The following is a 56530-nucleotide window of genomic DNA, read 5'->3' on the forward strand; positions in this document are numbered from 1 at the left end:
CCACACGCCACGGCCGAAGTCCATGGCGGCGAAGCTTTGCCCGGCGCTGCAGTTGTATTGGGTGCGGCCCAGTTGCACGTTGCCGCTGGCGGGTAGGCCCAGTTGTCGGCAGGTGGCGTGAAAGCCATGCCGACTCAGCGGGGCGACCAGGTTGACCGAGTCGAGGTGAGCGGGGCGCTGGATGTCCAGGGCAACCTGCAGCGGCTGGCCGCCGATGTCCGGCGCGGCAACCGTCAGACGCAGGCGCCCGGGATGCTCGGCAAAACGCAAGTGCAGGCGCGGGTGGTTGAATTCATGGCTTTGCTGCGGTTGGTTGGGCAGCCGGCAGCCGCGGGCAAACCAGCGCAACTGGCTGTGTTCGACGGCCTGGCCGGTTTCCAGGTCGAGAAAATACGCGGCGCCGTAGCCCAGGTAGTCGATATCGGCCTGGGTCAGCGAGAGCATCCATTGCGGGGTGGTGATGCACCAGTGGTTCCAGCGTTTGCGCCGGCCGATGTGACCGGGCAGCGTGCAGTCGACCTGTGGCCGAGGCGACCAGCCGATGGCCTGCGGATTGAGTTGCCCTTGTGCATCGCACAGGGCGATCGCGGAAGAAGGCTGTGGATCAATGAAGCTGTTCATCGGACACGTCCATGTGCGCTGCATGCGGTTCGGGCAGAACACCGCGTTGAATGAGCATAGAGGTTACTGGCGAGCATGCCCAGGCCGCTGGGCTTGATCAAGTACTGGCATTTTGATCTTTCGCCAAGCAGTGCGCCAGTCGGCAGCCGGGGTGTGACGGTTGACACGGTAGGGCGTGCTTGAGTGTCGCGCCGGCTTGGGCACAAAATGGCAGCTCATGCGGTCGAAACAGCTCGACCCATTGCCAGGAGTTCCTAATGTCTCGTTTATCAGCCCTCTGCGCCGCCGTTCTGTTGACGTGCAGCAGTGCCCAGGTGCTGGCCGATGCCAGCAGCCATGCCGCCGATGCAGAGCGTTTCCTGCAGTTGGCCCGGGCGGACAAGCTGGCCGTGCCGGTGTATGCCCAGGTACAGCAGATGTTTGCTCAGCGCTTTGCCGAGAGCGGCGCGCCTGAAAGCAAGCAGGCGATGCTGGAAACCTACCAGGCCAAGGCCAATACCGCGCTGGACCAGGCGGTCGGTTGGGACAAGATCAAGCCGGATATGGTCAAGCTCTACACCAGCAATTTCAACGAGCAGGAGTTGCGGGAGCTGATTGCCTTCTATCAATCGCCGCTGGGCCAGAAAGTGCTCCAGAAAATGCCGACGTTGACCGCGCAATCGGCGCAGTTGACCCAAAGCAAGCTGGAGGCAGCGGTGCCGCAAGTGAATAAACTGCTGGCGGACATGACCGCCGAGCTGGGGCCGAAAAAGCCGTAAACGGGAGTTCAGATGTCCAAGCTTGCCCAGCTCCAGGCGGTCTTTGCCGGCCTGGAGCCCCAGCACCTCGAGGTGCTGGACGAAAGCCACATGCACAGCCGCGGGTTGGAAACCCACTACAAAGCCGTGATCGTCAGCCCGCAGTTCGCCGGGTTGAATGCGGTCAAACGGCACCAGAAGGTCTACGCCTGCCTGGGTGAGTTGATGGGCCAGTTGCACGCCCTGGCGCTGCACACCTACACGCCCGAGGAGTGGGCGCAGCAGGGCGCCGCCCCGGACTCGCCAACCTGTAAAGGTGGCAGCAAGCACGATCACTAGTCGCACCTTAGCGCCCCGTGAGCGCTGGTAGGCATGCTGTCTTGCCGGCAGGTGAGGCAATTCGCCCCTACACGGCGCATCGCAAGAAACGTAAACTGCACCACGCGCCGGCCTACGCCGGCGCGTTCGTTTATAGACCCAGTCCGCCCTTTACGTGGGCGACTACTGAAGGACATCTGCATGAGCGACAAGATTGTTGTGGCGGCGCTGTATAAATTCGTTTCCCTGCCCGATTACCAGGCGCTGCGTGAGCCGCTGCTGAACGCCCTGCTGGAACACGGGGTCAAAGGCACGCTGTTGCTCGCCGAAGAAGGCATCAACGGCACCGTTTCCGCCAGCCGTGCCGGCATCGATGGCCTGCTCGCCTGGCTCAAGCGCGACCCGCGCCTGGGCGATGTCGATCACAAGGAGTCCTACTGCGACGAACAGCCGTTCTACCGCACCAAGGTCAAACTGAAGAAAGAGATCGTCACCCTCGGCGTCGCGGGTGTCGATCCGAATCGGCAGGTCGGCACCTATGTCGAACCGCGCGAGTGGAACGCGTTGATCAGCGACCCCGACGTGCTGTTGATCGACACGCGCAACGACTATGAAGTGGCCATTGGCACGTTCGAGGGCGCGGTCGACCCGAAGACCAAGTCGTTCCGCGATTTCCCTGCGTACATCAAGGCGCATTTTGATCCGAGCAGGCACAAGAAAGTCGCGATGTTCTGCACCGGCGGCATTCGCTGTGAAAAAGCCTCCAGCTACATGCTCGGCGAAGGCTTCGAAGAGGTGTTCCACCTCAAGGGCGGCATCCTCAAGTACCTCGAAGACGTGCCGCAGGCGCAGACCAAGTGGCAGGGCGACTGTTTTGTCTTCGATAACCGGGTGACCGTGCGCCATGACCTCAGCGAAGGCGATTACGACCAGTGTCATGCCTGCCGCACGCCGATTTCCGTGGATGATCGCCAGTCCGAGTACTACACCCCAGGCGTCAGCTGCCCGCATTGCTGGGATTCGCTTTCCGAAAAGACCCGCGCTGGCGCCCGTGAGCGGCAGAAGCAGATCGAATTGGCCAAGGCGCGTAACCGGCCGCACCCCCTGGGTTACAACCCCCGTCAAACCAACGAGGCCTAAGCATGCATGCGCGTCTGCTCTATGTGATGGACCCGATGTGTTCGTGGTGCTGGGGGTTTGCCCCGGTGATCGAATCCCTCGCTGAGCAGGCTGCGGTGGCTGGGGTATCGCTGCACCTGGTGGTCGGCGGTCTGCGCCGCGATCAGGTGGCCATCGACGCGGCGGCGCGGGTGCGCTACCTGGGGTATTGGCAGGCGGTCAACGCCAGCACCGGTCAGTTGTTCAACTTCGCCGACGGCTTGCCGGAGGGCCTGGTCTACGACACCGAACCGGCCTGCCGGGCGCTGGTCACTGCGCGTAACCTGGATACGCAAAGTGCCTGGCCGCTGCTCACGCTGATTCAGCAGGCGTTCTATGTCGAGGGCCGCGACGTGACCCAGGCTGGCGTGCTGCTCGAGTTGGCCGAGCGTGCCGGTCTGCCGCGCATCGTGTTTGCCGAAGCCTTCGACAGCGCCGAGCAGCACGCCGCCACCGCCGCCGATTTCACCTGGGTGCAAGACCTCGGCATCGCCGGTTTCCCCACCTTGTTGGCCGAGCGCAACGGCCAACTGGCCTTGCTGACCAATGGCTACCAGCCGCTGGACGTCCTCGCGCCTCTGCTGGGGCGCTGGCTGGAGCGCGCCGCCCATGCTTGACCGGTTGAGCTGGGCGGAAATCCGCCGCCTGGCCTTGCACCACAAGAAGGCCTTGCTGCTGGCCAACGGCGTGGCGGTGCTCGCCACCCTGTGCAGCGTGCCGATCCCGCTGCTGCTGCCGTTGCTGGTCGACGAAGTGCTGCTCAACGACGGCGATGCCGCGCTCAAGGTGATGGACCGCTTCCTCCCGGCCGGCTGGGAAACTGCGGCCGGCTATATCGGCTTGATGCTCGCGCTGACCTTGCTGCTGCGCGGGGCGGCGCTGGTCTTCAACGTGCTCCAGGCGCGGCTGTTCGCGCGCCTGTCGAAGGACATCGTCTACCGCATCCGCATTCGCCTGATCGAACGCCTCAAGCGCATTTCCCTCGGCGAATACGAAAGCCTCGGTGGCGGCACGGTGACTACCCACCTGGTCACCGACTTGGACACCCTGGACAAGTTCGTTGGCGAGACCCTCAGCCGCTTTCTGGTGGCGGTGCTGACCCTGGCTGGCACCTCGGCGATCCTGCTGTGGATGCACTGGCAATTGGCGCTGCTGATCCTGCTGTTCAACCCGCTGGTGATCTACGCCACGGTGCAGCTGGGCAAGCGCGTCAAGCACTTGAAGAAGCTGGAGAACGACAGCACCTCGCGCTTCACCCAGGCGCTGACCGAAACCCTTGAGGCGATCCAGGAAATCCGTGCCGGCAACCGCCAGGGGTTTTTCCTCGGGCGCCTGGGGCAGCGTGCCCAGGAAGTGCGCAATTACGCGGTGGCCTCGCAGTGGAAGACCGACGCCTCGAACCGCGCCAGCGGCCTGCTGTTCCAGTTCGGCATCGACGTGTTCCGCGCTGCGGCGATGCTCACCGTGCTGTTTTCCGACCTGTCGATCGGGCAGATGCTCGCGGTGTTCAGTTACCTGTGGTTCATGATCGGCCCGGTGGAGCAGTTGCTAAGCCTGCAATACGCCTTCTACGCCGCTGGCGGCGCGCTGACACGGATCAACGAGCTGCTGGCGCGTAAGGACGAGCCGCAATACCCCGGTCGCGTCGACCCGTTCAAGGGCCGTGAAACCGTAGGTATCGAGGTCCGTGGGCTGACCTTCGCCTATAACGACGAGCCGGTGCTCGATCAGCTGAATTTGACTATCGCACCGGGCGAGAAGGTCGCGATTGTCGGCGCCAGCGGCGGCGGCAAAAGCACCCTGGTGCAGCTGTTGCTCGGTCTCTACACGGCGCAGGCCGGGACCATTCGCTTTGGCGGCAGCAGCCAGCAGGAGATCGGCCTGGAAACCGTGCGCGAGAACGTCGCGGTGGTGATGCAGCATCCGGCGCTGTTCAACGACACGGTGCGCGCCAACCTGTGCATGGGCCGCGAACGCAGCGACGACGCCTGTTGGCAGGCGCTGCACATCGCGCAGTTGGGCGAGACGATCCGCCTGTTGCCGCAAGGCCTGGACAGCATCGTCGGGCGTTCCGGCGTGCGCCTGTCCGGCGGCCAGCGCCAGCGCCTGGCGATTGCGCGCATGGTGTTGGCCGAGCCGAAAGTGGTGATCCTCGACGAGGCCACCTCGGCGCTGGATGCCGCCACCGAATACGCCCTGCACCAGGCGTTGGCGCAGTTCCTCAACGGTCGCACCACCTTGATCATCGCCCACCGCTTGTCGGCGGTTAAACAGGCCGACCGGGTGCTGGTGTTCGATGGCGGCAGCATTGCCGAAGACGGCGACCATCAACAGTTGATCGCCGATGGCGGCTTGTACGCCAAGCTGTACGGGCATTTGCAGCACTAAGTCGTCGGCTGGGTTAGACGCGTGCGCGCTGTGCGTGGCTAACCCGGCCTACGCGGTTGGGCAATTCACGCCAACCCGCGAAGAATCTTTCTTTGGACACAGCACCCTCACGGGGACTGCGCTGCGGGCGGCGCTGCTGTGGTGCGCCTGGACTCAGGGTTTCGCGCTGGGCGACGCCGGCTTGGCGTCGAGCAGTTGTTGCAGGGTCGCTACGCGCGCCTGGCTCTCGCTCAGCGGTTTATCCAGCGCCTCGTTGTAATCGTCGAGCCAGCTGCGCGAGCCGGCAATCATGCCGGCCAGGTCGCGCATGCCGTTTTTCAGCGCGGCCAGGCTGTTTTGCAGGCTCTGTTCTTGATCGATCAGCAGGTTGGTCAGACGTTGCAGCGACGCGCGCGTGCCGTCGTTCGCCGGGCTCTGGCTGGGGGCTCTGGGCGGGGTGGCGGCGAGTTGCTGTAGTTGCTCGAGTTGCCGTTGCAGAGCGGCGATCTGCTGCTCTTGTTGCACCAGCTGTTGCTGCACGGCCTCGATGTCGCTGCTGCTGACGACTGGCGGCGCCTCGCTGAACAGGCCTAGCAGGCCGGCGGTCATCCAGCTGGCGAGCGTCATGGCGAGCACGGCCGCCAGCGCGAAAATCAGGATGCGGTCGAGCCGGCCGCCTTTTTCCAGGTGTTGCAGGCGCTGCTCGTCACTCAGTGGCTCGCTTGCCGTGTGTTCGCTGTCGTTGCTCATTGCGGTTTCGCTCGTTTAATTGTTCTTGTCAGGGCGCATCTCTGCGCAGTGGCAGTGTGCCACTATTTTTTCTGCTGACGCTGACCACGCATCTGTTCAGGCGCTACGCCGATCTGCCGGAACTCACAGGGTGAGGCCGAAATCCGCCGCAACAGTTCCCTGCACGCGACAGATGTTGCGGTTCAACGGCTAAGCAGCGGCTTTGCATCGTGCTCAGTAGCGCTTGTTTGGCAGTTAAATGCGCCACTTTGTAAAAAAAACGTTACGAGTTGGCGGGTTTTTTGCCGGGTTCTCGATGCTCTGCTCAGGTTATTTCGAGGTGTAAGGATTTTCTGCCACAGGCGCCTGCCGGGTGCGGGCCAGGTCGCCCTGGCGTGGCTTGTAGCGCCTGCGCGCCTCGGTTGTGATGAGGTCAACCGTGGCGCCTGGCTGACCGAGGCGGGCGCCGAGCCGAGAACAACAACGAGGAGGCTGAATGAACGCCGTGACTAAAATCGAACAGCACAACCCGATTGGTACTGACGGCTTCGAGTTCGTCGAATACACCGCGCCGACCCCGGAAGGTATTCAGCAGCTGCGTGAGTTGTTCACCGCCATGGGCTTCACCGAAACCGCCAAGCACCGCTCCAAGGAAGTCTGGCTGTTCCAGCAAAACGACATCAATTTCGTGCTCAACGGCAGCCCCACCGGGCATGTCCGCGAGTTCGGCTTGAAACATGGCCCGAGCGCCTGCGCCATGGCCTTCCGGGTGAAGAATGCGGCCCAGGCCGCGGCCTATGTCGAGTCCCAGGGCGCCACCTTGGTCGGCAGTCACGCCAACTTTGGCGAGCTGAACATTCCCTGCGTCGAAGGCATCGGCGGCTCGTTGCTGTACCTGGTCGACCGCTACGGCGACAAGAGCATCTACGACGTCGATTTCGAGTACATCGCAGGCCGCACGCCGCACGACAATTCGGTCGGCCTGAAAGAGCTGGACCACCTGACCCACAACGTCAAACGCGGACAGATGGATGTGTGGTCGGGTTTCTACGAGCGCATCGCCAACTTCCGCGAGATCCGCTACTTCGACATCGAAGGCAAGCTCACCGGCCTGCTGTCGCGTGCCATGACCGCGCCGTGCGGCAAGATCCGCATCCCGATCAACGAGTCGGCCGACGACAAATCGCAGATCGAGGAATTTATCCGCGAGTACCAGGGCGAGGGTATCCAGCATATCGCCCTGAGCAGCGAGGACATCTACGCCACCGTGCGCCAGCTGCGCGCCAATGGCGTGGATTTTATGGTCACCCCCGGCACCTATTACGACAAGGTCGATACCCGCGTGGCCGGGCATGGCGAGCCGACGGAGCTGCTGCGTGAGCTGAACATCCTGATCGATGGGGCGCCAGGCGTCGGTACGTCGGGCGATGACGGCATCCTGCTGCAGATTTTCACCAATACGGTGATTGGCCCGATCTTCTTCGAGATCATCCAGCGCAAGGGTAACCAGGGCTTTGGCGAGGGCAACTTCAAGGCGTTGTTCGAGTCCATCGAGGAAGACCAGATCAAACGCGGCGTGATCAAGGCCGACTAGCCTAAACCGTAGGGCGGGTCGGGCCGCGTAACCCACCCTGCGCTGGCAGGTCGATCATCCATGGTGGGTTACGGCGCGCAAGTATCAGCAGTGTGATTGCAAAGCGGTGGATGCGCGCCTAACCCACCCTACAAAACCGCCGAATCGAGGAGACACCGGCCATGAGCCGTAATTGGATCAGTTTTCCCCTGCGTGAAGGCGAATGCTCGCGCCAGGCGCACTGCGACTTTCCCGAGGGCACCTACGAACGCGAGATGGGCCGCGAGGGTTTCTTCGGCCCCACCGCGCATCTGCACCACAAGCATCCGCCGACCGGCTGGATCGACTGGCAAGGGCCGTTGCGCCCGCATGCCTTCAACTTCAATCAGCTTTCCAGCGAGCGCGATTGCCCGCTGGAGGCGCCGCTGACCCTGCACAACGGCGACATGAAGCTGCGCGTGTGGAAGACCCACGGTGTCATGCGCCATCTGGTGCGCAACGCCGATGGCGATGACCTGCTGTTTATCCATGAGGGGGCCGGGCACTTCTACTGCGATTTTGGCCACCTGACTTACCGCGACGGCGATTACCTGGTGGTGCCGCGGGGCACCGCATGGCGCATCGAGGCCAGCGCGCCGACCTTTATGCTGCTGATCGAGAGCACCGACGGTGCCTATCAGCTGCCGGACAAGGGCCTGCTTGGTCCGCAGGCGATCTTCGACCCGGCGGTGCTCGATCATCCGAAGCTGGACGATGCCTTCAAGGCCCAGCAGGACGAAAACACCTGGCAGATCCGCATCAAGCGACGCAACCAGATCAGCACCGTGACTTACCCGTACAACCCGCTGGATGTGGTTGGCTGGCATGGCGACAACACCGTGGTGCGCCTCAACTGGCGTGATATCCGCCCGCTGATGAGTCATCGCTACCACCTGCCGCCGTCGGCGCACACCACCTTCGTGGCCAATGGTTTCGTGGTATGCACCTTCACGCCGCGCCCGGTGGAGAGCGATCCCGGCGCGCTGAAGGTGCCGTTCTATCACAACAACGACGACTACGACGAAGTGCTGTTCTACCACCGTGGCAACTTCTTCAGCCGCGACAATATCGAGGCCGGCATGGTCACGCTGCACCCGTGCGGCTTCCCCCATGGCCCGCACCCGAAGGCGCTGAAGAAGAGCCAGGAAAGCCCTGCCACCTTTGTCGAGGAAGTGGCGGTGATGATCGACAGCCGTCGCGGCCTGGAGATAGATCCGGCGGCCGCGCAGGTCGATGTCGCCGAATACGTGAACTCCTGGCGTGCGCCGGGCAAAGACAGCTGAACACGACTGTAGGAGCGGGCCATGCCCGCGAATGTTCTAAAGCATCGCGGGCAGGGCCCGCTCCTACCATTTGAAGGATTGCTTATGAAACTTGCATCACTGAATCAAGGCCGCGATGGCATTCTCGTCGTTGTCTCCCGCGACCTAAGCCGCGCCATCAAAGTCCCGGCCATCGCTACCACCCTGCAGGCCGCGCTGGATAACTGGGCGGTTGCCAAGCCCAAGTTGGAGGCGGTGTATCAGCGCTTGAACGATGGCCTGGAAGAGGGCGCGTTCGCTTTTGAACAGCGCGCTTGCCACAGCCCGTTGCCGCGCGCCTATCACTGGGCCGATGGCAGCGCCTACGTCAACCACGTCGAGTTGGTGCGCAAGGCGCGTGGCGCCGAGATGCCGGAAAGCTTCTGGCACGACCCGCTGATGTACCAGGGCGGCGCCGACAGCTTTATCCCGCCGCACAGCCCGATCCAGATGGCCGACGAAGCCTGGGGCATCGACCTGGAGGCCGAGCTGGCGGTGATCACCGATGACGTGCCGATGGGCGCCACCCCGGCCGAAGCCGCGCAGCACATCCAATTGCTAATGCTGGTCAACGATGTATCGCTGCGTAACCTGATTCCCGGCGAGCTGGCCAAGGGCTTCGGCTTCTACCAGAGCAAGCCGTCGTCGAGTTTCTCGCCGCTGGCGATCACGCCGGACGAGCTGGGCGATAGCTGGAAAGACGGCAAGGTGCACCGGCCGTTGGTCTCGCACATCAATGGCGCGCTGTTCGGCCAGCCGGATGCCGGCACCGACATGACCTTCAACTTCCCCACCCTGGTCGCTCACGCCGCCAAGACCCGCCCACTGGGCAGCGGCACGATCATCGGCTCGGGCACGGTGTCCAACTACGACCGCAGCGCCGGCTCTTCCTGCCTGGCGGAGCAGCGCATGCTCGAAGCCCTCGCCCAGGGCGAGGCGCAGACGCCGTTCCTCAAGTTTGGCGACCGGGTGCGCATCGAGATGTTCGATGCCGCCGGACACAGCTTGTTCGGTGCCATCGATCAGCGGGTGGAAAAGTACGAATCGTGAATTCGTAGGATGGGTTGAGCGAAGCGATACCCATCAAATTGAGCCGATGGGTATCGCAGGCTCAACCCATCCTACGGTTGAACCCAATATATGTCGGCACAAGGAGTTCGCATGCTGACGCTTTATTCCTACTGGCGCTCCAGCGCCGCCTACCGGGTGCGCATCGCACTTAACCTGAAAGGCCTGAGTTACCGGCAGGTGCCGGTGCACCTGGTCAAGGACGGCGGCCAGCAGCATTCGCCTGACTACCTGGCGCTCAACCCGCAGGGGCTGTTGCCGCTGCTGGTCGATGGCCCGACCAGGATCGCGCAGTCCCTGGCGATTCTCGAATACCTCGAAGAAACCCAGCCGCAGCCGGCGCTGCTGCCCCGCGACCCGGCGCTGCGTGCCCAGGTACGCGCCCTGGCGCTGCACATCGCCTGCGACATCCACCCGCTGAACAACCTGCGGGTGTTGCAGTACTTGTCTACCGAGTTGGGCGTCGGCGACGAGGCGAAGAACGCCTGGTACGCGCACTGGGTACACAGCGGCCTGGCGGCGCTGGAACAGGGCCTGGGGGTGTTTGCCGGTCGTCTGTCGCTGGGTGAGCGGCCGGGCTATCTGGAAGCCTGTTTGATTCCACAGGTGTACAATGCGCGCCGTTTTAACTGTGACCTCGATGCGTACCCGCGCATTCTCGCTATGACCGCGCGTTGCGCTGCCCTCGAAGCCTTCAAACAGGCGGCTCCGGACGCGCAGCCCGACGCGCAATAAAGGTTTACCCAACCTTGCTCATTCCGCCGCGCCACAAGCGCGGCGGGTTCGATTCCGTCACGGATAAAAACAACAGGTGACGCATGACCCGTGAAAAACCCAAGAACCTCTGGCTCTCGCGCTGGGGCTTCATCCTCGCTGCAACCGGCTCCGCCGTGGGCCTCGGCAATATCTGGAAATTCCCCTACATCACCGGTGAGTACGGCGGCGGCGCCTTCGTGCTGATGTACCTGGCCTGCATCCTGGCCATCGGTATTCCGGTGATGATGACCGAGATCGCCCTGGGGCGTCGCGGCCGTGGCAGCCCGATCGACGCGATTGGCCGAGTGGTTCGCGAGAACAGCGGCAACCCGCTGTGGAAGGCGGTTGGCGGCATGGCCATGCTCGCCGGTTTCATGATCCTGTGCTTTTACGTGGTGGTGGCCGGCTGGGCCTTTGCCTACACCTGGAAAATGCTCGACGGCTCGCTGGCGGCGACCAGTGTCGAGGCGCTCGGTGGGGTATTCGAGGCGCACAATGCCAATCCCTGGCAGTTGGGCGGCTGGAGCGTGCTGGTGGCGCTGCTGACCCTGTGGATCGTCGGCAAGGGCGTGCAGGCCGGCGTCGAGCGGGCCTTCCGCTGGATGATGCCGGGCCTGGCGGTGATGCTGATCGTGCTGGTGACCTATGCCTGGACCAGCGGCAGCTTCCAGCAGGGCTTCGATTTCCTGTTCACCTTCGATGCCTCGAAGATCACCGGCGAAGCCTTGCTCGCGGCGCTCGGCCATGCCTTCTTCACCCTCAGCCTGGCATCGGGCGCGATCCTCACGTATGGCTCCTACCTGCCGGACGGCCAGTCCATCGCACGGACCACCTTCGTCGTGGCCATCGCCGACACCTGCGTGGCCTTGCTCGCCGGGTTGGCGATCTTCCCGGTGATCTTCGCCAACGGCATGAACCCGAGCGCCGGTCCGGGGCTGATCTTCATGAGCCTGCCGCTGGCCTTCCAGCAGATGCCGTTCGGCACGCTGTTTGGCGTGCTGTTCTTCGCCATGGTCTCGGTGGCGGCACTGACCTCGGCAATCTCGATGATCGAGGCCGCCGTGGCTTATCTCAATGAAAAACACGGCATCAGCCGTGCCAGGGCTGCCATGGGCGCCGGCGCTTTGCTGCTGCTGATCAGCCTGCTGGCGATGCTGTCGTTCAACGTCGGCGCAGAGTGGAAATTGTTCGGTTTCACCCTGTTCGATGGCCTGGATTACCTGACCTCGCGCTGGATGATGCCGTTGGGCGGCATCCTCATGGTGATCCTCGCCGGTTACTGCCTGCGTCCGGAAATCATGCGCGACGAACTGGCCTTGCCGGCGGCGGGGTATGCGCTGTGGTTGTTTATGGCGCGTTACGTCAGCCCGGTGCTGATCATGATGGTGTTCCTGCACGCCCTCGGTTGGTTGGGTTTCGACCCGATTGCCGAGTGGTACTGGATCGCTGGCGCCATCGGCCTGCTGGCCGTGCTGGGTGAACTGCTGCACCCGCGGGTGATGCCGGCGCTGGTGGGGCGCGAAGCCGACTGAGCGTAGCGGTTAAATACCAGGGCGTACGGTGTTGAGCCGTACGCCCTTTTTTGTGGCTCTGTACCCGTTAACTGTGTGTACGCAGATTCGCTAGGGTGGGTTACGGCGCAACGGACGATGCAGCAGCCGCTAGTCCGTGGTCATGCGCCTAACCCACCCTACGAATTACTGCGCTCCCGGCTGCACGTTTCAACACATAACGGGGAGAGCCTTTTTGCGGGCGCGGACAAACCTGGCGGGTTGTTGGCGTCGAAGGTGTGGCGAAAAGCCGCCATTCGCCACTATAGATCGGCGGAAAATTGCCGATTGTCGGGGCGTGTGTACTGAGCAGGGCTGATCGACAGTCAAGCAGTGGCCGATTATCAACGCGCTAGGAGCCTGTCGGACTCGCGAGGGACAGTGCGGATCGAGTCGGTTTTGTCGGTCTTTTGCGGCGAATAGCACGCTATTTAACGAGAAATAGCAGCAAAACTCCCCCCATCTATCCAGAAAAGGGGCTTTCCGCAGTAGCACAGCGCCAAGTCCGACAGGCTCCCAAGCCTAAGGGATCGGCGAGAACGGCCGACTAAACCAGCAGGCGCTCGGCAAAGCTGGCACAGGGGTTGCGAGTACCGACTGATACCCCGCACACCAAACCAATTGCCGAAGCACAACAGGTTGGCGTGCCGAATAACAAGAATGGAGTTGTTTATGTTGCAGTCTGCCACCCGCCTGTTCACCGACCTTGCTGTGGGCAAGAAACTCCTCTGCGGTTTTGCCCTGGTGTTATTGCTCACCGTCGCCGTGACAGGCAGCGGCTTCGTCGCGGTCGAGGCGGTGCTGCAAGGGCACAACCAGGCCAATCGCTTGGCCGCCATCGATGCGCAAATCCTTCACGCGCGGCGTTTCGAGCGCGACTTTGCGATGAACCAGACCGTCGAGTTGGCGCAAAGCATGCGCGATCAACTGGGCAAGGTGCGCGAGTTGCTGGCCGAGCAGATCAAGGACAGTCCCAGTGCGGAAAAAGCCCGCCTGCAGACCATGGATCAAGCCGTGGCGGATTACCTGGCGCAATTCGACAGCTTCGTGCAGCAGCAAAACAAGGCCCGCGAAGCGCGCACGCAAATGCGCGAGGCGGCCGGCGAGGCACGCGACCAGTTCGACGTGATCGAGATGGACATGTATGACGCCGTGCGCGCGTTGCGCCTGGCGGGCGACAACCTGCGCGGCAGCGATCCGCTGACCCTGGCGGAAACGGCGTCCGGCTTGAGCAAGCGCATGCTCGACCTGCGTGGCTACGAAAGCCTGTACATCATCGACGGTTCGGCCGAGGCGCTGGAGGAGTGGGCCTATATCAGCGATGACCTGCAAACCGTCGGGCGTAGCCTGATGGTGTGGCTGAACGACGATCAAAAGCGCGCCATTGACGCCGCCTTGCAGGCATTGACCACCTACCAGCAGGCCTTCGGCAACTACCAGCAAGTGCGCGCGCAGAGCCAGGCCAGCGAAACGCGGATGATCGAGCAGGCGCGCGATGTCTTGGCTCAGGCGCAAGCGGCGAAAGCCAGCGAAGAACAGCGGATGAACGATGACAGTCGCCAGGCCTTGCTGCTGCTCGGCAGCATGGGCGCGGCAGCGGTGGTGCTCGGGCTGTTGGCGGCGGTGCTGATTTCGCGCTCGATCGTCGGGCCCTTGCAGCAGACCGTGGCCTTTGCCCAGCGCATCGCCGAAGGTGATCTGAGCCAGGATTTAGCGCTCGGTCGGCGCGACGAGCTGGGGCAATTGATGGCCGCCATGCAGAGCATGACCAGCAGTTTGCGCAATCTGGTCGGGCGCATCGGTGGCGGGGTCAGCCAGATCGCCGCCGCCGCCGAACAGTTGTCGGCCATCACCGCGCAAACCAGCGCCGGGGTGCAAAACCAGAAGTTGGAAACCGAACAGACCGCCACCGCCATGCATGAAATGGCCGCCACCGTGCAGGAAGTGGCGCAAAACGCCGAACAGGCCTCGCTGGCCGCGCGTGACGCCGACCGCGAAGCGCAACAGGGCAATCAGGTGGTGCAGCAGGCCGTCAGCCAGATTGATAGCCTGGCCGTGGAGGTCGAGCAGTCGGCCGAAGCGATTCAGGCACTCAATCAGGAAAGCGCGCGGATTGGCAGCGTGCTGGAAGTGATCCGCAGCGTGGCCGAGCAGACCAACCTGCTGGCCCTGAACGCCGCCATCGAAGCCGCCCGTGCCGGCGAGCAGGGTCGTGGTTTTGCCGTGGTCGCCGACGAGGTACGCGCCTTGGCGCGGCGTGCGCATGATTCCACCGAGGAGATCGAAAGCCTGATTGCCAGCCTGCAACGCATGGCCCAGGGCGCGGTGCAGCAGATGGAGAGCAGCCGCAACCTGACCCAGCGCACCGTCAGCCTGGCCGGTCAGGCCGGCGACGCGCTGGGGCGTATCACGCTGGCGGTGAGCACCATCGAGCAGATGAACCAGCAGATTGCCGCCGCCGCCGAAGAGCAGAGCGCGGTGGCGGAAACCATCAGCGAAAGTGTGACCCGGGTGCGTGACATCGGCGAGCAGAGTGCCAGCGCCAGCGAGCAGACCGCGGCGTCCAGCGCCGAACTGGCGCGCCTGGGGGTGGAGTTGCAAGGGTTGGTGCGCCAGTTCCGCACCTAGGATTCAGCGCTATCACCGGCTAGGGTCTGTTGCCGTTTCGTTCGCGGCTCGCGACAAAACGGCAACAGACCCTAAGGCCCGCGCGCATGATTTTCCAGGGTGGGCTTTATCCCAGCCTGGGTTCGCCGTAATTATTGGCCGGGTTTCGGCCCGCCTACCTAGCGCATTTCGGCGCGTAAGCACGTCAATCGACGCAGCAATCGTGCTCAAGGCGAATGCATGGCTATGCGCCAATTACGTGTTGGATGAGATGCCACGCGTTTGTGGGTGCGAATTTATCCGCGAAAATCTTCGATAACTAGAAATCTTTCGTGGCTAAAGCCACTCCTACGAGGCGCTGGGCTGCATCAGCGATGCCTAATGCACGGCCCCCAACAACGGTTTACGCAGCTCGTTGGCCCAGTCCGTTAGCGGCACCTCTATCGTGGGCTGCCAAATACGCGTCCACAGCACCGTCAAGCGCTCCAGGTCGCCGCGCTCCATCGGCCAGCGCTGGATGTCCTGCTGCACCTGCCAGGCGCCATTTTGCCAATGGGCGAAGTCGAAACGGAACGGGTGAAAACCGGTCATGCCCAGGCGCAGGTCGGTGACCACCAGATGCTCGCCGATGCGGTCGTAGCGCAACACCCCGTTGGTGAACCAGGCCAGCCGGGCATGCGCCGGCGAATCCGCCAGAGTGCTGGCCAGCGCCGTGCCGCGGGCAATCCGCTCGAGTTGCGGCGGGTCCTGGTCGAACCAGCCCACCAGCGTTTCATGGTAATCCTCGCCGTCCAGCACGATCACCCGCCACAGCAGGCTGTTGAACGGTGTCGGTGTGGTGAACAGCGCTTCGGCCTGAATGCCCTGGCGCGCCAGCTGCGCTTCCACGCGGTGCTCGGCCATGTATTTGCCGGCCACCGTGAAGCCCAGATAGAGCGTCGACAGGACCAGCGCGATAGCCGGCGCCTTGGCCGCTTTATCGCGCAGCCCGAACCATGCCCCGGCCACTACGGCGGCGATCAACGGCAGCGTGTAGAGCGGGTCGATGATAAAGATGCTCGACCAGGCGGTGGGGATCGGCATCAGCGGCCAGAACAACTGGGTGCCGTAGCTGGTGAAGCTGTCGAGTAACGGGTGGGTGAGCAAGACCAGAAAGAGGGTGAGGAACAGGCGCTGCGTCGAATAACCGGGGTGCGGGCGAAAATGCCGGGTCAGCCAAGTCAACAACAGCGCCACCGCGCTGAGCACGAACAGCGAATGACTGAAGCCGCGGTGGTAGGTCATCTCCGCTACGGCATCGCCGTAATCGATCACCACATCCAGGTCAGGCAGGGTGCCGAGCATGGCGCCATACAGCAGCGCCTTGCGCCCTTGCCAGCGGCCGAGCAGCGCGCCCTGGATAGTGGCGCCGAGCACGGCCTGGGTAATCGAATCCATGGTGCAACCTCAAGAGCAATCAGGCGGCTAACTTAGCCGAGCTGCACCGCGATTGCTGCGGGGAAATTTCAAGCAAAGGTTTCAGGTAACCCACGCTTCGCCGATTGGCGATGGCGCCGGCGCAATGCCCGCCGCGCGCGATGACAGACGCAGGCGTTCCAACGCTTCGTAGGGCTCGCGGGCCCAGCGCTCGACGGCTGCCTGCACTTCGGCGCTGGCGCCGTCGCGTTTGCGCTGGCTGTCGGCGATGAAGTGCAGGCTCGGCTGTTTGGCATCGTAATGGGCGAGTGTCTGCACGTGCGCGACGTCGCGTGCGCGGACATCGAACAGCGGCGCCAGGCGGCCCCAGACGGCATCCGGCAACTCCCGGTAATTCACCGGCACGCCGCCATGCTCTCGGCATTGCGCCAAGCCCTGCTGGAGAATCTTGCCGATGCTGCGGGCGGCGAACTCCAGCGGCGACAGCTGCGCTGCCTCTGCCGCGCAGACATCCAGCGGCGATGGGCCGAGCATTCCCGGCACGGTATGCGCGCCGGGTTGGCGCAGTTGTGAGACGACGATCTCCAGCGGGTCGCGGTAAAGAAATATCCACGGAGTGGTGGGGTAGAGGCGCTGCAGCACGTCCGCTTCGAAGATGTTCCAGGCGTCGAGCTTGACCACCAGGCCCTCTTCGCTGCCGCGGCGCACCTGGGCAAAGGCCGAGAGCAGGGCGCGCAGCCAGTCGGCCTGCTGCGCGGGTGCTACTGGATCGATGAGGTGTGCGCGCAACAGGCTGTCCAGCGGTGGCGGTTCGGAGAGCACGATATGCCGGTCGATGCCGGCCAGCAGTTGTGCGATCAGCGTCGAACCGCAGCGCGAGGCGTGGTAGATAAAGGCGCGCGGCGCCACGCCTGGGCTGGCGTGGTGCCAGTCGAGCAGGCTGGCGAGCGGGGTATTGCGGCGCAGGGCCTGGTTGAAGGGCAGGCGCATGGCCTGCTGCACGCTGTCGCGGTAGAACGGCCGGTTCAGCGGCATGTCGCCGAACCAGCACCAGTCCACTCGCCATTCGCCGTGCTCGGGCCATACGCGGATCGGCAGCCATTGCTGCAAGTCATCGGTCATCACACTGTCCATTGTTCGCTCCAGGCGCGTCGGCCCTGGCGCATGGCCGATCGCACATCGTCGATGGCGAAGTGCAAGTCGAGCTGCGCGCCGAGCTGGACGGCACGCTCGGCAAACTCGCGCGCATTCTCAAGGCGATTGAGTTGCCCAGCCAGCAGGGTGTCGGCATGCACGCGTTGGCGAAAGCGATTGAACGCCAGGGTCGAGCGGGCTATTTGCGCAGCGGGAGTCGTGGCCAGGCCCGCGCTGATCTGTGCGCGTAGCCAGTCGTTGCGGCGGGCGTCGATCACCAGATGAATACGTGCCTGCTCGCTGCGGTTGTCCACACGGTGCGGGCGCGCCAGGTCGAGAAACCAGCATTCGCCCACGGCCATGGGGATCACCTGGCCCTCCAGGAGAAACTCCACCGCCGGGTGGCTGCGGATCGGGATATGCAGGCGCACATCGCCTTGCGGGTCGCTCAGGTCGGGGTCGCAGTGCTCGCTGATGTGCGCGCCCGCGCCCAGGCGCAGCAGGCGCGCGCTGCTGATGCGCATGGCGATGCCTGCGAGTACCTGCTGCCACCGTGCGCTGTGCCAAGGCGTGGCATGCGTGTCAGTGCTATCGCCGCCGTGGGCGGCCGCCAGCGGATCATGCGCTCCAGCGGGGCTAAGCAAGGCGACGCCGCTCCAGTCGCCACGGTAGTAATCGGTATTGAAGTGCGCGCTCCAGGCGGCATCGGGTATGGCCTGCAATGCCGCCTGCAACAGCGCGACATCGACGCGCAGGGGCAGGCGGGCGTATGCGGGTAGCGCAGAGTGGCTGGGCGTCATGCGGACTCGACTCGCTGTGGGCGGCCGCATCCGTTGTCAGCCGCGCTGGGCTCATTCTAGTGGCCTGTGTGGTTTGTTCAATGAGTCGATGTCGGCGTCTGTGGCCTTGTACTGCGGCTGGCCAGCCTCGCCCGCGCCTGCTACAAAAGCGCATCCGTTTAGCCGAGGAGTGCCTGGGATGGCGAGTCACACGCATGTCGCTGCGGCCGAGGCCGTGACGCAAGGTCAGCGCGTGCAGCGCAATGGCCACGGCGCAGCCGTGTTGCTGCTGACCGGTTTGTCCGGAGCGGGGAAAACTACCCTGGCCCAGGGGCTCGCGCGGCGCCTGTTCGACCTGGGCGTGCACAGCTATGTGCTGGACGGCGATACGTTGCGTGGCGGCCTGAATGCCGATCTGGGTTTCAGTGCGCAGGATCGTCGGGAAAACCTGCGGCGCAGCGCCGAGGCCGCCGGCTTGCTGGCCGACTCCGGTGCCATCGTGATTGCCGCGCTGATTGCGCCGTTGGCCGCATCGCGGGTGTATTGGCGCCAGCGGCTTGGGGCGAACTTTTTCGAGGTCTGGTGCAGCGCCGCGCTGCCGGTTTGCGAGGCGCGTGACGTTAAGGGCTTGTACGCCCGCGCACGGGCCGGCGAGATAGCCGATTTCACCGGTGTCTCGGCACCCTACGAAGCGCCGCAGCAGGCCGACGTGGTGATCGACAGCGCGCGCCAGAGCGTCGAGGAAAGCGTCGAGCTGCTTGTGCAACTGCTGCGCCAGCGCGGGGTGCTGACGAATGCCGCGCACGGCTGACGCTCGGGTTATCCTGACGGCCCCTGAGCCGCCTGTGTCCTCGTCATGCTGGTGATTTCCAATAGCATCCATCTACCGGACGATGAGGTCGAGTTGACCGCCATCCGCGCCCAGGGCGCGGGTGGGCAGAACGTCAACAAGGTGTCCAGCGCGGTGCACCTGCGTTTCGACAGTCAGGCCTCATCCTTGCCGCCGTTCTACAAGGAACGCCTGCTGGCGCTACGCGACAGCCGCATCACCGTAGACGGTGTGGTGATCATCAAAGCCCAGCAATACCGCACCCAGGAGCAGAACCGCGCGGATGCCCTGGAGCGCTTGGCCGAGCTGATTCGCAGCGCCGGCAAGACCGAAAAAGCCCGGCGCCCGACTAAGCCGACCCTGGGCTCGAAAAAGCGCCGCCTGGAAGGCAAGAGCAAGCGCGGAACGATCAAGGCCGGGCGCGGCAAGGTGGATTTCTAAGCGCCTGTTCACGCGCTGTTGCACCGCGTTAGAAATGGCTCTGTCCCCACCATGTGTTGAACCCTAGGCAATGTCTGGGACGCGGTAATGCGTAGGGTGGGTTAGGCGCAGACCACGAACTATCGGCTGCCGCATAGATCAGTTGCGCCGTAACCCACCAGAGTATTAACGCTGGGTGGGTTACGTGGCGCCCCCATTGCGCAGTTGCTGTGCCAGCGCGTCTCAGCGCCACTAACCCACCCTACAAAATCGACGTACAACCGTTAACGGGTACATAGCTTTCAAATTGGCCTCGCACAGCCGCTTGCGGCTAACGCGCGTTGGCGCGACCCGCAGTGTTGCGTCCAGCTCATGCACAAATATCGAGTTTTCAGGCGTGCATATTTGCTTAAAATGCACGAATGAAAACGACCCTCGATGAACTGCAAGCCTTTGTCCACGTGGTCGACAGTGGTTCGATCAGCGCCGCTGCCGAGCAGTTGGCGCAGACCGCTTCCGGCGTCAGCCGCGCGCTTAGCCGGCTGGAAGACAAGCTCGATGTCACCTTGTTGCGCCGCACTACCCGGCGCCTGGAGCTGACCGAGGAGGGCCAGGCCTTTCTTGCCCAGGCGCGCAAGATTCTCGCGGCGGTCGAGGATGCCGAGGAGCAGATCAAGGTGCGCCGGCAGAAGCCCGCCGGACGCCTGCGGGTCAACGCCGCCGCGCCATTCATGCTGCACGCCGTGGTGCCGCTGGTGGCCGGTTTTCGTGCGCAGTACCCGGATATCCAGCTGGAGTTGCACAGCAGCGACCAGATCATCGACCTGCTCGAACAGCGCGCCGATGTCGCCATCCGCATCGGCCCGCTGCGCGATTCCACCCTGCACGCGCGCCCGCTGGGCAGCAATCGCCTGCGCATTCTCGCCAGCCCGGCCTACCTCAAGGCCCACGGCACGCCGAAAACGGTGGCCGATCTGGCCCAGCACAGCCTGCTCGGTTTCACCCAGCCCGACAGCCTCAACCAGTGGCCGCTGCGTCATCCCCTGGGCGACGCGCTGAGCATCAGCCCCAGCCTGTGCGCCTCCAGCGGCGAAACCCTGCGCCAATTGGCCCTGGCCGACGTCGGCATCGTCTGCCTGGCGGACTTCATGACCCAGGCCGACCGCGCCCGCGGCGACCTGGTGCAGTTGCTGCTGCGCGACACCGTCGAGGTGCGTCAGCCGATCCATGCGGTGTACTACCGCAACACCGCGCTGGCCTCGCGCATTACCTGCTTTCTCGACTACCTGAGTGCTCAGCTTCGCTAACCGGGCGAGCCAGTGAGGCGGCTTGCCGCCTGCAGGCCGGGCGGCGCAGCAGGCTGAACAGCGCCGGAATCACCAGCAGCGAGAGCAGCGGGGCGGTGATCATGCCGCCGACCATGGGCGCGGCGATGCGGCTCATCACCTCGCTGCCGGAGCCGCTGCCCCAGAGAATTGGCAACAAACCGGCGATGATCACCGCCACCGTCATGGCTTTGGGCCGTACGCGTTGCACCGCGCCCTCGCGGATGGCATCGAGCAATGCGGGCTCGTCGTGCTGCCCGGCGTCCTGGCGGGCGCGCCAGGCGTTTTTCAGGTACAGCAGCATGATCACGCCGAACTCGGCGGCCACGCCGGCCAGGGCGATAAAGCCGACGCCGGTGGCCACCGACAGGTTGTAGCCCAGCAGGTAGAGGAACCACACCCCGCCAGTGAGGGCGAACGGCAGCGTGAGCATGATCAACATGGCTTCGTCGAAGCGGGCGAAGGTCAGGTAGAGCAGCACGAAGATGATCAGCACGGTGGCCGGCACCAGCAGTTTCAGCCGCGCGTTGGCGCGTTCGAGGAATTCGAACTGCCCCGAGTAGCTCAGGCTCATGCCGGGTTGCAGGGTGACCTGCTCGCCAATCGCCACGCGCAGGTCGGCGACCACCGAGGCCAGGTCGCGGCCGCGCACGTCGATATAGACCCAGCCGGAAGGCCGGGCGTTCTCGCTCTTGAGCATCGGCGGGCCATCGCTGACGCTGATCCGCGCTACGCTGCCGAGGGTGATCTGGCTGCCCAGCGGGGTGTAGATCGGCAGGTGTTCCAGGGCGCCCAGCGAGTCGCGCCACTCGCGCGGGTAACGCAGGTTTATCGGGTAGCGCGCCAGGCCTTCGATGGTTTCACCGATATTCTCGCCGCCGATGGCGCCGGCGACGATCGACTGCACGTCGGCGATATTCAGGCCGTAGCGCGCCGCCGCCTGGCGGTCGATGTCGACATCGATATAACGCCCGCCAGTCAGGCGTTCGGCGAGCGCCGAACTCACCCCCGGCACCTGCTTGGCCGCCCGCTCGACCGCCTGCGTCACCGCGTCGATGTGCGTCAGGTTACTGCCGGCCACCTTGATCCCGATCGGGCTCTTGATCCCGGTGGCGAGCATGTCGATACGGTTGCGGATCGGCGGTATCCAGATATTGCTCAGCCCCGGCACCTGCACCGTCCGGTCCAGTTCCTCCACCAGCTTTTCCGGGGTCATGCCGGGGCGCCATTGCGCGCGCGGCTTGAACTGGATGGTGGTTTCGAACATCTCCAGCGGTGCCGGGTCGGTGGCGGTTTCGGCGCGTCCGGCCTTGCCGAACACGTGTTCGACTTCCGGCAGGGTCTTGATCAGGCGGTCGGTCTGTTGCAGCAACTGCGCGGCTTTCTGCGCCGACAGCCCGGGCAGGGCCGACGGCATGTAGAGCAGGTCGCCTTCGTCGAGTGGCGGCAGAAACTCGCCGCCGAGGCGCGAGATCGGCCACAGCGCGCTGAGGAACACCAGCACGGCGATCAGCAGGGTGACTTTCGGCCGGCGCAGCACCGCGTCGAGGGCCGGCTGATAGAGACGGATCAGCCAGCGGTTCAGCGGATTGCTGTGCTCGTTCGGTATGCGCCCGCGAATCCAGTAGCCCATCAACACCGGCACCAGGGTCACCGATAAGCCGGCGGCGGCGGCCATAGCATAGGTCTTGGTAAACGCCAGCGGGCCGAACAGCCGACCTTCCTGGGCTTGCAGGGTGAACACCGGGATAAACGACAGGGTGATGATCAGTAGGCAGAAGAACAATGCCGGGCCGACTTCCACCGCCGCCGCCGTGATCACCTGCCAGTGTTGCTCGCCTTTTAGCTCTTGGCCCGGATGTGCGGCGTGCCAGGCTTCGAGCTTCTTGTGGGCGTTTTCGATCATCACCACGGCGGCGTCGACCATGGCGCCGATGGCGATGGCGATGCCGCCGAGGGACATGATGTTGGCGTTGATGCCTTGCTGCTGCATGACGACAAAGGCGATCAGCACGCCAATCGGCAGCGAGATGATCGCCACCAACGAGGAGCGCAGATGCCAGAGAAACACCGCGCAAACCAGCGCCACGACGATGAATTCTTCGAGCAATTTGAAGCTGAGGTTGCTGACCGCGCGATCGATCAGCTTGCTGCGGTCGTAGGTGGTGACGATTTCCACGCCGGCCGGCAGGCTGCTTTTCAGCTCGTCGAGCTTGGCTTTCACCGCGGCAATGGTGGCGCTGGCGTTCTTGCCGCTGCGCAGAATCACCACGCCGCCGACCACTTCGCCTTCGCCATCCAACTCGGCGAGGCCGCGACGCATTTCCGGGCCGAGCTGGATCGTCGCGACATCGCCGAGGGTCACCGGCACGCCGTCTTCGCTCAGCTTGAGCACAATTGCGCGGAAGTCATTCAGGGTCTTCAGGTAGCCGGAGGCGCGCAGCATGTACTCGCTTTCCGCCAGTTCCAGCACGGCGCCACCGGTTTCCTGGTTGGCCTGGCCAATCGCCGCGATGACCTCGGCCTGGGTGATCTTCAGGCTGGCCAGGCGGAACGGGTCGATCAGCACCTGGTATTGCTTGACCATGCCGCCGACGGTCGCCACCTCCGCGACATCGCTCAGGGTTTTCAGCTCGAACTTGAGAAACCAGTCTTGCAGCGCGCGCAACTGCGCCAGGTCATGGGTGCCGCTGCGGTCGACCAGGGCGTACTGGTAAATCCAGCCGACGCCGGTGGCATCCGGCCCGAGTGCCGGCTTGGCGCCAGCGGGCAGGCGGCTCTGCACCTGGCTGAGGTATTCCAGCACGCGCGAGCGCGCCCAGTAGAGGTCGGTGCCGTCCTCGAACAGCACATAGACGAAGCTGTCGCCGAAAAAGGAAAAGCCGCGCACCGTCTGCGCGCCGGGCACCGAGAGCATGGTGGTGGCCAGTGGGTAGGTGACCTGGTTCTCGACGATTTGCGGCGCCTGGCCAGGGTAGGGCGTGCGGATGATTACCTGCACGTCGGAGAGGTCCGGCAGGGCATCGATGGGGGTGTTCTGCACCGACCAGACGCCCCAGGCCGTGGCCAGTAGCGTGACCAGCAGCACCAGCATGCGGTTGAGTACCGACCAGCGAATCAGCGCGGCGATCATGGCTGCTGCTCCAGTTTGTCCAGGCGCTCGACCAGCAGTCCGTCGTCGCTCTCGCGCACGCCCACGCGCACCGCATCGCCGGGCTCGATACCGATCGCCAGGGCGGGGTCGGCCAGGGTAAAGCTCATGGTCATGCCGGGCATGCCCAGGGTCTTGAACGGGCCGTGGGCCAGGGTCAGCGAGGCATTGTCGATGGCCACGACCTGACCGTCGGCCTCATGCAGGGCCGCTTGCACCGGCGCGGCCGGCGGTGTTGCCAGGCCTTGCGCGAGCAGGCCGCGCAGGCTGGCTTCGGAATCGAGCAGGAACTGTCCGGAGGCGACCACCTGCTGGCCTTCTTCGAGGCCTTGCAGCACTTCGGTCTGGCCCTCGGCCTCGCGACCCAGGCGCACCTCGACGGGCCGATAACGCCCGGCACCTTCGCCAAGCATCACCAGGGCGCGGCGCCCGGTGCGGATCACCGCCTCGCTGGGAATGAACAGGGTGGCTTGCGCGGCCGGGCGCTGCAGCCGCACCTGCGCGGTCAAGCCTGGGCGCAGGCGGCCGTCGGGGTTGTCCAGCTCGACCCGCAGGCGCAGCGTGCGGCTATTCGGCTCGGCCGCTGGGAGAATGGCGCCGACCTTGCCCGTCAGCACCTCGCCGGGGAATGCCGGCAGGCGCGCCTCGACCGGCTGTCCGCCGCGCAACCCGGCGGCTTCGGCCTCAGGCACCGCCACCTCCAGCCAGACGCTACGCAGGCCGTTGATGGTCGCCAGTGGCGCGCCGGCGGCGAGGGTCATGCCCTGGCGCACGTTGAGCTCTTGCAGCACGCCAGCGATTGGGCTGGTGACCGTCCACAGCGCTTGGCTCTTGCCGCTGCGCTCGACCTGCGCGATCAGCGCGGGCGGCATCCCGCTCAGGCGCAAACGCTGACGTGCCGCCGCCAGCAACGCCGGTTCGCCGAGCTGGCGCAGGGCCAGGAACTCCTCCTGGGCCGCCACCCATTGCGGCACGAGCAGGTCGGCCAGCGGTGCGCCAGCGGCGAGCAGGTCGTTCGGCGCGAGGGCGTAGACCCGCTCGACGAAGCCGCCACTGCGCGCCTGCACGATGGCCATGTCGCGCGCATTGAACGCCAGGCTGCCAACCGCCTCCAGGCTGCTGGGCGGCATGCCGCGGGTGACCGTGGCCAGGCGCATGCCGAGGTTCTGGCTGACGCTCGGGTCGATGCTCAGCACCGCGCTGTCGCCGCCGGCACCGGCATAGCGCGGCACCAGTTGCATGTCCATAAAGGGCGATTGTCCGGGTTGGTCGAATCGTTGCTGCGGGTACATCGGGTCGTACCAATACAACACCTCGCCGCGATCCGCTGTGGCGCTGGCCTGTTGCGTGGCGGGTGCGGGCATCGCGTCGCTCCGCGGCTGGGCGAGCCAGTAGCCGCCGGCAGCGCTGAGGACTAGCGAGATGCCCGCCAGCAGGGCGCCTTGGTAGATTCGCGGGTTCATTGAGCGCTCTCCCCGTAAGTGAAATACAACGCGGTGCCGACCTGGGCGCGCTGCCCTTGCAGGTCGATCTGTCTTAGCCGCGCGTCGATCAGCTCGCGGCGCGCGACCAGCACATCGGCCAGCGCGCCGTTACCGGCGCGGTAGCCGGCAAGGCTCAGCGTTACTTTTTCCTCGGCCAAGGGCAGCAGCAGTTCCTCGCTGCGGCGAACCGCGCGGCTCAGGCGGGCGTATTCGCCCAGATCGCTGTGCTGCGCCTGGGCATATTCGCGCTCCAGCGCCTCGCGCTCGGCTTCAAGCCGTGCGACCTGGGCGTATTGCGCGGCAATCTTCGGATCTTGGCGGGAGCCGGGGAAAATCGGCAGGTCGATGCTGAACTGCACGCTGAGCATGTCGCCGAATTCGCGGCCGCGCCGCTGGTAATCCAGCTCCCAGCTCCAGTCGGGGCGCTTGTCGGCCAGTGCTTGGCGCACGCCCGCCGCCGCCTCTTGCTGCATCGGCGTGTAGGCGGCCAGCTCGGGGTGGCGCCGCAGGTTGTGCGGGTAGCGTGCTGCGGCTATCGGCCAATCCGGCAAGCCACCGGCCAGCGGCGCGTTGCCGGCCTCGCCGATCCAGCGTCTGAGCGCGGCGCGCGCCACCTCGCGGGATTGCATCAGTTGGTCTTCCTGCTCGGCCAGTTGCGCGGCCTCCTGCCTGGGGGCGATGCTGTCGGCAGCCTGGCCGAGACCTGCGCCGAGCTGGGCGCGCACGGCGTCGTGCAACAGCCGGTTCTCCTGGTACAGCGTGCTGAACAGCTGCAGTTTGCGTTCGACGCTGTAGGTGGCGATCCACGCCAGCGCGGTGTCGCGGCGCACCTTGAGCGCTTCCACCTGGCGCTCGGCCTCGGCTCGATCAACCGCCGCCTGGGCGACCTCGACCCGCGCGCGGCGCTTGGCGCGGTTGGGTACTTCCTGCATGACGCCGACCATCTGCATGGTCATGAAGTCGTCGTCGAGGCTGCCGCGCTCGGGGCCGCCAATCGGGAAATTTTGCACCCCGAGTAGCAGCTTCGGATCGGGTAGCTCGCCGGCCGAAACGGCCAGGTGACTTGCCGCAGCAAGCCGGGCGCTTTGCGCGGCCAGCGAGGGCGCCTGGCGTTCGGCCAGGTTCAAGGCGTCTTCCAGGCTGAGTGAGGCTGCCAGGCTGGGCAGTGCCAACAGGCTGACGGCTGTGGCGAGTGCCAGCCGCCGCCAGCGGTGATCGCGAGAGGAAATCATGCGCATGAGTCCTGTGAATAGCCGGCGTGGGCGAAGCAATCGCACACGCATACGCGCCACCCCAGGCAAAGCCGCTAAATGTTGGGCCAAACCGTTAAATAAGGGTGGGAGTCAGTGTCGAACAGGAATCAAACGCGTGGGGGGCGCCACACCCCGGAGGGGCTTTGTTGCAGCGGGGTATCGGGGAGGTAAAGGCTGTTGCGGCTGGGCACAGGCAGCGGCAGGCTGAATGTCAGCCCCGCCAACTGGTACAGGCTGCCAGCCTTGCAGTCCTGCCCAGGTTTGCAGGACAGCTCGTGCGCCGTTGTGCTGTCGCCGTCCAGGCAGCAATCGCTGAGCATCTCCGACGCCATGCTCATGCCCGCGGCCTGCATAGGGCAGGGCGCGGCCGGCAGCTCGCCGCTCGCCAGGCCCTTGAGCGGCAGCGAGAGGATCAACAGCAGAGTGAGCAGTAAGCGCAGGCTGGGTTTCATTGTCACAGCGTAGTGCTTCGCAGCGGCATAGACAATTGCGCCGCTGCCATGTTGTCGACCTAGGGTCTGTTGGCGGTTTCTTCCGCGCAGGCTTGGGCAGGTGTATGCCGGTGGTTGGCCGCTTGCAGTTCGGCGCGTGCTTGCACCATCACCTGGTAGGCCGCGGAAATCGCCAGGCTGGCCATGATGCTGGCCACCAGCAGGTCGGGCCAAGCGCTGCCCGTGCCGAATACGCCGAGGGCGGCGAGCAGCACGGCGAGGTTGCCGAGGGCGTCGTTGCGCGTGCACAGCCAGACGCTGCGCATGTTGCTGTCGCCCTGGCGGTAGGCGTAGAGCAGGGCGGCCACGCCGAGGTTGGCGAGCAGCGCCAGGCTGCCGACCACGCCCATGGTCGGTGCGTCCGGCACCTGCGCGGTGAGCCAGTGCCAGATCGCCACCGCCAGCACGCCGATGCCGAATACCAGCATGGACGCCGCCTTGAGCAACGAGGCCTTGGCGCGCAGGGCCAGGCCCATGCCCAACACCCACAGGCTGATGCCGTAGTTGGCGGCGTCACCGAGAAAGTCCAGCGAGTCCGCCAGTAGCGACACCGAGCGGGCGCCGAGGCCGGCGATAATTTCCACGGCAAACATGCCGAGGTTGACCAGTAAGGCGATCCACAGAATCTTGCGGTAGCGCTGGCTGGCGGCGGCGGGTTGGTTGCAGCAGTGTGTGCCCATGAGGCTTCTCCTTGAAGGGGTTGAGGGGTACGCTAAACCCTGTAGTCGCTACGGAGTCAAGCCATGGACAAGCCATTCACCATCAGTGCCTTGAGCCGCGAAAGCGGGGTCAACCTGGAGACCATTCGGTTCTATGAGCGTAGCGAATTGCTGCCGACCCCCAAGCGCAGTGCTTCGGGTTATCGCCACTACGACGAGGTCGATATTCGCCGTGTGCGCTTTATCCGTCGCGGCCGCGAGCTGGGCTTCAGCCTGGAGGAAATCCGCACCTTGCTGGGCCTGGCCAAGCAGCCGCAAAGCTCCTGCGCCGAGGCGGATCGGCTGGTGCAGGAGCACTTGCTGGCCATTGATGCGCGCATCCGTGACCTGCAGTCGATGAAGACCGAGCTGAACAAGTTGGCCGGTTGCGACAGCGCACAGGCCGAGCATTGCCGTCTGCTGGAGGCGCTCGACAGCCGCAACTGTTGCGTGCACGGCGACGGGCAGGTCAGCGCCGGATAAGGTTTTGTTGTTTTTACAACAAAATATTGCGCTTGTGGCTGGAGTTATCCACTTTTGAGTGGCAGTATTTTGGTTTTAATTATAAAAAATTTGGCTTTTCCAGCCGGGAGTCGACACCATGCATCCTCGCGTCCTTGAGGTAACCGACCGCCTGATCGCCCGTAGCCGCGCTACCCGCGAACGTTACCTGGCGATGATCCATGCGGCGGCCAGCGAAGGCCCGCAGCGCGGCAAGCTGCAATGCGCCAACTTCGCCCATGGCGTGGCCGGCTGTGGCAGTGACGATAAGCAGACCTTGCGGCTGATGAATGCGGCCAACGTGGCGATTGTGTCCGCCTACAACGACATGCTCTCGGCGCACCAGCCGTATCAGGATTACCCGGAGCAGCTCAAACAGGCCTTGCGCGAGGTGGGCTCGGTCGGCCAGTTCGCCGGCGGTGTGCCGGCCATGTGCGACGGGGTGACCCAGGGCGAACCGGGCATGGAGTTGGGCATCGCCAGCCGCGAAGTGATCGCCATGTCCACCGCCGTGGCGCTGTCGCACAACATGTTCGACGCCACGCTGTGCCTGGGCATCTGCGACAAGATCGTCCCCGGCCTGCTGATGGGCGCCCTGCGCTTTGGTCACTTGCCGACTCTGTTCGTGCCGGCCGGGCCGATGCCGTCGGGCCTGTCGAACAAGGAAAAGGCCGACGTGCGGCAACGCTACGCCGAAGGCAAGGCCAGCCGCGACGAATTGCTGGCAGCGGAGATGGCCGCTTACCACAGCCCCGGCACCTGCACCTTCTATGGCACCGCCAACACCAACCAGCTGCTGATGGAAGTGATGGGCCTGCACCTGCCGGGCGCATCCTTCGTCAACCCCAACACGCCGCTGCGCGATGCCCTGACCCGCGAAGCCGCGCAGCAGATCACCCGCCTGACCAAGCAGAGCGGGCAGTTCATGCCGCTCGGCGAGATCGTCGACGAGCGTTGCCTGGTCAACTCCATCGTGGCGCTGAACGCCACCGGCGGCTCGACCAACCACACCTTGCACATGCCGGCCATCGCCCGGGCGGCGGGGATTCAGCTGACCTGGCAGGACATGGCCGACCTCTCCGCCGTGACCCCGACGCTGGCCCACGTCTACCCCAATGGCAAATCCGACATCAACCACTTCCAGGCTGCCGGCGGCATGCCATTGCTTATCCGCGAGCTGCTCGACGCCGGCCTGTTGCATGAGAACGTCAACACCGTGGCCGGTCATGGCCTCAGCCGTTACACCTGCGAGCCGTTCCTCGAAGACGGTACGCTGGTCTGGCGCGACGGCCCGCGCAAGAGCCATGACGAAAGCGTGCTGCGCCCGGTGGCGCGGCCGTTCTCGGCGGAAGGCGGCCTACGCCTGATGGACGGCAACCTGGGTCGCGGGGTGATGAAGGTCTCCGCGGTGGCGCCCGAGCAGCAGGTAGTCGAAGCGCCGGCGCGGGTGTTCCAGGACCAGCAGGAGCTGGCCGATGCCTTCAAGGCCGGCGAGCTGGAGTGCGATTTCGTCGCGGTGATGCGCTTCCAGGGCCCGCGCAGCAATGGCATGCCGGAGCTGCACAAGATGACGCCGTTTCTCGGTGTGTTGCAGGACCGTGGGTTCAAGGTGGCGCTGGTCACCGATGGGCGCATGTCCGGTGCCTCCGGCAAGATCCCGGCGGCTATCCATGTCTGCCCGGAAGCCTTCGACGGCGGGCCGCTGGCGCGGGTGCGCGACGGCGACTTGATTCGTCTCGACGGCCACACCGGGCAATTGCAGGTATTGCTCAGCGACGCCGAACTGGCCGCGCGCGAGCCGGCGGTCGGCACCCTGGACAATGCCGTGGGCTGCGGACGCGAGCTGTTCGCCTTCATGCGCCTGGCCTTCAGTTCGGCGGAGCAGGGTGCCAGCGCCTTCACCAGCAGCCTGGAGTCGTTGCAGTGAAATTGGCGCTGGTCGGCGATATCGGCGGCACCAATGCGCGTTTCGCCCTCTGGCGCGATGAGCAGCTGGAGGCGGTGCGGGTGCTGGCCACGGCGGATTATCCCGGCCCGGAGCAGGCGATTGGCGCCTACCTGGCCGAGCTGGGCCTGCCGCTCGGTGCGGTAAGCCTGGTGTGTCTGGCCTGCGCCGGGCCGGTGAGTGGCGATCTGTTTCGCTTCACCAACAACCACTGGCGCCTCAGCCGCGCGGCCTTCTGCCGCGACTTGCAGGTCGATGAACTGCTGCTGATCAACGATTTCTCGGCCATGGCTCTGGGCATGACCCGCCTGCGCGACGACGAGCGCAGCCTGGTCTGCGCGGGCCAGGCCGAGGCCAATCGACCGGCCGTGGTGATCGGCCCCGGCACCGGCCTGGGTGTCGGCACTTTGCTGGCCCTGGCCGACGGCAGCTGGCTGGCGCTGCCCGGCGAGGGTGGGCATGTCGACCTGCCGCTCGGCAGCCCGCGCGAAGCGCAGCTCTGGCAGCAGCTGTATGCCCAGCTTGGCCATGTGCGCGCCGAGGATGTGCTCAGCGGCAATGGCCTGCTGGTGCTGTATCGCGCGATCTGCGCGTTGGATGGCCACGCACTGCGGTTCGGCTCGCCGGCCGAGATCACCGCCGCGGCCCTGGCCGGCGATGCCGTGGCCGGCGCGGTGCTGGAGCAGTTCTGCTGCTGGCTGGGACGTGCGGCCGGCAACAATGTGCTGACCCTCGGTGCGCGCGGCGGGGTGTATATCGTCGGCGGCGTGGTGCCGCGCTTCGCCGAACTGTTCCTGGCCAGCGGTTTTGCCAGGAGTTTGCGCGACAAAGGCTGCATGAGCGATTACTTTGCCGGTATCCCGGTGTGGTTGGTAACGGCCGAGTACCCAGGGTTGATGGGGGCGGGCGTGGCGCTGCAACAGGCGACGAGGCACGCGTTGTAGGGTGGACATGGCGCCGCCTTGTCCAGTTCGTAGGATGGGTTGAGCAACGCGATACCCATCGGTGACTCGGAGTAATGGGTATCGCTGCGCTCAACCCATCCTACAAAGTTGGTTCTTGCTCGAGATTTCTATCAGAACAATAAGGGACGGCAGACGTGAGCCAAGCCGGAAAATCGATTCTGCTGGTCGATGACGACCAGGAAATCCGCGAACTGCTGAATACCTACCTGAGCCGCGCCGGTTTTCAGGTGCGTGCGGTTGGCGATGGCGCGGGCTTCCGTCAGGGGCTTTGCGCCGAGCCGGCCGATCTGGTGATTCTCGATGTGATGCTCCCCGACGAGGACGGTTTCAGCCTCTGTCGCTGGGTGCGCGAGCACCAGCGCTTCGCCCAGGTGCCGATCATCATGCTCACCGCCAGCTCCGACGAGGCTGATCGGGTGATCGGCCTGGAGCTGGGCGCCGACGATTACCTGGGCAAACCGTTCAGCCCGCGTGAGCTGCTGGCGCGAATCAAGGCGCTGCTGCGCCGGGTGCATTTCAGCCAGGAGCGCGGCGTCGAGGTGCTGGCCTTCGACGAGTGGCGGCTGGACATGGTCAGCCACCGTCTGTTTCACCGCGATGGCGAGGAAGTGATCCTCTCCGGCGCCGATTTCGCCCTGCTCAAGCTGTTCCTCGATCACCCGCAACAGATCCTCGACCGCGACACCATCGGCAACGCCACCCGCGGCCGTGAGGTGATGCCGCTGGAGCGCATCGTCGACATGGCGGTCAGTCGCCTGCGTCAGCGCCTGCGCGACACCGGCAAGCCGGCGCGGCTGATCCGCACCGTGCGCGGCAGCGGTTACCAGTTGGCGGCGGCGGTTACGCCCTATAACTATGTTTAGCTTGCGCAAACTGCTGCCGGTGCCGCGCTCGCTGCTTGGGCGCATGTTGCTGCTGACCTTGCTGGTGGTGTTGCTGGCGCAGGCGCTGTCCAGCGTGATCTGGGTCTCGCAATTGCGCGCCAGCCAGATGGAAGGCCTGCTCACCAGCGCGCGCAGCCTGGGGCAATCGATGGCGGCCAGCGTCAGCTACTTCCGCTCGCTGCCCATCGGCTACCGGCCGATGGTGCTCGATCAGTTGCGCAATATGGGCGGCACGCGCTTTTTCGTCTCGCTCAACGACAAGCCGCTGAGCATGCGGGTGCTGCCGGAAACTCCGCGCAAACGCGCGGTGCTGGACGCGGTGGACGCGACCCTGCGCGAGCGCCTGGGCAGCAACCTCGACCTGTCGGTGCAGTTCGTCAACCCCGAGGATCTGCGCATCTTCAACAGTGCGCTGAAGCTCGACGAGCTACCGCGCTCCTGGGCGCACTACGCCCTCAGCCTGGAGCCGCTGAACCCGCCGGTGCTGGTGACGCAGATCCAGATCGCACCAGGCGAGTGGCTGTACCTCGCCTCCTTGATGCCCGAGCCCTATGTTGGTCTGGAGCAGCAGGGCCTGCCGGCGCAGCAGCTGTGGTTCATCATTCTCACCAGCAGCTTCCTGCTGCTGTTCATCGGCATTCTCGTGCACTGGCAGAGCCGGCCGCTCAAGCGCCTGGCGGTAGCGGCGCGGGACATGTCGCTGGGCAGCGAAGTGGAGCCGCTGGCCGAGGCGGGTGGCAGCGAGGTGATCGAGGTCAGTCGCGCCTTCAACAGCATGCGCGAACGGATCGGCCGTTACCTGCGCGAACGCAGCCAGTTGTTCAGCGCGATTTCCCATGACCTGCGCACGCCGATCACCCGCCTGCGCCTGCGCGTCGAGCTGCTCGACGACGAGGCGGTGCAGGCCAAGTTCAGCCGCGATCTGGACGAGCTGGAGATGCTGGTCAAGGGCGCGCTGCAATGCGTCAAGGACACCGATATCCACGAGAACATCGAGCCAGTCGATATCAACCAACTGCTGCATTGCGTGGTCGAGCCGTATCTGGCGCCGGCCGGCAATGGCCGGGTGACCGTGGATGGCCAGTCGGTCGCGTTGTATCCAGGCAAGCCGCTGGCGCTCAAGCGCTGCATCGGCAACCTGGTGGACAACGCGCTGAAGTACGGCGAGCGCGCACATCTGCATATCGAGGACGACGCGCAGGCATTCGTCCTGCACGTCGACGACGAAGGCCCAGGTGTGCCCGAACAGCGTCTGGAGCAGGTGTTCGAGCCGCATTTCCGCCTGGCCGGGCAGCAGCAGGGCTACGGTCTGGGCCTGGGCATCGCGCGCAACATCGCCCACAGCCACGGCGGCGAAGTGAGCCTGCGCAACCTGCGCGAAGGCGGCTTGCGCGTGACCCTGTGGCTGCCGCGTTTCGCCGAGTGAAGCGTGACCGTGGCGACGTAGGCCGGACAAGGCGAAGCTTTGTCCGGCATCGGCGAGTTACACGGCGGACAAGCCTGGCGGCATGTCCGCCCTACGCTTGTGGCGGTTTATGTCACCAGGCCGTGACATTTGCGCATCCCTTCGTTACCCGCCAGGCTGGCGAGTCTGTTTAGACTCGATTCCAGCGCAAGCACCAGACTTGCCCGCGAATAACAACAAGAAAGGACCTGTTCATGAACGCGATCTCTCGCCTGGCAACTGCTATCTCTCTCGTCTCCCTGCTGCCGCTGGCTGCCCATGCCGGTGAAGTCGAAGTGCTGCACTGGTGGACTTCCGGCGGCGAAAAGCGCGCCGCCGATACCCTGCAAAAACTCGTCGAAGACAAAGGTCATACCTGGAAGGATTTCGCCGTGGCCGGTGGCGGTGGTGAAGCCGCCATGACCGTGCTGAAGACCCGCGCGGTTTCCGGCAACCCGCCTGCCGCCGCGCAGATCAAGGGCCCGGATATTCAGGAGTGGGGCGAGCTGGGTTTGCTCGCCGACCTCAACGCGGTGGCCGCAGAGCAGCAATGGGACAGCCTGTTGCCCGAACAGGTGGCCAACGTCATGAAATACGATGGCGACTACGTTGCCGTGCCGATCAACGTGCACCGCGTCAACTGGCTGTGGATCAACCCGGACGTCTTCGCCAAGGCCGGCGCCACGCCGCCGACCACCCTCGATGAATTCTTCGTTGCCGCCGAAAAGCTCAAGGCCGCGGGCTTTATTGCCCTGGCCCACGGCGGCCAGCCCTGGCAGGACGGCACGGTGTTCGAAGACCTGGCGTTTAGCATCCTCGGCGCCGACGGCTACCGCAAAGCCTTCGTCGAGCAGGACAAGGCCACCCTGACCGGCGCGAAGATGGTCGAAGTGTTCGCCGCCCTGCAAAAGTTGCGTGGCTATATCGACGCCGACGCCGCCGGGCGCGACTGGAACACCGCCGCCAGCCTGGTGATCAACGGCAAGGCCGGCATGCAGGTGATGGGCGACTGGGCCAAAAGCGAGTGGACCGCCGCCGGCAAGGTCGCCGGCAAGGATTACCAGTGCCTGCCATTCCCCGGCACGCAGGGTAGCTTCGCCTACAACATCGATTCGCTGGCGATGTTCAAACTCAGCGACGCGGAGAACCGCAAGGCCCAGGCGGATCTGGCGCGGACCATCATGGAGCCGCAGTTCCAGCAGTTCTTCAACCAGAACAAGGGTTCCATCCCGGTGCGTCTGGACCAGGACATGAGCACCTTCGACGCCTGCGCCCAGGCCTCGATGCAGGACTTCAAGGAAGCCGCCGCCAGCGGTGGCCTGCAACCGAGCCTGGCCCACGGCATGGCCGCCTCCAGCTACGTGCAGGGCGCGGTATTCGACGTGGTAACCAACTTCTTCAACGACCCCAAGGCTGACCCGCAGCGCGCCGCCCACCAGTTGGCGGCGGCGATCGAAGCGGTGCAGTAAAACCAGCCCGGCCGCCGGTTCGCCGGCGGCCCATTTTCTCACCGATTCCAGGGTGCCCGTATGGGGGCCGGGGATTCGTGCGCTCGAAAAACGCCCTCACCCCCGGCCCCTCTCCCGGAGGGCGAGGGGAGACAAGCCCAACCTCGGAGCCCTGTCATGAGTTCAACCGCAGTTTTTACCAAGGCTTCGCCACTGGATGCGCTGCAACGCTGGCTGCCCAAGCTGGTGTTGGCGCCGAGCATGCTGATCGTGCTGGTCGGCTTCTACGGCTACATCCTCTGGACCTTCCTGCTGTCGTTCACCAGTTCGCGCTTTATGCCGGCCTACAAGTGGGTCGGCTTGCAGCAATACGAGCGCCTGCTGGACAACGACCGCTGGTGGGTGGCGAGCAAGAACCTGATGCTCTTCGGTGGCCTGTTCATCGGCATCAGCCTGGTGGTCGGGGTGTTGCTGGCGGTGCTGCTCGATCAGCGCATTCGCCGCGAAGGCTTTATCCGCACGATCTTTCTCTACCCCATGGCGCTGTCGATGATCGTCACCGGCACCGCCTGGAAGTGGCTGCTCAACCCCGGCCTGGGCATCGACAAGATGCTCCGTGACTGGGGCTGGGAAGGCTTTCGTTTCGACTGGCTGGTGGACCCGCAGCGGGTGGTCTACTGCCTGGTGATCGCCGCCGTGTGGCAGGCCTCGGGCTTCGTCATGGCGCTGTTCCTCGCCGGCCTGCGCGGCGTCGACCAGTCGATCATCCGCGCCGCCCAGGTGGACGGCGCCAGCCTGCCGAATATCTACCTGCGCATCGTGTTGCCGAGCCTCGGGCCGGTGTTTTTCAGTGCGCTGATGATCCTCGCGCACATCGCCATCAAGAGCTTCGACCTGGTCGCCTCGATGACCGCCGGCGGCCCCGGCTACGCCTCCGATCTGCCGGCGATGTTCATGTATGCGCACACCTTCACCCGCGGCCAGATGGGCCTCGGCGCCGCCAGCGCGATGCTCATGCTCGGCGCGGTGCTGGCGATCCTGGTGCCGTATCTGTATTCCGAATTGCGAGGCAAGCGCCATGACTAAGCCGCTCATTCATGCACGACCTGCCGATACCGTTCTGCCCCAGGGCGAAGGTGGCGCGAAGCGCCGGATGAAAGCCGTCAGCCTCAGTCGTCTGGCGATCTATGCCACCCTGTTGACGGCTTGCGCGGTCTACCTGATTCCGCTGCTGATCATGCTGCTGACCAGCTTTAAAACCCCGGAAGACATCCGCACCGGCAACCTGCTGTCGTGGCCCGAGTTGTTCACCGTCATCGGTTGGATCAAGGCCTGGGACGGCGTCGGCGGGTATTTCTGGAACTCGGTGAAGATCACCATTCCGGCGGTATTGATCTCCACCTTGCTCGGCGCCTTGAACGGCTACGTGTTGGCCATGTGGCGTTTTCGCGGCTCGCAACTGTTCTTCGGCCTGCTGCTGTTCGGCTGCTTCCTGCCGTTTCAGGTGGTGCTGCTGCCGGCCTCGTTCACCCTCGGTCAGCTTGGTCTGGCCAATACCACCAGCGGCCTGGTGCTGGTGCATGTGGTCTACGGCCTGGCCTTCACCACGCTGTTCTTCCGCAACTACTACGTGAGCATCCCGGATGCCCTGGTGCGCGCCGCACGCCTGGATGGCGCGGGCTTCTTCACCATCTTCGGGCGGATTCTGCTGCCCATGTCGACGCCGATCATCATGGTCTGCCTGATCTGGCAGTTCACCCAGATCTGGAACGACTTCCTCTTCGGCGTGGTGTTCGCCAGCGGCGATACCCAGCCGATCACCGTGGCCCTCAACAACCTGGTCAACACCAGCACCGGGGCCAAGGAATACAACGTCGACATGGCCGCGGCGATGATCGCCGGTCTGCCCACCCTGGTCGTCTATGTATTGGCCGGTAAGTACTTCCTGCGTGGGCTGACGGCCGGCGCGGTCAAAGGTTAGGAGAACGATATGGCAACCCTCGAACTGCGCAACGTCAACAAGTCCTACGGCAGCGGCCTGACGGACACCCTGAAGAATATCGAGCTGGCGATCGACTCCGGCGAGTTCCTGATTCTGGTCGGCCCCTCCGGCTGCGGTAAATCGACCCTGATGAACTGCATCGCCGGGCTGGAGGACATCAGCGGCGGGGCGATCCTGGTGGAGGGCGCCGACATCAGCGGCATGAGCCCCAAGGACCGCGACATCGCCATGGTCTTTCAGTCCTACGCGCTGTACCCGACCATGACGGTGAAGGGCAACATCGCCTTCGGCCTGAAGATGCGCAAGATGGCCCCGGCGGCTATCGAGGAAGAAGTGGCGCGGGTGGCCAAGCTGCTACAGATCGAACACCTGCTCAACCGCAAGCCCGGCCAGCTCTCCGGCGGCCAGCAGCAGCGCGTGGCCATGGGCCGGGCGCTGGCGCGGCGACCGAAGATCTACCTGTTCGACGAGCCGCTGTCGAATCTCGACGCCAAGCTGCGCGTGGAGATGCGCACCGAAATCAAACTGATGCACCAGCGCCTGAAGACCACCACGGTGTACGTCACCCACGATCAGATCGAGGCCATGACCCTGGGCGACAAGGTGGCGGTGATGAAGGACGGCATCATCCAGCAGTTCGGCACCCCGCAGCAGATCTACAACGACCCGGCCAACCTGTTCGTGGCCAGCTTCATCGGTTCGCCGCCGATGAACTTCATTCCCCTGCGCCTGCAGCGCCGCGAGCGGGAGGTGTGGGCGCTGCTCGATTCCGGCCAGGCACGCTGCGAACTGCCCCTGGGCGAGATGGAGGCGGGCCTGGAGAACCGCGAGGTGATCCTCGGCATCCGTCCCGAACAGATCCAGCTGGCGGGCGAGGGCGGCGAGCTGCCGAGCATTCGCGCCGAAGTGGAAGTCACCGAACCTACCGGGCCGGACACCCTGGTGTTCGTCAACCTCAACCAGACCAAGGTCTGCTGCCGCCTGGCGCCGGACATGGCACCGCCGGTGGGGGCGACTCTGGCGCTGCAATTCGAGCCGAGCAAGGTGCTGCTGTTCGACGCGCAGAGCGGTGAGCGCCTGCTGCCGGGAAAGCCGCGCGCGGCGGTTGAGCCGGCGAACAAGGTTACCCAGCTCAAGCATCACTGAACGCCAGCCCAACGCATCAATCGCTCAGGGGTGTGCCTGTCGTATCCGCGCCCGTGAGCCTGTGTAGTGAGCGGTACAACAATAAAAACAAAAGGAATGGATATGAGAACAGTAACGAATCTGGGCCTGGCGCTGACGCTGGGCTATCTGGCGCTGCCCCAGGCGCATGCCGTGGAGTTCAGCGGCTATGTGCGTAGCGGCGCGGGCAGCGCGGATACCGGCGGCACGCAGCAGTGCTTCCAGTTGCCGGGGGCGCAGTCGAAATACCGCCTGGGCAACGAGTGCGAGCAGTACATGGAGCTGGACCTGCGCCAAGACCTGCTGACGCTGGACGACGGCTCGGTGGTCAGCGTCGAAGGCATGGCGCAGCTGTACAACGAGTATGGCCACACGCCGAAATTCACCGGCGACTATGGCTTCGCGCGGATGAACCAGATGTACGCCGAGTGGAGCAACATGCCGGCGCTCAATGGCGGTTCGCTGTGGGCGGGGCGGCGTTTCTACAAGCGTAACGACATCCATATCTCCGACTTCTACTACTGGAACCAGAGCGCCACCGGCTTCGGCGTCGACGAGATGGTGATCGGCGACCTCAAGTACAGCTACGTGTTCTCGCGCAAGGACAGCTACGACCAGGAACCCTATATCAACCGTCACGACTTCAATGTCGGCGGCTTCCAGAGCAACCCCGGTGGCGAGCTGGAGGTGGGCGTCAGCTACATCGACAAACCCGACAGCACGGATGCCAACAGCGGTTGGGCGCTGACCGCACAGCACAAGCAGAGCGCGTTCCTCGGTGGGGTGAATACCTTGGCCCTGCAATACGGCGAAGGCCCGGGCACCGGCCTGGGTTATACCGGCGACCCGACCCTGGACAGCAGCGCCAAGAGCTGGCGCCTGGTGGAGTTCTTCGACTGGCAGATCACCCCGCGCCTGGGTGGTCAGGTGGAAGTGGTGTACCAGAAGGACACGCGCCCGGACGGCGACGACCAGAACTGGCTGTCAGTGGGCGGGCGTACCAGCTATGCCTTCACCGAGCAGTTCAAACTGGTCGGCGAGCTGGGTCGCGACCAGGTCGAGGCGCCGGATGGCACGCGCAAACTGACCAAGTTCACCGTCGCGCCGACCTGGTCGCCGGCCGGCCCTGGCTTCTGGGCGCGCCCGGAGTTCCGTCTGTATTACACCTACGCCAGCTGGAACAAGGCGGCGCAGCGTGCGGCCAGTCTATTGGCGGCGGGCTCGGCGTTGTCCGACAGCGGCGCCTTCGACACCGCGCGGCATGGCTCCAACTTTGGCGTACAGGTCGAATACTGGTGGAAGTGACCGCGGCAGGCTGAAGGGTGAAGCAGAAGGGCAGTGCGATGCTTGCCTAGGGTGGTTAGCGGCGCTGTCCGGAGTCGTTGAATTGCCATGGTCATGGCGCGCCGCGTAACCCACCAGGCGGTAGTCGGTGGTGCTGCAGGGGTGGGTTACGGCGCAGCTGGGATCGCGGTGTTTGCCGCGTGGCTAACCGGCGCCTAACCCACCCTGCGGGCGCCATCGGGTGGGTTCAGGTGGGCTCTTCGTCCGCCGGGTAGCGGCTGGCGTTGAGGCTTTCCTTGATCTTGCGCAGGTGCGGCTGGAAGTCCACGCCACGGCGCAGGGTCATCCCGGTGGCCAGTACGTCGAGCACGGTGAGCTGGATGATCCGCGAAGTCATCGGCATGTAGATGTCGGTGTCTTCCGGGAGTGGAATATTCAGACTCAGGGTGCTGGCCTTGGCCAGCGGCGAGCCGGCGGCGGTGAGGCCGAGTACCGAGGCGCCGTTCTCCCGTGCCAAGCGCGCCACTTCCACCAGTTCGCGGGTGCGCCCGGTGTAGGAAATGATCACGAACAGGTCGCCGGTGTGTGCCACCGAGGCCAGCATGCGCTGCATCAGTACATCGGCATGGGCTGACACGGCGAGGTTGAAGCGGAAGAATTTGTGTTGCGCATCCAGCGCCACTGGGGCCGAGGCGCCGAGGCCGAAGAAATGGATCTGCCGTGCCTGAATCAACAGGTCGACGGCACGGCTGATCAACTGCGGGTCGAGTGACTGGCAAGCGCTGTCGAGCGAGGTGATGGCGCTGCCGAAAATCTTCTGCGTGTAGGCCTCGGGACCATCGTCGGCCTCCACCGCGCGGCTGACGTAGGCGGCGCCGCTGGCCAGGCTTTGCGCCAGCTGCATTTTCAGCTCGGGGTAGCCGCTGACGCCGAACGAACGGCAGAAGCGGTTGACCGTGGGTTCGCTGACCAGCGCCGCTTGTGCCAGGGCGGCGATACTCAGGCGGGTGGCCTGCTGCGGGCTGTGCAGAATCACCTCGGCGACCTTGCGTTCGGCCTTGTTCAGGCTGTCGAGTCGGCCCTGGATCTGCTCCAGAAGATTTCGCACGCGATCCATTTTGCTTCCTTATGCGGCGATAAAACGGCTGGCCTATCGTACTGATGGCCTGGGGTTGCGACCACTGGTAAGTGGGTTTAGTAAAAATGTTGTTTTTATTACTACATATAGCCTTGATCAATCGCCGATAACACGGTATTTCTAGGTTAACTTGATAAAAGAACAAACATCATGCCTGCCATAACCGTTGAATCCTGTACGTTTGCCTTGTTTGGCGCGCTGGGCGACCTGGCCTTGCGCAAACTCTTCCCGGCGCTTTACCAGCTCGACCGCGCCGGCCTGCTGCACGCCGATACGCGGATTCTCGCCTTGGCCCGCGAAACCGGCGATGCGCAGCAGCACTTGGCTTTTATCGACGCCCAGTTGCGCCGTTATGTGCCGGCGAGCGAAGTCGATGAAGTGGCGCTGCAGCGGTTTCAAGCGCGCCTCAGCTACTTGAGCATGGATTTTCTCCAGGCCGACGATTATCACGCGTTGGCCGCGCAGGTCGGTAGCGCCGAGCGCCTGATTGCCTATTTTGCCACCCCGGCTTCGGTGTACGGCGGCATCTGCGCCAACCTCGCGCAAATCGGCCTGGCCGAGCGCACGCGTGCCGTGCTGGAAAAACCGATTGGCCATGACCTGGCCTCTTCGCAGGCGGTCAACGAGGCGGTGGCGCAGTACTTCCCGGAAAGCCGCGTTTATCGCATCGATCATTACCTCGGCAAGGACACGGTGCAAAACCTGATCGCCCTGCGTTTTGCCAACAGCCTGTTCGAAACCCAGTGGAATCAAAACCACATCTCCCACGTCGAGATCACCGTGGCGGAGAAGGTCGGCATCGAGGGACGCTGGGGCTATTTCGATCAGGCCGGGCAGTTGCGCGACATGATCCAGAACCACCTGCTGCAACTGCTTTGCCTGATCGCCATGGATCCACCCAGCGACCTCTCCGCCGATAGCATCCGCGACGAGAAGGTCAAGGTGCTCAAGGCGCTGGCGCCGATCACCGCCGAGCAACTCAGCCGTCAGGTGATACGCGGCCAGTACGTGGCCGGCAGCAGCGACGGCAAGGCGGTGCCGGGCTACCTGGAAGAAGACAACTCCAACACCCAGAGCGACACCGAAACCTTCGTCGCCTTGCGTGCCGAAATCCGCAACTGGCGCTGGGCCGGCGTGCCGTTCTACCTGCGCACCGGCAAGCGTATGCCGCAGAAGTTGTCGCAGATCGTTATCCACTTTAAAGAGCCGCCGCACTACATTTTTGCCCCCGAGCAGCGTCAGTTGATCGGCAACAAGTTGATCATCCGCCTGCAACCGGACGAGGGCATCGCCTTGCAGGTGATGACCAAGGATCAAGGCCTGGACAAGGGCATGCAGCTGCGCAGCGGGCCGTTGCAACTGAATTTTTCCGACACCTACCGCAGCGCGCGCATCCCCGATGCCTACGAGCGTTTGCTGTTGGAGGTGATGCGCGGCAACCAGAACCTGTTCGTGCGCAAGGACGAGATCGAGGCGGCCTGGCGCTGGTGCGACCAGTTGATCGCCGGCTGGAAGCAGCTCGGCGATTCGCCCAAGCCGTATCCTGCCGGCACCTGGGGGCCGATGGGCTCGATTGCTTTGATTACCCGCGATGGGAGGTCCTGGTATGGCGATCTCTGACCTCGATTTACCGCCGGGTGTGGCCGCGCGCAGCCTGAGCAATCCGGGCCAACTCGCCACTGTTCTGGTCGATACGGTGGCCGAGGTGTTGCGAGCGGCCATCGTCAGCCGCGGCATGGCCTGCCTGGTGGTGTCCGGCGGGCGCAGCCCGATCGCTTTTTTCGAGCGCCTGGCGCAGCAGCCGCTGGCCTGGTCGCAGGTGGTGGTGAGCCTGGCGGACGAACGTTGGGTGCCGGTTGCCCATGCCGACAGTAACGAGGGGCTGGTGCGCCGCCATCTGCTGCGCGGCCCGGCGGCGGCCGCCCGTTTTATTGGCCTGTACACGCCTGCCACCAGTCTGGAGGACGCGGCTCTCAGGGCCGACCAGGCGTTGGCCGAGCTGCCGCCCATCGATGTGCTGGTGCTGGGCATGGGTGACGACGGCCACACCGCCTCGTTATTCCCCAACAGCCCGAACCTGGCCGAGGCGCTGTGCGTCGATGGCCCGCGGCGCTGCCTGCCAATGCTGGCGCCCAGCGTGCCGCATCAGCGCCTGAGCATGAGCCTGTCGCTACTGGCCTCGGCGCGTGTGCCGCTGCTGGCGATTCAGGGCCAGGGCAAGCTGGCGACCCTGAGCGAAGCCTTGCGCAACGATGAGGAGGCGACCATGCCGGTTCGCGCCTTGCTGCATTCTCCCCTTGAGATTTACTGGTGCCCTTAGGGCCGAAGGACCAGCCGATATGACCCACAACACCCAACAGCGTATGGCCGAGAAAATCGCCGAAATCGACCGCCTCTGCGCCCGTGCGCGGATCATGCCGGTGATCACCATCGCCCGCGAGGCGGACATCCTGCCGCTGGCCGATGCCCTGGCCGCCGGCGGCCTGACGGTACTGGAAATCACCCTGCGCTCCGAACACGGCCTGACCGCCATTCGCCGCCTGCGCGAAGAGCGCCCACAGCTGTGCGTCGGCGCCGGCACGGTGCTCGACCTGCAAATGCTGGCCGCCGCGGAAGCGGCCGGTGCGCAGTTCATCGTCACCCCCGGTTCCACCGTCGAGTTGCTCCAGGCCGGGCTGCAAAGCCCGCTGCCGATGCTGCCCGGCACCAGCAGCGCCTCCGACATCATGCTCGGTTACGCCCTCGGCTACCGCCGCTTCAAGCTGTTCCCCGCCGAGGTCTGCGGTGGCGTCGCCGCGCTCAAGGCCCTGGGCGGGCCGTTTGGCGGCGTGCGCTTCTGCCCAACCGGCGGCATCAACCCGGACAACCTGCAACGTTATATGGCGCAGCCCAACGTGATGTGCGTCGGCGGCACCTGGATGTTCGACAGCCAGTGGGTCAAGAACGGCGATTGGGCGCGTATCCAGCAAGCCAGTGCCGATGCCCTGCAACTGTTGAATTAGCGTGCTGTTTCAGAAATAACCATCAGTTCCGTAGGCTGGGTTAGACGCGTGCGCGATGCTCCGCTCAAGCTGCCGGTTCTGGCGCGGCGTAACCCAGCATTGACGGCGCGAGTACCGACGCCGTGCTGGGTTACGCGGCGTTCGGCAAGTGTGTCGCCTGTACCTCGCGGACTTGCGCCGCTAACCCAGCCTACGAGGTTGTCTGCCAAGCACGGCCTCGTTTCACGCCCGTGAAGAACTTTTATTCAGAGACAGAACACTAGCTTTACCCGGCCCGATCACCCTATTCGCCCCAGTGACTGTTAAACGAGGGATAAACCATGACCACGCAGCACAACCTCGATGCCTTGTTCCCCACGCTTGCCGAGATTCCCGAGCCCTACCGTCCGGGTGCGCCGATTGAGCAGCGCGATTACCTGGTCAACGGCCAGCTGGTTCGCTGGGACGGGCCGCTGGCCAGCGTGCGCAGCCCGGTGTTCCTCGCTACCGAGCAGGGCGACCAGCAAGTGCTGTTGGGCAGCACGCCGCTGCTCGACGCCGATGCCGCCCTGGCCGCGCTGGACGCGGCGGTGGCGGCCTACGATCACGGTCAGGGGGCGTGGCCGACCCTGCGTGTGGCCGAACGTATCCAGCATGTCGAGGCATTCCTGGTGCGCATGCGTGAGCAGCGCACGGCAGTGGTCAAGCTGCTGATGTGGGAGATCGGCAAGAACCTCAAGGATTCGGAGAAAGAATTCGACCGCACCTGCGACTACATCGTCGACACCATCGAGGCGCTGAAAGAGCTGGATCGGCGCTCCAGCCGTTTCGAGCTGGAGCAGGGCACCCTCGGCCAGATCCGCCGCGTGCCGCTAGGCGTGGCGCTGTGCATGGGGCCGTTCAACTACCCGCTGAACGAGACCTTCACCACGTTGATCCCGGCGCTGATCATGGGCAACACCGTGGTGTTCAAACCGGCCAAATTCGGTGTGCTGTTGATCCGTCCGCTGCTCGAAGCCTTCCGCGACAGCTTCCCGGCGGGGGTGATCAACATCATCTACGGGCGTGGCCGCGACACGGTCAGCGCGCTGATGGCCAGCGGCAAGGTCGATGTGTTCGCCTTCATCGGCACCAACAAGGGCGCCAGCGACCTGAAGAAACTCCACCCGCGGCCGCACCGCCTGCGCGCGGCGCTGGGCCTGGACGCGAAGAACCCCGGCATCGTGCTGCCGCAGGTCGATCTGGACAACGCGGTCAGCGAGGCCATCACCGGCGCGCTGTCGTTCAACGGCCAGCGTTGCACCGCGCTGAAGATCCTCTTCGTGCATGAGGATGTGCTGCAGCCGTTTCTCGACAAGTTCTGCGCCAAACTGGCCCAGCTCAAACCGGGCATGCCTTGGGACGCCGGCGTGGCCCTGACACCGTTGCCCGAACCGGGCAAGGTCGACTTCCTCAATGGCCTGCTTGCCGATGCCGTGGAGAAGGGCGCACGGGTGATCAATCCGGGTGGTGGCGCGCACCGCGAAAGCTTCTTCTACCCGGCGCTGCTCAGCCCGGTGACGCCGCAGATGCGCCTGTACCATGAAGAGCAGTTCGGCCCGCTGATTCCGGTGGTGCCGTACCGCGAGGTGGAGGAGGTGATCGACTACGTGCTGCACTCGGATTTCGGCCAGCAGCTCAGCCTGTTCGGCAACGACTCCGCGCAGATCGGCCGCCTGGTCGATGCTTTTGCCAATCAGGTCGGCCGCATCAACATCAATGCGCAGTGCCAGCGTGGCCCGGACAACTTCCCGTTCAACGGCCGCAAGAACTCCGCCGAAGGCACCTTGTCGGTGCATGACGCGCTACGCACGTTCTCCATCCGCACCCTGGTGGCGACCAAGTTTCAGGCTGACAACAAGGCGCTGATCAGCGAGATCATCCGCAACCGCGAGTCGAGCTTCCTGACTACCGATTACATCTTCTGAGACGCCTGTGGCGGGCGGTGGGCCGAGGCTCGTCGCCGGCCGGGCGAAGGCGGAAATCCCCATGTCGCGCACCCTGAACAAACACACCCAGCTGTGCATGTCGTTGTCCGCGCGCCCCGGCAACTTCGGCACGCGTTTTCACAATTACCTGTATGAAGCGCTCGGCCTGGACTTCGTCTACAAGGCCTTCAGCACCACCGATTTGCCGGCCGCCATCGGCGGTATCCGCGCGCTGGGTATTCGCGGCTGCGCCGTGTCGATGCCGTTCAAGGAAGCCTGCATCCCTTACCTGGACGCGCTGCACCCCTCGGCGGCGGTGATCGAATCGGTCAACACCATCGTTGCCGATGACGGCCGCTTGACTGGTTACAACACCGACTACCGCGCCGTGGTCAGCCTGCTGCACAGCCATGGCATCGCGCGTCATGCGCGCTTCGCCCTGCGTGGCAGCGGCGGCATGGCCAAGGCGGTGGCCTTCGCCTTGCGCGACAGCGGTTTTCGCCACGGCTGCATCATCGCGCGCAACCCGCAAACGGGCAGGGCGCTGGCACAGGCTTGCGGTTTTGACTGGCAGGCAGAGCTGGGTGAACTGCGCGCGGAGCTGCTGATCAACGTCACCCCGATCGGCATGCACGGCGGCCCGGAAGCCGACAGCCTGGCCTTCAGCGCTGCCGCCGTCGAGGCGGCGCATTGGGTGTTCGACGTGGTGGCGATTCCGCTGGAAACACCGCTGATCCGCCTGGCCCGCGAGCGCGGCAAACCGGTGATCAGCGGCGCCGAGGTGATCGTCCTGCAAGCGCTCGAACAGTTCGAGCTATACACCGGCGTGCGCCCCAGCGCGCAGTTGGTCGAACAGGCCGCGGCTGTTGCGCTGAGCTGAATTGCCATCGGCGAGGCGTGGTGCTCAACACCAAGCCTTTCAAGTAAGGCTTACTCGGTCATCAGATCCACTGATCGTTACGCTTGCGCCGCACCCGCAGCAGGGTCGGCAAGATCAGCCCGGCGAGCAACCCGGCACCGGCGATGGCGCCGCCGTAAACCATGTAGCGCATCAGCACCTGCTGGTTCTCTTCGCCCAACTGCGCCTGCAATTCGCGTAACTCGGCGCTGGCCTGGCTCAGCTCGCTGTCCAGCGCCGTGCGCGCTACCTGCAACTCGTCGATCAGTGCCTTGCGCGAATCCAGCGTCTCCTGCATGCCTTGCACGCGGGTCTTCCAGGTGTCGTTGATGCCTTCCAGCTCGGCGCTGAGCTCGGCCACCTGCTGCTCCAGCTGCGGCAAGCGCTCGGCCTGACCGGGTGTCTCCTGAAGATCGCGACTGGGAATCCACACGGTATTACCGTTCTCGCCGCGCACCTGGCTGTAATCCCCTTGGGCGCGCAACAGTTCGACCTTCTCTCCGGAGGGCAGCGTACCGACGATGCGGTAGCCGTCAGTCGGACCGCTGCGCACATAGGTATTCAGGCTGTCGCTTACCCAGCGCACAGAGCTGGCGGTCTCCTCGGCATGCGCCGGGGCACCGACCGCCAGCAGGCTGCCTAGCAGGCAAGCACCTGGGGTGAGGGACTGGAGCGGCGAAAAACAGGAGAGGGAATGACGGGATAGGGACATGGGGCAATCTTCACATGGCGATTGAGCGAAACCCTGTAAGCGGGTGCGATAAAAGCCGGCCAGGCGAACTGTTGTAGGCAGGAGCGCGATCAGGCGGGGAAGGGGCAGCGCAATCGCTTAGAGTGGCGAATGGCCATGCAATCCACCCGGTGGGCCGACAGCAGACAGACACCGGGCGAGCGGATGGAGTTCATTTGGGTAATGGGGGGCATACGACCCAAAGCGGTCTCTGCCTTCAGGCAGAAACTGCTCAGAAGCGGTCATTTATCCTCGTTGAGGGATGCCTCCAGGCGGTCGAGAAAAACCCGAACGCGATGCGGTACCTGTTGGCGAGTTGGCAGCACGGCGGTGATAAAGAGTTGCTCCGGGATTGCATCTTCAAGCGCCACCAGGCGCAGCCTGTTCTCCGCTACATCGTCGCGCACATCCCAGTAGGTGAGCATCGCCAACCCCAGCCCCTGTTTACTCGCGGTGCGCACCGCTTCGACACTGTTGGCCGAGAACACGCTTTCTACTTTGAAGCCCACCGTCTCGGCGCCACGCACGAACGGCCAGTGCGGCATGCCGTGCAATGCGAGGCAGTGGTGGCGGCGCAGGTCGTCGAGAGTGCTGGGCACGCCATGCTGCGCCAAATAGTCGGGGCTCGCGCACAGCACGCGGGGGTTGGGTGCCAACGAGCGGGCGACCAAGGCGGAGTCGCGCAGGGTCGCGATACGGATCGCCACGTCGATACCCAGGCTGACGATATCCACGATGCTATCCGAGAGATGCAGGTCGACTTGCAGAGCGGGATGCTCGGCCAGCATTGCCGGAATCAGCGGCATGATGGCGGTCTGGCCGAACACGGTCGGTGCCGTTATCTTCAATACACCGCTGGCCGTTCCTGCATTCGCCTTCAAGGTGACTCTGGCCGCCTCGCTTGCTCCGAGAAGCGTCTTGGAAAACGGTAGGAAAACCTCCCCCTCAGGCGTCAGCGAAACCGACCGCGTGGTGCGATGCACCAGCCGTACCTCTAGTTCATGCTCAAGGGAAGCCAGCCGCCGCGACACTGTCATGGGGGACAAACCGAGGCGTCGTGCAGCCCCCGACAGGCTGCCGCTCTCGGCAATGGCAGCAAACACCTCGACGTCTGAAATTTGCATTTTTATATCTCTTTTCGTTACGGCGCCTTATCCATTTCGCCCGATTCTAATTGCCAGCTTCGTCACCTAACCTCTGTATATCGCCTAGCTCGGCAAACAGGATAGAGAGGACATTGAAGATGGTCACCCCAAGAATTCTAACTCCATGCGATATTGCGGGCTGCTCGTTAACCAACCGCCTGGCGGTCGCCCCCATGACGCGCGTGAGTGCCACCGAGACGGGGCATGCCACCCCGGAAATGGCCCGCTATTACGAGCGCTTCGCCCAGGGAGGCTTCGGCTTGCTCATCACCGAGGGCATCTATACCGATCAGAAGCATTCACAGGGCTACCCGTTCCAACCTGGTATCACCGATAACGAGCAGGCTCAGGCGTGGCGAGCTGTGACAGATGGCATTCATAAACATCAGGGCATGGCATTCGCCCAAATCATGCACGCCGGAGCCCTCAGCCAAGGCAATCGCTTCGTCGAGGTCCCAGCCGCCCCCTCGGCACTGCGCCCTAAAGGCGAACAGATGACGTTCTACTATGGCGAAGGTCAGTACCCAGTTCCCCGCGTGATGACGGAGGAAGATATTGCCGATGCCATTCATGGCTTTGCCCGGGCCGCAAGCCTGGCAATCAATTCCGCAGGCTTCGACGGCATCGAGATCCACGGCGCGAATGGATACCTGCTCGATCAGTTCCTTACTGACTATACAAACCGGCGTAGCGACCGCTGGGGCGGCACTGTGCAGCAGCGTATGGGCCTGATGCTGGAAGTCGTCAAAGCGGTAAGGGCAGCAGCGGGAGCAGTGCCTGTCGGCGTGCGAATCTCGCAGAGCAAGGTCAACGACTATGAACACAAGTGGGCTGAGGGGGAGCACGCTGCGGAGGTGATTTTCGGCTCACTCAGCGATGCAGGTGTTGGTTTCATTCACGTCACGGAATTCGAAGCCTGGCAACCGGCATTTCCCGCTAGTCACGCCAGCCTTGTGGCGCTGGCGCGTCGCTACGCCCCACAGGTGGCGTTGATCGCCAATGGCGGTCTGCATACCTCAGAGCACGCTTCAGCCGCACTGGATGACGGCGCCGACATCATTGCAATAGGTAAGGCTGCTCTGGCGAATCCCGATCTGCCGAAGCGACTCGCCAACCGAGAATCCCTGGATGAGTTTGATGCTGCGATCTTGGGGCCTATCGCCAACATCAAGAGCAGCGAGCTGGCTTTGGCTTAATGGCGAAGTGTGGAGCGGACGACAATGGTTTCCGCTTCTGACTCAGGCTGTGTGAAAACGCTGGCCCCGCCTAGAGTTGCTAAAGCAACGTCCGCTGGGCGACGAGACGACGTGCCATCTGTTGCTCAACTGATCGAAACCATAAGCGCTGCCCGCAATCTGGCGCGCGCCGCGAGGCAGGCTAGAACGGCCGCTGATCAACCACGCTCGGCCAGGCCGTACTGCCTCTACTTCAGGTTCTTGCCGAAGAAATCGGTGATCTTGTCGAAGGGAATTTTGTCCATGCGGTCGTAGAGGTCCACATGGTTGGCATCCTTGACGATCAGCAGCTCCTTCGGCTGGGCGGCAGCCTTGAAGGCATCTTCGCTGAAGTAGCGCGAGTGTGCGTTCTCACCAGCGATAAGCAGAACCGGGCGCGGCGAAATTTCGGCAATGTGGGTCAGCAGCGGCAGGTTCATGAACGGCAGGGGCATGGTGGCCGTCCAGGCGCCGTTCGAGTTCGGCGCGTTCTTGTGATAGCCGCGCGGGGTGCGGTAGTAGTCGAAGAACTCCTCGATGATCGGCCCGTCGTTGCCGCTGAGTTTCTCGGGCAGGATGCGCGATCCTGGCGCCTGCACGCCGTTCTCGGCATCGACCCAGCGCTGCTGGCTCAACTGCTCCAGGGTCTGCGCCCGCTGTTCCGGAGTCAGGCTGTCGTTCAGGCCCTTGGCCATGACGCGCGACATGTCGTACATGGCGGTAGTGACCACGGCCTTGATGCGCGTGTCGACCGCCGCAGCGCTCAAGCCCATGCCGCCGAAACCGCAGATGCCGATGATGCCGATGCGCTTGCGATCCACGGACGCTTGCAGCCCCAGGAAGTCGACGGCGGCGCTGAAATCCTCGGTATTGATGTCTGGCGAGGCCAGGTCGCGTGGCTCGCCGCTGCTTTCACCGGTGTAGGACGGGTCGAACGCCAGCGTGACGTAGCCGCGCTCGGCCATGGTCTGGGCGTACAGGCCGGACGACTGCTCCTTCACAGCGCCGAACGGGCCACTGACGGCCAGAGCCGGCAGTGGCTGGCTGCCGCGCTCTTTGGGCAGGTACAGATCGGCCGCCAGGGTGATGCCGTAACGATTCTTGAAGGTCACCTTGTGCTGCTCGACCTTGTTGCTTTTGGGGAACGTCTTGTCCCACTGCTGATTGAGGGGCATGGCTTTTTCTCCTGTCGACTTTTTCGGCTCTTGGGCCAATACAGGCGACACGCTGGCGATGGCGGCAATCGCGGCGAAGATCGCGCTCTGGATCACCTTGATGGGGGAATACGCGTTGTTCATTGAGTGCACTCCGGTGCTTATGTGGGTTGCTTGATCCGTTGTGCGGAGAAACTGGGTCGGCCCGCACTTGATCCGCTGCTGGATCGGTTCGCGGTTCATTCTGCGGAGCTGGCCGCGTGGCCTGTAGCGCATAGCTCTGGATTACTTGCCTGATCCGATGAGGTTGCGGGCTTTTAGTGGGAAGGCCCGAGCGGGCGGGGTAGAGTTCGGCCACGAGGTAGGCCGACATGACGATCAAGCACCACAACCCCGCTCAGAACACAGCGCTACAGCAGGCGCTGGCGCAGACCATCGGCGCGCGCATCAGCCAACCGGGGGACTACGCCACGCCCATCGCCGGCCTCGGCTTGTTCCGCCGCGAACAGCCGTCGCCGCCGGTGGTGTGCATGGTCGAGCCGAGCATCATTCTGGTGGCCCAGGGCGAGAAGCGCCTGTGGGTCGGTGGCGAAGGCTATCCCTATGACCCCTCGCGTTTTCTGGTCACCTCGCTGGATCTGCCCGCCAACTCCGAGGTGCTGGTGGCGAGCCCGCAGCAGCCCTGCGTGGGGCTGACCTTGAAACTCGATCTGCGCATGCTGGCCGAGCTGATCTCCCAGGGCGGCCTGCCGCCGAGCCGTGATCGATCGGTGGCAACGAGCGTGGGCATCGGTGCCGCGACCACGCCGTTGTTGTCGTCGTTCGGGCGGCTGCTGGAGTTGCTGGATGAGCCCGACGCCATCGCGGTGCTCGCGCCGCTGATCCAGCGCGAGATTCACTACCGATTGCTGATGAGCGACCAGGCGGCTCGGCTGCGGCAGATCACCTCTGTCGATGGTCAGGGCTATCGGATCGCCAAGGCCATCGACTGGCTGAAGCTCAACTACGCCACACCACTGCGCGTCGATGATCTAGCCAGCCGTGTGCAGATGAGCACGCCGACCTTTCACCATCACTTCCGCCAACTCACCGCGATGAGCCCGTTGCAGTACCAGAAGTGGTTGCGCCTGAACGAGGCAAAACGCCTGATGCTCAACGAGCATCTGGACGTATCCAGCGCGGCGTTCAAGGTTGGCTACGAAAGCCCCTCGCAGTTCAGTCGTGAGTACAGTCGCCTGTTTGGCGTACCGCCCAAGCGAAATATTGAGGCTCTGAGAGGGAAACTGGCTAGCAAGTGAAGACAAGTACGGTGTTTCTTATCACGTCTAGCCAAGGTCAGACGTCCGGCCTGACCTGACAGTAAACTGGGGCTTACGTTGAGCGAATAGGGCAGGAAAAAATCCCTTTTGGCCGACGACCCCAGCCAAGACTGCATACAATATGCGCCCGATTAGCCTGGGCCATGAATATGGCTGCATCGAACGAGGAACGCGCCTCCATGGCCTCCCCTGATAAACAGCAAAAACGCGCCCAGCGGGCCAAAGCCAAGGCCAAGCAGAACCGTATGGGCAAGCCCAAAGCCAACGTCGTGCATCCGCTACTGGCCAATCCGCTGATCAACGAGCCGTTCGACGATGTCGAAATCGATCTGAGCACCTTCGATTTCAAAGACATCGAAGAGAACGGTTTCGACCCGGCGCACTTCGACGACTTGTTCCAGGCGATGAAAGTCGGCGAGAGCATCAGCCTGCTAGCGATGTGCCTGGTGTTCCTGCAATACCCGGTGTTGGAGCTGGTGGTCGCTGAGGAAGCGGAAGACGCGGCCACCGACTTCATGATGGGCCTGCTGATCACCTATCGCGGGATCTTCCACAATGAAGACGAAGACACGGCAGTGGATTGGATCGGCGGCGACGCCTTCCAGAATGCCTACAACGAAGCGTCGATGATCCTGCAGAAGAAGAACGCTCGCGGCACTCCAGGCCCCCGCGCTTAGCCGCGCGCCGAGCAGCCACTGCTAGCAAGTCCATTCGGCCGGTATGTGGTGAGCGCGCAGCGCACAGCCGAGGCACGTGGGGCGCAGGCCCGCTATCACCAGCTACATCCCACAGAGCCAAGCGCAGCTAGAAAGCTATGGCATCACGGATGTCGATGTGGTCGAAGTGGTGGACTACACCACCACTGTGCGCGGCCAGTAGCCCGGTTCGCCCAACAAGCTGAATGTCGTCAGTACTGGCACCGCCTTCACCTGGGACGCCTTCCACCTGACCGAGAAACTGCTGACCCAGCCGCTGCAGATCATTGTCGGCGGAGCCCAGGCCGGAGCCTTTGGCTCCTACCGTGACGGTTTCGAGCTGTTCAACAAGGCCGCCTCGAAGAACAAGAGCATCTTCGTCGCCCCTGGCGCCACTCATTACGATCTGTATGACAAGCCAGATTGTGTCAGTCAGGCGGTAGAGCGGCTCAAGACGTTCTACAGCGAGACGCTGTGACCTGATGGCGCAAAACGGTGACCGTTGTTGGCCGGTTATCCGTCCAGCAACGGCCGGCCTGGACCACTCTGAATCGGCCGAGTAGTGCCGCTGCTGGTTGAAGTAGGTTGCGACAACCCCTGTGCATTTATGCGAATAAGGCATGATTGCTATCAAATTAATGCCATTTATCCATTAATAGTCATGGCGTAAGTTGCTCCTCAACGTTTTCCAGTCGAGAGCACCCCATGACCCAGCACACCATTTCTGTTCGTACGCAACGTAAAACGCTAAAGGCCACGCTTATGGCCGCCATTATTGGGCTCTCGGCTGCCGAGGTTGGCGCCGCCGATTACCAGCAGAACCCCTTCACCTTGGCCTACGACGGTGCAATTGCGAAGAACGAGCCGGGCAAGGTCAACATCCATCCAGTCAGCTACTCGCTCAATGGCCTGGATATTTCAGCCAACGTCTACACCCCGGCGAATTATGACCCTGCGAAGAAATACCCCGCAGTAGTCGTGGCGCACCCTAATGGCGGGGTGAAGGAGCAGGTCGCGGGTCTGTATGCCCAGCGTTTGGCGGAGCAAGGCTATATCACCGTTGCCGCCGATGCGGCTTATCAAGGTGCCAGTGCTGGCCAGCCGCGCAATGTCGACAAACCCGCGTACCGCATCGAGGACATCCACGGCATGGCGGACTTCCTCACCCAATATGCCGGCGTCGACCAGCAGCGTTTGGGCCTGCTCGGCCTCTGCGGTGGCGGCGGCTACTCATTGGCCGCCGCGCAGACCGACAAGCGCTTTCAGTCGGTCGCGACCCTGAGCATGTTCAACTCAGGCCGGGTTCGCCGTAATGGCTATGTGGATTCGCAACTGGGCACCATCGCCGAGCGTTTGCAGCAGGCATCCAATGCCCGCGCCCAGCAAGCAGCCGGCGGCGAGGTGGTCTATTCAGGGGATGCCAATCTGACCGATGAGCAGATCGCCAAGTTGCCGTTCGCGCTGTATCGGCAGGGCTACGAGTACTACTGGAAGACCCACGCGCACCCCAACTCGACCTTCAAATACACCACCAGCAGCCTGCTGGACCTGATGCGCTTCGATGCCACCAACCAGATCGAACTGCTCCAGCAGCCCTTGCTGATGATCGCGGGCACTGAGGCCGACAGCCTGTATATGACTGAGGATGCCTTCGCCAAGGCTACCGGCACCCAGGACAAAGAGCTGTTCAAGATCGAGGGGGCTACCCATATCGAAACCTACTGGGTGCCGAAGTATGTGGACGCGGCCATGGACAAGTTGACGGCGTTCTACGCCAGGACTCTCTGAGCAAGGATCAGCCATCGTGAATAATGTTTTGCTCGGGGTCGCGCTATGCGCTGCGATGCCCTTCGCCAACGCCGCCAGTCAGGCCAGTGAGCCTGTGGCCATCCAGCAGATCAGTCGCGCCGGCACTCAGGCATCGGTGACGGGATCAGCGGAATATTTCACCGGGCGCGTACGCGTCGATCCCTTGTTTCCCGCCAGCAGTGAGATCAATGCATCCGCGGCCTATGTCACCTTCGAGCCTGGCGCCCGCTCGGCCTGGCACAGCCATCCGGCCGGGCAGCGGCTGGTTGTGGTTTCCGGTATTGGCCTGACCCAGGAATGGGGCAAACCCATACAGCACATTCACCCGGGAGACGTGGTCACCTGCCCACCGGGCGTCAAACACTGGCACGGTGCCGCAGCGACAACCGCAATGATCCACCTGGCGGTTAGTGGCGCAATGGATGGCAAGAGTGTCGAGTGGCTGGAGCACGTAAGCGACGAGCAATACAGCGCAGGCCAGAGCCCCTTGGCATTGCAGGCGATGCCCGCAGCCTCCGCGACGCTGTCCGCCAGGCAGCAGGCGATCCCGTTAATTGCCGCCGCCATGGCCACAAGCGACATGCCCAGGCTCAACGCAGCCTTGAACCAAGGGTTGGACGCGGGCCTGAGCATCAGCGAGGCGAAGGAAATTCTCGTGCAGCTTTACGCCTACAGCGGCTTTCCCCGCAGCCTTAACGCACTGGGCGAGCTGATGAAGGTAGCGGAAGCACGCCAACAGCGTGGCATCCAGGATGCAGCCGGTCGCGAACCTAGCCGCGCCATACCCAGCGGCGATGCATTGCTGGCAGTGGGTAAAGCCAACCAGACCGAGATTGCCGGAGCGCCCGTCCAGGGCCCGCTGTTCGATTTCGCCCCGGTGATCAACCAGTACCTGCAAGGGCATCTGTTCGGTGCCATCTTCGAGCGTGACAACCTGGATTGGCAAAGCCGCGAACTGGCCACCGTCGGAGCACTGGCCGCCACCCCCGGCGTGGAGGCGCAACTACGTTCGCACATGGCTGCCAGCATCAGGGTTGGTCTGACCGAATCACAGCTGCGCCAGCTGATCCAGGTGCTGGAAAAGCACGGCGATGAACAGGCCGCCAAACGCGCCAGTGAGGCATTGGCGCAAGCGCTGGCGATGATGCCAGTCCCCAAAAGCACCTCGACACGTCAAGGAGAGCAACGTGGACAGTAATCCAACTGATAGCAGCCGGCGCAACCTGCTGATCGGCGCCGCGGCGCTAGCCGTAGCCCCACTGATCCCGGGAATGACGGCGAACGCCAGTGATGCTGCTGGCCCTGCAAAGCCGACGAAAACCACTGCCCTTGTCGGTCGACGCAAGCTCGGCTCCTTGGAGGTGTCGAGTGTGGGCCTGGGCGTGCAGAACATGAGCCGCACCTACCAGACGACGATCCCTAACCGGGCGGAGATGCACAACATCATTCGCAGCGCCTTCGACCACGGCGTCACCTTCTACGACGCTGCCGAGGCGTATGGCCCCCATGAGGTGGAGCGGATTCTCGGCGAAGGCGTGGCCCCGTTCCGCAATGAGGTGGTGATCGCTACCAAGTTCGGCTGGAACATCGATCAGCAAACCGGTGAGCGTCGCCCGGGGCTGAATAGTCGCCCGGAGCACATCAAGTTAGTCGTTGAGGGCATGCTCAAGCGCCTGCGTACGGATCGCATCGATCTTCTTTACCAGCATCGCGTCGACCCGCAGATACCGATTGAGGACGTGGCGGGTGCGGTCAAAGACTTGATGGCCGAAGGCAAGGTGCTGCATTGGGGCTTGTCCGAGATGGGCCTGAACACCTTGCGCCGAGCGCATGCCGAACTGCCCGTTAGCGCCGTGCAGAACGAGTATTCGCTGCTGTGGCGTGGCCCCGAGCAGGAGGTGATCCCTCTATGTCAGGAGTTGGGTATCGGCTTCGTCCCCTGGAGCCCGCTCGGGGTCGGTTTTCTCAGCGGGGCCATCGACGAAAAAACGCGCTTTGCCGAGGGCGATATCCGCAAGATCGAAGCCCGGTTTGCGCCG

At 64.0% G+C, this 56530-nt stretch carries 50 protein-coding genes and 1 pseudogene (1 of these 51 cut by a window edge); 36 read left to right on the forward strand and 15 right to left on the reverse strand.

Going from position 1 to position 56530, the window contains the following annotated elements; translation table 11 throughout:
• A partial coding sequence (locus B3M58_RS00095) for a DUF2804 domain-containing protein (protein WP_296216449.1) occupies window positions 1-621 on the reverse strand: 621 nt, incomplete at its 3' end.
• A gap of 257 nt (window positions 622-878) precedes the next feature.
• On the opposite strand from B3M58_RS00095, the gene B3M58_RS00100 reads away from it, so the two are divergent.
• The 5 genes from B3M58_RS00100 (at window position 879) to B3M58_RS00120 (ending at window position 5222) form a co-directional block, all read left to right on the forward strand.
• On the forward strand, window positions 879-1379 hold the full coding sequence (locus B3M58_RS00100; RefSeq protein WP_296216451.1) for a DUF2059 domain-containing protein: 501 nt from the start codon (window positions 879-881) through the stop codon (window positions 1377-1379).
• Window positions 1380-1391: 12 nt separating this feature from the next.
• Window positions 1392-1697: a BolA family protein gene (locus tag B3M58_RS00105; RefSeq protein WP_296216452.1), complete on the forward strand. Its 306-nt coding sequence runs from the start codon at window positions 1392-1394 to the stop codon at window positions 1695-1697.
• A gap of 180 nt (window positions 1698-1877) precedes the next feature.
• Window positions 1878-2816 carry a rhodanese-related sulfurtransferase gene (locus B3M58_RS00110; RefSeq protein ID WP_296216454.1) on the forward strand — a complete coding sequence of 313 codons (939 nt, stop codon included), beginning with the start codon at window positions 1878-1880 and terminating at the stop codon, window positions 2814-2816.
• A 2-nt stretch (window positions 2817-2818) separates the two neighbouring features.
• Window positions 2819-3451 (forward strand): DsbA family protein, encoded by a 633-nt coding sequence (locus B3M58_RS00115; protein WP_296216456.1) that lies wholly within the window; start codon window positions 2819-2821, stop codon window positions 3449-3451.
• Window positions 3444-5222 carry an ABC transporter ATP-binding protein gene (locus B3M58_RS00120; RefSeq protein WP_296216458.1) on the forward strand — a complete coding sequence of 593 codons (1779 nt, stop codon included), beginning with the start codon at window positions 3444-3446 and terminating at the stop codon, window positions 5220-5222. Before B3M58_RS00115 ends, B3M58_RS00120 begins: the two co-directional genes overlap by 8 nt.
• 153 nt (window positions 5223-5375) lie before the next feature.
• Here the strand turns inward: B3M58_RS00120 and B3M58_RS00125 are convergent, their stop codons facing one another.
• The gene (locus tag B3M58_RS00125) at window positions 5376-5951 is read right to left on the reverse strand and encodes a hypothetical protein (protein ID WP_296216460.1); all 576 of its coding nucleotides are present in this window, start codon (window positions 5949-5951) and stop codon (window positions 5376-5378) included.
• 475 nt (window positions 5952-6426) lie between these two features.
• Here B3M58_RS00125 and hppD point away from each other — a divergent pair, with 475 nt between their 5' ends.
• The 7 genes and pseudogenes from hppD to B3M58_RS22495 all read left to right on the forward strand — a co-directional run bounded on the left by hppD (window position 6427) and on the right by B3M58_RS22495 (window position 14845).
• Window positions 6427-7524: a 4-hydroxyphenylpyruvate dioxygenase gene (gene hppD / locus B3M58_RS00130; protein WP_296216462.1), complete on the forward strand. Its 1098-nt coding sequence runs from the start codon at window positions 6427-6429 to the stop codon at window positions 7522-7524.
• Window positions 7525-7685: 161 nt separating this feature from the next.
• On the forward strand, window positions 7686-8825 hold the full coding sequence (locus tag B3M58_RS00135) for a homogentisate 1,2-dioxygenase (protein ID WP_296216464.1): 1140 nt from the start codon (window positions 7686-7688) through the stop codon (window positions 8823-8825).
• Window positions 8826-8909: 84 nt separating this feature from the next.
• Window positions 8910-9893, forward strand: coding sequence for a fumarylacetoacetate hydrolase family protein (locus B3M58_RS00140; RefSeq protein ID WP_296216466.1), 984 nt, complete (start codon window positions 8910-8912; stop codon window positions 9891-9893).
• Between the two features lie 111 nt (window positions 9894-10004).
• Complete coding sequence (maiA, locus tag B3M58_RS00145) at window positions 10005-10646, forward strand: maleylacetoacetate isomerase (RefSeq protein WP_296216468.1); 642 nt, start codon at window positions 10005-10007, stop codon at window positions 10644-10646.
• Between the two features lie 83 nt (window positions 10647-10729).
• Window positions 10730-12199: a sodium-dependent transporter gene (locus B3M58_RS00150; RefSeq protein ID WP_296216470.1), complete on the forward strand. Its 1470-nt coding sequence runs from the start codon at window positions 10730-10732 to the stop codon at window positions 12197-12199.
• Window positions 12200-13801: 1602 nt separating this feature from the next.
• A pseudogene (locus tag B3M58_RS22490) lies at window positions 13802-13987 on the forward strand (HAMP domain-containing protein); the annotation flags it as partial.
• Window positions 13982-14845: a methyl-accepting chemotaxis protein gene (locus B3M58_RS22495; protein ID WP_414704034.1), complete on the forward strand. Its 864-nt coding sequence runs from the start codon at window positions 13982-13984 to the stop codon at window positions 14843-14845. The pseudogene B3M58_RS22490 and the gene B3M58_RS22495, both read left to right, overlap by 6 nt.
• Window positions 14846-15202: 357 nt before the next feature.
• On the opposite strand, the gene B3M58_RS00160 is transcribed toward B3M58_RS22495, so the two are convergent.
• From B3M58_RS00160 to B3M58_RS00170, 3 genes are all read right to left on the reverse strand, one after another.
• Entirely contained in the window at window positions 15203-16261 is a 1059-nt protein-coding gene (locus B3M58_RS00160) for a metal-dependent hydrolase (protein ID WP_296216473.1), read from the reverse strand.
• Window positions 16262-16342: 81 nt separating this feature from the next.
• The gene (locus B3M58_RS00165; protein ID WP_296216475.1) at window positions 16343-17374 is read right to left on the reverse strand and encodes a sulfotransferase family protein; all 1032 of its coding nucleotides are present in this window, start codon (window positions 17372-17374) and stop codon (window positions 16343-16345) included.
• Window positions 17362-18174, reverse strand: a complete 813-nt coding sequence (locus B3M58_RS00170; RefSeq protein ID WP_296216477.1) for an aspartyl/asparaginyl beta-hydroxylase domain-containing protein — start codon at window positions 18172-18174, stop codon at window positions 17362-17364. Before B3M58_RS00170 ends, B3M58_RS00165 begins: the two co-directional genes overlap by 13 nt.
• Window positions 18175-18352: 178 nt before the next feature.
• Here B3M58_RS00170 and cysC point away from each other — a divergent pair, with 178 nt between their 5' ends.
• From cysC to B3M58_RS00185, 3 genes are all read left to right on the forward strand, one after another.
• Window positions 18353-18964, forward strand: coding sequence for an adenylyl-sulfate kinase (gene cysC, locus B3M58_RS00175; protein ID WP_296216479.1), 612 nt, complete (start codon window positions 18353-18355; stop codon window positions 18962-18964).
• 45 nt (window positions 18965-19009) lie between these two features.
• Window positions 19010-19423, forward strand: a complete 414-nt coding sequence (arfB, locus tag B3M58_RS00180; RefSeq protein ID WP_296216481.1) for an alternative ribosome rescue aminoacyl-tRNA hydrolase ArfB — start codon at window positions 19010-19012, stop codon at window positions 19421-19423.
• A 401-nt stretch (window positions 19424-19824) separates the two neighbouring features.
• Window positions 19825-20709, forward strand: coding sequence for a LysR substrate-binding domain-containing protein (locus B3M58_RS00185; RefSeq protein WP_296216483.1), 885 nt, complete (start codon window positions 19825-19827; stop codon window positions 20707-20709).
• Here the strand turns inward: B3M58_RS00185 and B3M58_RS00190 are convergent.
• From B3M58_RS00190 to B3M58_RS00210, 5 genes are all read right to left on the reverse strand, one after another.
• Window positions 20669-23860 carry an efflux RND transporter permease subunit gene (locus B3M58_RS00190; protein ID WP_296216485.1) on the reverse strand — a complete coding sequence of 1064 codons (3192 nt, stop codon included), beginning with the start codon at window positions 23858-23860 and terminating at the stop codon, window positions 20669-20671. The two genes, B3M58_RS00185 and B3M58_RS00190, sit on opposite strands and share 41 nt — an antisense overlap.
• Complete coding sequence (locus B3M58_RS00195) at window positions 23857-25341, reverse strand: efflux RND transporter periplasmic adaptor subunit (protein ID WP_296216486.1); 1485 nt, start codon at window positions 25339-25341, stop codon at window positions 23857-23859. Before B3M58_RS00195 ends, B3M58_RS00190 begins: the two co-directional genes overlap by 4 nt.
• Window positions 25338-26594 carry a TolC family protein gene (locus B3M58_RS00200; RefSeq protein ID WP_296216487.1) on the reverse strand — a complete coding sequence of 419 codons (1257 nt, stop codon included), beginning with the start codon at window positions 26592-26594 and terminating at the stop codon, window positions 25338-25340. Before B3M58_RS00200 ends, B3M58_RS00195 begins: the two co-directional genes overlap by 4 nt.
• 128 nt (window positions 26595-26722) lie before the next feature.
• Window positions 26723-27067: a hypothetical protein gene (locus B3M58_RS00205; RefSeq protein ID WP_296216488.1), complete on the reverse strand. Its 345-nt coding sequence runs from the start codon at window positions 27065-27067 to the stop codon at window positions 26723-26725.
• A gap of 59 nt (window positions 27068-27126) precedes the next feature.
• Complete coding sequence (locus tag B3M58_RS00210) at window positions 27127-27786, reverse strand: cation transporter (protein ID WP_296216489.1); 660 nt, start codon at window positions 27784-27786, stop codon at window positions 27127-27129.
• A gap of 63 nt (window positions 27787-27849) precedes the next feature.
• Here B3M58_RS00210 and B3M58_RS00215 point away from each other — a divergent pair, with 63 nt between their 5' ends.
• From B3M58_RS00215 to B3M58_RS00260, 10 genes are all read left to right on the forward strand, one after another.
• On the forward strand, window positions 27850-28287 hold the full coding sequence (locus tag B3M58_RS00215) for a MerR family DNA-binding protein (RefSeq protein ID WP_296216490.1): 438 nt from the start codon (window positions 27850-27852) through the stop codon (window positions 28285-28287).
• A gap of 118 nt (window positions 28288-28405) precedes the next feature.
• Window positions 28406-30232, forward strand: a complete 1827-nt coding sequence (edd, locus tag B3M58_RS00220; RefSeq protein WP_296216491.1) for a phosphogluconate dehydratase — start codon at window positions 28406-28408, stop codon at window positions 30230-30232.
• Entirely contained in the window at window positions 30229-31194 is a 966-nt protein-coding gene (locus B3M58_RS00225; RefSeq protein ID WP_296216492.1) for a glucokinase, read from the forward strand. The genes edd and B3M58_RS00225 overlap by 4 nt, the downstream gene beginning before the upstream one ends.
• A 155-nt stretch (window positions 31195-31349) precedes the next feature.
• Complete coding sequence (locus tag B3M58_RS00230) at window positions 31350-32078, forward strand: response regulator (RefSeq protein WP_296216493.1); 729 nt, start codon at window positions 31350-31352, stop codon at window positions 32076-32078.
• Complete coding sequence (locus tag B3M58_RS00235; RefSeq protein ID WP_296216495.1) at window positions 32071-33525, forward strand: ATP-binding protein; 1455 nt, start codon at window positions 32071-32073, stop codon at window positions 33523-33525. The genes B3M58_RS00230 and B3M58_RS00235 overlap by 8 nt, the downstream gene beginning before the upstream one ends.
• 233 nt (window positions 33526-33758) lie before the next feature.
• A complete protein-coding gene (locus B3M58_RS00240) occupies window positions 33759-35012 on the forward strand; it encodes an ABC transporter substrate-binding protein (RefSeq protein ID WP_296216499.1) in 1254 nt (417 codons plus the stop codon).
• Between the two features lie 156 nt (window positions 35013-35168).
• Complete coding sequence (locus B3M58_RS00245) at window positions 35169-36077, forward strand: carbohydrate ABC transporter permease (RefSeq protein ID WP_296216501.1); 909 nt, start codon at window positions 35169-35171, stop codon at window positions 36075-36077.
• Window positions 36078-36144: 67 nt separating this feature from the next.
• Window positions 36145-36972 carry a carbohydrate ABC transporter permease gene (locus B3M58_RS00250; RefSeq protein WP_296216677.1) on the forward strand — a complete coding sequence of 276 codons (828 nt, stop codon included), beginning with the start codon at window positions 36145-36147 and terminating at the stop codon, window positions 36970-36972.
• Between the two features lie 9 nt (window positions 36973-36981).
• Window positions 36982-38139 carry an ABC transporter ATP-binding protein gene (locus B3M58_RS00255; RefSeq protein WP_296216503.1) on the forward strand — a complete coding sequence of 386 codons (1158 nt, stop codon included), beginning with the start codon at window positions 36982-36984 and terminating at the stop codon, window positions 38137-38139.
• Between the two features lie 102 nt (window positions 38140-38241).
• The gene (locus B3M58_RS00260; RefSeq protein WP_296216505.1) at window positions 38242-39462 is read left to right on the forward strand and encodes a maltoporin; all 1221 of its coding nucleotides are present in this window, start codon (window positions 38242-38244) and stop codon (window positions 39460-39462) included.
• A 226-nt stretch (window positions 39463-39688) separates the two neighbouring features.
• Here B3M58_RS00260 and B3M58_RS00265 read toward each other — a convergent pair whose 3' ends face one another.
• The gene (locus B3M58_RS00265) at window positions 39689-40549 is read right to left on the reverse strand and encodes a MurR/RpiR family transcriptional regulator (RefSeq protein WP_296216678.1); all 861 of its coding nucleotides are present in this window, start codon (window positions 40547-40549) and stop codon (window positions 39689-39691) included.
• Window positions 40550-40729: 180 nt separating this feature from the next.
• On the opposite strand from B3M58_RS00265, the gene zwf reads away from it, so the two are divergent.
• The 5 genes from zwf to B3M58_RS00290 all read left to right on the forward strand — a co-directional run bounded on the left by zwf (window position 40730) and on the right by B3M58_RS00290 (window position 46407).
• Window positions 40730-42199 (forward strand): glucose-6-phosphate dehydrogenase, encoded by a 1470-nt coding sequence (gene zwf, locus B3M58_RS00270; protein ID WP_296216507.1) that lies wholly within the window; start codon window positions 40730-40732, stop codon window positions 42197-42199.
• Entirely contained in the window at window positions 42186-42899 is a 714-nt protein-coding gene (gene pgl, locus B3M58_RS00275; protein ID WP_296216508.1) for a 6-phosphogluconolactonase, read from the forward strand. The genes zwf and pgl overlap by 14 nt, the downstream gene beginning before the upstream one ends.
• 19 nt (window positions 42900-42918) lie before the next feature.
• Window positions 42919-43581 carry a bifunctional 4-hydroxy-2-oxoglutarate aldolase/2-dehydro-3-deoxy-phosphogluconate aldolase gene (locus B3M58_RS00280; RefSeq protein WP_296216509.1) on the forward strand — a complete coding sequence of 221 codons (663 nt, stop codon included), beginning with the start codon at window positions 42919-42921 and terminating at the stop codon, window positions 43579-43581.
• A gap of 320 nt (window positions 43582-43901) precedes the next feature.
• The gene (locus B3M58_RS00285) at window positions 43902-45527 is read left to right on the forward strand and encodes an NADP-dependent glyceraldehyde-3-phosphate dehydrogenase (RefSeq protein ID WP_296216510.1); all 1626 of its coding nucleotides are present in this window, start codon (window positions 43902-43904) and stop codon (window positions 45525-45527) included.
• 61 nt (window positions 45528-45588) lie between these two features.
• Window positions 45589-46407, forward strand: a complete 819-nt coding sequence (locus tag B3M58_RS00290) for a shikimate 5-dehydrogenase (RefSeq protein WP_296216511.1) — start codon at window positions 45589-45591, stop codon at window positions 46405-46407.
• Window positions 46408-46468: 61 nt separating this feature from the next.
• Here the strand turns inward: B3M58_RS00290 and B3M58_RS00295 are convergent, their stop codons facing one another.
• Both B3M58_RS00295 and B3M58_RS00300 read right to left on the reverse strand, forming a co-directional pair.
• Window positions 46469-47137, reverse strand: coding sequence for a TIGR04211 family SH3 domain-containing protein (locus B3M58_RS00295; RefSeq protein WP_296216512.1), 669 nt, complete (start codon window positions 47135-47137; stop codon window positions 46469-46471).
• 260 nt (window positions 47138-47397) lie between these two features.
• Window positions 47398-48279: a LysR family transcriptional regulator gene (locus B3M58_RS00300; protein WP_296216513.1), complete on the reverse strand. Its 882-nt coding sequence runs from the start codon at window positions 48277-48279 to the stop codon at window positions 47398-47400.
• 119 nt (window positions 48280-48398) lie between these two features.
• On the opposite strand from B3M58_RS00300, the gene B3M58_RS00305 reads away from it, so the two are divergent.
• Window positions 48399-49496 carry an NADH:flavin oxidoreductase gene (locus tag B3M58_RS00305; RefSeq protein WP_296216679.1) on the forward strand — a complete coding sequence of 366 codons (1098 nt, stop codon included), beginning with the start codon at window positions 48399-48401 and terminating at the stop codon, window positions 49494-49496.
• A gap of 227 nt (window positions 49497-49723) precedes the next feature.
• On the opposite strand, the gene B3M58_RS00310 is transcribed toward B3M58_RS00305, so the two are convergent.
• On the reverse strand, window positions 49724-50689 hold the full coding sequence (locus B3M58_RS00310) for an alpha/beta hydrolase (protein ID WP_296216680.1): 966 nt from the start codon (window positions 50687-50689) through the stop codon (window positions 49724-49726).
• Window positions 50690-51039: 350 nt separating this feature from the next.
• On the opposite strand from B3M58_RS00310, the gene B3M58_RS00315 reads away from it, so the two are divergent.
• Window positions 51040-51966, forward strand: a complete 927-nt coding sequence (locus B3M58_RS00315; RefSeq protein WP_296216514.1) for an AraC family transcriptional regulator — start codon at window positions 51040-51042, stop codon at window positions 51964-51966.
• Between the two features lie 200 nt (window positions 51967-52166).
• Window positions 52167-52664, forward strand: coding sequence for a hypothetical protein (locus tag B3M58_RS00320; RefSeq protein WP_296216515.1), 498 nt, complete (start codon window positions 52167-52169; stop codon window positions 52662-52664).
• Between the two features lie 127 nt (window positions 52665-52791).
• On the opposite strand, the gene B3M58_RS00325 is transcribed toward B3M58_RS00320, so the two are convergent.
• Window positions 52792-53304, reverse strand: coding sequence for a hypothetical protein (locus B3M58_RS00325; RefSeq protein ID WP_296216517.1), 513 nt, complete (start codon window positions 53302-53304; stop codon window positions 52792-52794).
• An 83-nt stretch (window positions 53305-53387) separates the two neighbouring features.
• Here B3M58_RS00325 and B3M58_RS00330 point away from each other — a divergent pair, with 83 nt between their 5' ends.
• The 3 genes in view from B3M58_RS00330 to B3M58_RS00340 are tightly spaced (at most 16 nt apart) and all read left to right on the forward strand, a layout consistent with a single transcriptional unit that may run on beyond the window.
• On the forward strand, window positions 53388-54470 hold the full coding sequence (locus B3M58_RS00330) for an alpha/beta hydrolase (protein WP_296216519.1): 1083 nt from the start codon (window positions 53388-53390) through the stop codon (window positions 54468-54470).
• Between the two features lie 16 nt (window positions 54471-54486).
• Window positions 54487-55689 (forward strand): (R)-mandelonitrile lyase, encoded by a 1203-nt coding sequence (locus B3M58_RS00335; protein WP_296216520.1) that lies wholly within the window; start codon window positions 54487-54489, stop codon window positions 55687-55689.
• Window positions 55679-56530 carry the 5' portion of an aldo/keto reductase gene (locus tag B3M58_RS00340; RefSeq protein ID WP_414704032.1) on the forward strand. Its footprint extends 300 nt past the window's final position, so only the first 852 of its 1152 coding nucleotides appear in the window; the start codon lies at window positions 55679-55681; its stop codon lies off the right edge, out of view. Before B3M58_RS00335 ends, B3M58_RS00340 begins: the two co-directional genes overlap by 11 nt.

It is taken from the genome of Pseudomonas sp. UBA2684 (genome assembly GCA_002354655.1).
Taxonomy (GTDB): Bacteria; Pseudomonadota; Gammaproteobacteria; order Pseudomonadales; family Pseudomonadaceae; genus Aquipseudomonas.

Excerpts from the sequence above, each read along its gene's own strand:
- B3M58_RS00100 (WP_296216451.1), top strand. The coding sequence starts at position 879 with ATGTCTCGTTTATCAGCCCTCTGCGCCGCCGTTCTGTTGACGTGCAGC.
- B3M58_RS00105 (WP_296216452.1), top strand. The coding sequence starts at position 1,392 with ATGTCCAAGCTTGCCCAGCTCCAGGCGGTCTTTGCCGGCCTGGAGCCC.
- B3M58_RS00110 (WP_296216454.1), top strand. The coding sequence starts at position 1,878 with ATGAGCGACAAGATTGTTGTGGCGGCGCTGTATAAATTCGTTTCCCTG.
- B3M58_RS00115 (WP_296216456.1), top strand. The coding sequence starts at position 2,819 with ATGCATGCGCGTCTGCTCTATGTGATGGACCCGATGTGTTCGTGGTGC.
- B3M58_RS00120 (WP_296216458.1), top strand. The coding sequence starts at position 3,444 with ATGCTTGACCGGTTGAGCTGGGCGGAAATCCGCCGCCTGGCCTTGCAC.
- B3M58_RS00125 (WP_296216460.1), bottom strand. The coding sequence starts at position 5,951 with ATGAGCAACGACAGCGAACACACGGCAAGCGAGCCACTGAGTGACGAG.
- hppD (WP_296216462.1), top strand. The coding sequence starts at position 6,427 with ATGAACGCCGTGACTAAAATCGAACAGCACAACCCGATTGGTACTGAC.
- B3M58_RS00135 (WP_296216464.1), top strand. The coding sequence starts at position 7,686 with ATGAGCCGTAATTGGATCAGTTTTCCCCTGCGTGAAGGCGAATGCTCG.
- B3M58_RS00140 (WP_296216466.1), top strand. The coding sequence starts at position 8,910 with ATGAAACTTGCATCACTGAATCAAGGCCGCGATGGCATTCTCGTCGTT.
- maiA (WP_296216468.1), top strand. The coding sequence starts at position 10,005 with ATGCTGACGCTTTATTCCTACTGGCGCTCCAGCGCCGCCTACCGGGTG.
- B3M58_RS00150 (WP_296216470.1), top strand. The coding sequence starts at position 10,730 with ATGACCCGTGAAAAACCCAAGAACCTCTGGCTCTCGCGCTGGGGCTTC.
- B3M58_RS22495 (WP_414704034.1), top strand. The coding sequence starts at position 13,982 with ATGACCAGCAGTTTGCGCAATCTGGTCGGGCGCATCGGTGGCGGGGTC.
- B3M58_RS00160 (WP_296216473.1), bottom strand. The coding sequence starts at position 16,261 with ATGGATTCGATTACCCAGGCCGTGCTCGGCGCCACTATCCAGGGCGCG.
- B3M58_RS00165 (WP_296216475.1), bottom strand. The coding sequence starts at position 17,374 with ATGGACAGTGTGATGACCGATGACTTGCAGCAATGGCTGCCGATCCGC.
- B3M58_RS00170 (WP_296216477.1), bottom strand. The coding sequence starts at position 18,174 with ATGACGCCCAGCCACTCTGCGCTACCCGCATACGCCCGCCTGCCCCTG.
- cysC (WP_296216479.1), top strand. The coding sequence starts at position 18,353 with ATGGCGAGTCACACGCATGTCGCTGCGGCCGAGGCCGTGACGCAAGGT.
- arfB (WP_296216481.1), top strand. The coding sequence starts at position 19,010 with ATGCTGGTGATTTCCAATAGCATCCATCTACCGGACGATGAGGTCGAG.
- B3M58_RS00185 (WP_296216483.1), top strand. The coding sequence starts at position 19,825 with ATGAAAACGACCCTCGATGAACTGCAAGCCTTTGTCCACGTGGTCGAC.
- B3M58_RS00190 (WP_296216485.1), bottom strand. The coding sequence starts at position 23,860 with ATGATCGCCGCGCTGATTCGCTGGTCGGTACTCAACCGCATGCTGGTG.
- B3M58_RS00195 (WP_296216486.1), bottom strand. The coding sequence starts at position 25,341 with ATGAACCCGCGAATCTACCAAGGCGCCCTGCTGGCGGGCATCTCGCTA.
- B3M58_RS00200 (WP_296216487.1), bottom strand. The coding sequence starts at position 26,594 with ATGATTTCCTCTCGCGATCACCGCTGGCGGCGGCTGGCACTCGCCACA.
- B3M58_RS00205 (WP_296216488.1), bottom strand. The coding sequence starts at position 27,067 with ATGAAACCCAGCCTGCGCTTACTGCTCACTCTGCTGTTGATCCTCTCG.
- B3M58_RS00210 (WP_296216489.1), bottom strand. The coding sequence starts at position 27,786 with ATGGGCACACACTGCTGCAACCAACCCGCCGCCGCCAGCCAGCGCTAC.
- B3M58_RS00215 (WP_296216490.1), top strand. The coding sequence starts at position 27,850 with ATGGACAAGCCATTCACCATCAGTGCCTTGAGCCGCGAAAGCGGGGTC.
- edd (WP_296216491.1), top strand. The coding sequence starts at position 28,406 with ATGCATCCTCGCGTCCTTGAGGTAACCGACCGCCTGATCGCCCGTAGC.
- B3M58_RS00235 (WP_296216495.1), top strand. The coding sequence starts at position 32,071 with ATGTTTAGCTTGCGCAAACTGCTGCCGGTGCCGCGCTCGCTGCTTGGG.
- B3M58_RS00240 (WP_296216499.1), top strand. The coding sequence starts at position 33,759 with ATGAACGCGATCTCTCGCCTGGCAACTGCTATCTCTCTCGTCTCCCTG.
- B3M58_RS00245 (WP_296216501.1), top strand. The coding sequence starts at position 35,169 with ATGAGTTCAACCGCAGTTTTTACCAAGGCTTCGCCACTGGATGCGCTG.
- B3M58_RS00250 (WP_296216677.1), top strand. The coding sequence starts at position 36,145 with ATGAAAGCCGTCAGCCTCAGTCGTCTGGCGATCTATGCCACCCTGTTG.
- B3M58_RS00255 (WP_296216503.1), top strand. The coding sequence starts at position 36,982 with ATGGCAACCCTCGAACTGCGCAACGTCAACAAGTCCTACGGCAGCGGC.
- B3M58_RS00260 (WP_296216505.1), top strand. The coding sequence starts at position 38,242 with ATGAGAACAGTAACGAATCTGGGCCTGGCGCTGACGCTGGGCTATCTG.
- zwf (WP_296216507.1), top strand. The coding sequence starts at position 40,730 with ATGCCTGCCATAACCGTTGAATCCTGTACGTTTGCCTTGTTTGGCGCG.
- pgl (WP_296216508.1), top strand. The coding sequence starts at position 42,186 with ATGGCGATCTCTGACCTCGATTTACCGCCGGGTGTGGCCGCGCGCAGC.
- B3M58_RS00280 (WP_296216509.1), top strand. The coding sequence starts at position 42,919 with ATGACCCACAACACCCAACAGCGTATGGCCGAGAAAATCGCCGAAATC.
- B3M58_RS00285 (WP_296216510.1), top strand. The coding sequence starts at position 43,902 with ATGACCACGCAGCACAACCTCGATGCCTTGTTCCCCACGCTTGCCGAG.
- B3M58_RS00290 (WP_296216511.1), top strand. The coding sequence starts at position 45,589 with ATGTCGCGCACCCTGAACAAACACACCCAGCTGTGCATGTCGTTGTCC.
- B3M58_RS00295 (WP_296216512.1), bottom strand. The coding sequence starts at position 47,137 with ATGTCCCTATCCCGTCATTCCCTCTCCTGTTTTTCGCCGCTCCAGTCC.
- B3M58_RS00300 (WP_296216513.1), bottom strand. The coding sequence starts at position 48,279 with ATGCAAATTTCAGACGTCGAGGTGTTTGCTGCCATTGCCGAGAGCGGC.
- B3M58_RS00305 (WP_296216679.1), top strand. The coding sequence starts at position 48,399 with ATGGTCACCCCAAGAATTCTAACTCCATGCGATATTGCGGGCTGCTCG.
- B3M58_RS00310 (WP_296216680.1), bottom strand. The coding sequence starts at position 50,689 with ATGCCCCTCAATCAGCAGTGGGACAAGACGTTCCCCAAAAGCAACAAG.
- B3M58_RS00315 (WP_296216514.1), top strand. The coding sequence starts at position 51,040 with ATGACGATCAAGCACCACAACCCCGCTCAGAACACAGCGCTACAGCAG.
- B3M58_RS00320 (WP_296216515.1), top strand. The coding sequence starts at position 52,167 with ATGGCCTCCCCTGATAAACAGCAAAAACGCGCCCAGCGGGCCAAAGCC.
- B3M58_RS00325 (WP_296216517.1), bottom strand. The coding sequence starts at position 53,304 with ATGCCTTATTCGCATAAATGCACAGGGGTTGTCGCAACCTACTTCAAC.
- B3M58_RS00330 (WP_296216519.1), top strand. The coding sequence starts at position 53,388 with ATGACCCAGCACACCATTTCTGTTCGTACGCAACGTAAAACGCTAAAG.